This window comes from Pseudarthrobacter siccitolerans (genome assembly GCF_030823375.1).
GTDB lineage: Bacteria > Actinomycetota > Actinomycetes > Actinomycetales > Micrococcaceae > Arthrobacter > Arthrobacter siccitolerans_A.
Genome location: NZ_JAUSXB010000001.1, coordinates 1196275 through 1252754 on the forward strand (window position 1 = coordinate 1196275; position 56480 = coordinate 1252754).

General features: G+C 64.8%; 55 protein-coding genes (2 of these 55 only partly in view). 21 read left to right on the forward strand and 34 right to left on the reverse strand.

The window, feature by feature from the left end:
* On the forward strand, positions 1-1003 hold the 3' portion of the coding sequence (locus QFZ36_RS05590) for an aminopeptidase P family protein (protein ID WP_306634575.1). It extends 578 nt beyond the left edge of the window; only the last 1003 of its 1581 coding nucleotides appear in the window; the start codon falls outside the window, past its left edge; its stop codon occupies positions 1001-1003.
* Between the two features lie 72 nt (positions 1004-1075).
* Here the strand turns inward: QFZ36_RS05590 and QFZ36_RS05595 are convergent, their stop codons facing one another.
* Positions 1076-2062, reverse strand: coding sequence for a general stress protein (locus QFZ36_RS05595; RefSeq protein ID WP_306634576.1), 987 nt, complete (start codon positions 2060-2062; stop codon positions 1076-1078).
* Positions 2063-2139: 77 nt separating this feature from the next.
* Between QFZ36_RS05595 and QFZ36_RS05600 the strand changes: the two genes are divergently transcribed.
* The 3 genes from QFZ36_RS05600 to QFZ36_RS05610 are packed head-to-tail and all read left to right on the forward strand — an operon-like array spanning position 2140 to position 5239.
* Positions 2140-3423 (forward strand): magnesium transporter MgtE N-terminal domain-containing protein, encoded by a 1284-nt coding sequence (locus QFZ36_RS05600; RefSeq protein WP_306634577.1) that lies wholly within the window; start codon positions 2140-2142, stop codon positions 3421-3423.
* Entirely contained in the window at positions 3407-4099 is a 693-nt protein-coding gene (locus tag QFZ36_RS05605; RefSeq protein WP_373427022.1) for a DUF1003 domain-containing protein, read from the forward strand. The genes QFZ36_RS05600 and QFZ36_RS05605 overlap by 17 nt, the downstream gene beginning before the upstream one ends.
* Positions 4100-5239: an Mrp/NBP35 family ATP-binding protein gene (locus QFZ36_RS05610; protein WP_306634579.1), complete on the forward strand. Its 1140-nt coding sequence runs from the start codon at positions 4100-4102 to the stop codon at positions 5237-5239.
* Positions 5240-5270: 31 nt separating this feature from the next.
* On the opposite strand, the gene QFZ36_RS05615 is transcribed toward QFZ36_RS05610, so the two are convergent.
* The 3 genes from QFZ36_RS05615 to sigE form a co-directional block, all read right to left on the reverse strand.
* Positions 5271-5684: a Sec-independent protein translocase TatB gene (locus QFZ36_RS05615; protein WP_306634581.1), complete on the reverse strand. Its 414-nt coding sequence runs from the start codon at positions 5682-5684 to the stop codon at positions 5271-5273.
* Between the two features lie 69 nt (positions 5685-5753).
* Entirely contained in the window at positions 5754-6617 is an 864-nt protein-coding gene (locus QFZ36_RS05620; protein WP_306634583.1) for an anti-sigma factor, read from the reverse strand.
* 7 nt (positions 6618-6624) lie between these two features.
* Complete coding sequence (gene sigE / locus QFZ36_RS05625) at positions 6625-7239, reverse strand: RNA polymerase sigma factor SigE (RefSeq protein ID WP_306634584.1); 615 nt, start codon at positions 7237-7239, stop codon at positions 6625-6627.
* Between the two features lie 230 nt (positions 7240-7469).
* On the opposite strand from sigE, the gene QFZ36_RS05630 reads away from it, so the two are divergent.
* Positions 7470-8102, forward strand: a complete 633-nt coding sequence (locus tag QFZ36_RS05630) for an O-methyltransferase (RefSeq protein WP_306634585.1) — start codon at positions 7470-7472, stop codon at positions 8100-8102.
* A 47-nt stretch (positions 8103-8149) separates the two neighbouring features.
* On the opposite strand, the gene QFZ36_RS05635 is transcribed toward QFZ36_RS05630, so the two are convergent.
* The 4 genes from QFZ36_RS05635 to QFZ36_RS05650 form a co-directional block, all read right to left on the reverse strand.
* On the reverse strand, positions 8150-8317 hold the full coding sequence (locus QFZ36_RS05635) for a DUF3117 domain-containing protein (RefSeq protein ID WP_306634586.1): 168 nt from the start codon (positions 8315-8317) through the stop codon (positions 8150-8152).
* Between the two features lie 233 nt (positions 8318-8550).
* Positions 8551-9798, reverse strand: a complete 1248-nt coding sequence (locus QFZ36_RS05640; protein ID WP_306634588.1) for a hypothetical protein — start codon at positions 9796-9798, stop codon at positions 8551-8553.
* Complete coding sequence (locus QFZ36_RS05645; protein ID WP_306634590.1) at positions 9795-10223, reverse strand: DivIVA domain-containing protein; 429 nt, start codon at positions 10221-10223, stop codon at positions 9795-9797. Before QFZ36_RS05645 ends, QFZ36_RS05640 begins: the two co-directional genes overlap by 4 nt.
* Positions 10224-10254: 31 nt before the next feature.
* On the reverse strand, positions 10255-11037 hold the full coding sequence (locus QFZ36_RS05650; protein ID WP_306634592.1) for an LOG family protein: 783 nt from the start codon (positions 11035-11037) through the stop codon (positions 10255-10257).
* A gap of 104 nt (positions 11038-11141) precedes the next feature.
* Between QFZ36_RS05650 and QFZ36_RS05655 the strand changes: the two genes are divergently transcribed.
* From QFZ36_RS05655 to QFZ36_RS05670, 4 genes are all read left to right on the forward strand, one after another.
* The gene (locus QFZ36_RS05655) at positions 11142-11897 is read left to right on the forward strand and encodes an amino acid ABC transporter ATP-binding protein (RefSeq protein ID WP_306634594.1); all 756 of its coding nucleotides are present in this window, start codon (positions 11142-11144) and stop codon (positions 11895-11897) included.
* A gap of 70 nt (positions 11898-11967) precedes the next feature.
* Complete coding sequence (locus tag QFZ36_RS05660) at positions 11968-12855, forward strand: glutamate ABC transporter substrate-binding protein (RefSeq protein WP_306634596.1); 888 nt, start codon at positions 11968-11970, stop codon at positions 12853-12855.
* A gap of 85 nt (positions 12856-12940) precedes the next feature.
* A complete protein-coding gene (locus QFZ36_RS05665) occupies positions 12941-13591 on the forward strand; it encodes an amino acid ABC transporter permease (protein ID WP_306634598.1) in 651 nt (216 codons plus the stop codon).
* Positions 13588-14424, forward strand: a complete 837-nt coding sequence (locus QFZ36_RS05670; protein WP_306634600.1) for an amino acid ABC transporter permease — start codon at positions 13588-13590, stop codon at positions 14422-14424. Before QFZ36_RS05665 ends, QFZ36_RS05670 begins: the two co-directional genes overlap by 4 nt.
* Before the next feature lie 73 nt (positions 14425-14497).
* Here the strand turns inward: QFZ36_RS05670 and dapE are convergent, their stop codons facing one another.
* Positions 14498-15634 carry a succinyl-diaminopimelate desuccinylase gene (gene dapE, locus QFZ36_RS05675; protein WP_306634601.1) on the reverse strand — a complete coding sequence of 379 codons (1137 nt, stop codon included), beginning with the start codon at positions 15632-15634 and terminating at the stop codon, positions 14498-14500.
* 50 nt (positions 15635-15684) lie between these two features.
* Between dapE and dapD the strand changes: the two genes are divergently transcribed.
* Both dapD and QFZ36_RS05685 read left to right on the forward strand, forming a co-directional pair.
* A complete protein-coding gene (gene dapD, locus QFZ36_RS05680; RefSeq protein WP_306634602.1) occupies positions 15685-16713 on the forward strand; it encodes a 2,3,4,5-tetrahydropyridine-2,6-dicarboxylate N-succinyltransferase in 1029 nt (342 codons plus the stop codon).
* Positions 16714-16719: 6 nt separating this feature from the next.
* Positions 16720-17577, forward strand: a complete 858-nt coding sequence (locus QFZ36_RS05685) for a hypothetical protein (protein ID WP_306634604.1) — start codon at positions 16720-16722, stop codon at positions 17575-17577.
* 47 nt (positions 17578-17624) lie between these two features.
* On the opposite strand, the gene QFZ36_RS05690 is transcribed toward QFZ36_RS05685, so the two are convergent.
* Together QFZ36_RS05690 and QFZ36_RS05695 are read right to left on the reverse strand one after the other, a co-directional pair.
* A complete protein-coding gene (locus tag QFZ36_RS05690; RefSeq protein ID WP_306634606.1) occupies positions 17625-18236 on the reverse strand; it encodes a hypothetical protein in 612 nt (203 codons plus the stop codon).
* Positions 18237-18335: 99 nt separating this feature from the next.
* Entirely contained in the window at positions 18336-18944 is a 609-nt protein-coding gene (locus tag QFZ36_RS05695; protein ID WP_306634608.1) for a TetR/AcrR family transcriptional regulator, read from the reverse strand.
* A 129-nt stretch (positions 18945-19073) separates the two neighbouring features.
* On the opposite strand from QFZ36_RS05695, the gene galE reads away from it, so the two are divergent.
* Positions 19074-20087: a UDP-glucose 4-epimerase GalE gene (gene galE / locus QFZ36_RS05700; RefSeq protein ID WP_306634610.1), complete on the forward strand. Its 1014-nt coding sequence runs from the start codon at positions 19074-19076 to the stop codon at positions 20085-20087.
* Positions 20088-20150: 63 nt separating this feature from the next.
* Here the strand turns inward: galE and QFZ36_RS05705 are convergent, their stop codons facing one another.
* The 3 genes from QFZ36_RS05705 to fdxA form a co-directional block, all read right to left on the reverse strand.
* On the reverse strand, positions 20151-21437 hold the full coding sequence (locus QFZ36_RS05705) for a citrate synthase (protein WP_306634612.1): 1287 nt from the start codon (positions 21435-21437) through the stop codon (positions 20151-20153).
* Between the two features lie 262 nt (positions 21438-21699).
* Positions 21700-22848 (reverse strand): succinyldiaminopimelate transaminase, encoded by a 1149-nt coding sequence (gene dapC / locus QFZ36_RS05710; RefSeq protein WP_306634614.1) that lies wholly within the window; start codon positions 22846-22848, stop codon positions 21700-21702.
* 14 nt (positions 22849-22862) lie between these two features.
* Positions 22863-23189 (reverse strand): ferredoxin, encoded by a 327-nt coding sequence (gene fdxA, locus QFZ36_RS05715; RefSeq protein WP_050685972.1) that lies wholly within the window; start codon positions 23187-23189, stop codon positions 22863-22865.
* 151 nt (positions 23190-23340) lie between these two features.
* On the opposite strand from fdxA, the gene QFZ36_RS05720 reads away from it, so the two are divergent.
* Complete coding sequence (locus QFZ36_RS05720; protein ID WP_306634616.1) at positions 23341-23580, forward strand: putative acetyltransferase; 240 nt, start codon at positions 23341-23343, stop codon at positions 23578-23580.
* 48 nt (positions 23581-23628) lie between these two features.
* Here QFZ36_RS05720 and QFZ36_RS05725 read toward each other — a convergent pair whose 3' ends face one another.
* A complete protein-coding gene (locus QFZ36_RS05725; RefSeq protein WP_306634618.1) occupies positions 23629-24438 on the reverse strand; it encodes a type IV toxin-antitoxin system AbiEi family antitoxin domain-containing protein in 810 nt (269 codons plus the stop codon).
* Between the two features lie 217 nt (positions 24439-24655).
* Complete coding sequence (typA, locus tag QFZ36_RS05730) at positions 24656-26584, reverse strand: translational GTPase TypA (RefSeq protein ID WP_306634620.1); 1929 nt, start codon at positions 26582-26584, stop codon at positions 24656-24658.
* Between the two features lie 272 nt (positions 26585-26856).
* Here typA and QFZ36_RS05735 point away from each other — a divergent pair, with 272 nt between their 5' ends.
* Positions 26857-27720, forward strand: coding sequence for an SGNH/GDSL hydrolase family protein (locus QFZ36_RS05735; RefSeq protein WP_306634622.1), 864 nt, complete (start codon positions 26857-26859; stop codon positions 27718-27720).
* Between the two features lie 69 nt (positions 27721-27789).
* On the opposite strand, the gene QFZ36_RS05740 is transcribed toward QFZ36_RS05735, so the two are convergent.
* The 7 genes from QFZ36_RS05740 to ychF all read right to left on the reverse strand — a co-directional run bounded on the left by QFZ36_RS05740 (position 27790) and on the right by ychF (position 38304).
* Complete coding sequence (locus tag QFZ36_RS05740; protein ID WP_306634625.1) at positions 27790-29496, reverse strand: dipeptide ABC transporter ATP-binding protein; 1707 nt, start codon at positions 29494-29496, stop codon at positions 27790-27792.
* An 11-nt stretch (positions 29497-29507) separates the two neighbouring features.
* Complete coding sequence (locus QFZ36_RS05745; RefSeq protein ID WP_306634626.1) at positions 29508-30452, reverse strand: ABC transporter permease; 945 nt, start codon at positions 30450-30452, stop codon at positions 29508-29510.
* Positions 30442-31371, reverse strand: coding sequence for an ABC transporter permease (locus QFZ36_RS05750; RefSeq protein ID WP_306634628.1), 930 nt, complete (start codon positions 31369-31371; stop codon positions 30442-30444). Before QFZ36_RS05750 ends, QFZ36_RS05745 begins: the two co-directional genes overlap by 11 nt.
* A 127-nt stretch (positions 31372-31498) precedes the next feature.
* On the reverse strand, positions 31499-33184 hold the full coding sequence (locus QFZ36_RS05755; RefSeq protein WP_306634630.1) for a peptide ABC transporter substrate-binding protein: 1686 nt from the start codon (positions 33182-33184) through the stop codon (positions 31499-31501).
* Positions 33185-33462: 278 nt separating this feature from the next.
* Positions 33463-35226 (reverse strand): ABC transporter family substrate-binding protein, encoded by a 1764-nt coding sequence (locus tag QFZ36_RS05760; protein WP_306634632.1) that lies wholly within the window; start codon positions 35224-35226, stop codon positions 33463-33465.
* Positions 35227-35506: 280 nt separating this feature from the next.
* Positions 35507-36730, reverse strand: a complete 1224-nt coding sequence (locus tag QFZ36_RS05765) for a CBM96 family carbohydrate-binding protein (RefSeq protein WP_306634633.1) — start codon at positions 36728-36730, stop codon at positions 35507-35509.
* A gap of 488 nt (positions 36731-37218) precedes the next feature.
* On the reverse strand, positions 37219-38304 hold the full coding sequence (gene ychF, locus QFZ36_RS05770; RefSeq protein ID WP_306634634.1) for a redox-regulated ATPase YchF: 1086 nt from the start codon (positions 38302-38304) through the stop codon (positions 37219-37221).
* 101 nt (positions 38305-38405) lie between these two features.
* On the opposite strand from ychF, the gene QFZ36_RS05775 reads away from it, so the two are divergent.
* Entirely contained in the window at positions 38406-39629 is a 1224-nt protein-coding gene (locus tag QFZ36_RS05775; RefSeq protein ID WP_306634636.1) for a DNA recombination protein RmuC, read from the forward strand.
* Between the two features lie 329 nt (positions 39630-39958).
* On the forward strand, positions 39959-41167 hold the full coding sequence (locus QFZ36_RS05780) for an IS30 family transposase (protein WP_444964486.1): 1209 nt from the start codon (positions 39959-39961) through the stop codon (positions 41165-41167).
* A 63-nt stretch (positions 41168-41230) separates the two neighbouring features.
* Here QFZ36_RS05780 and QFZ36_RS05785 read toward each other — a convergent pair whose 3' ends face one another.
* Both QFZ36_RS05785 and QFZ36_RS05790 read right to left on the reverse strand, forming a co-directional pair.
* On the reverse strand, positions 41231-42310 hold the full coding sequence (locus QFZ36_RS05785) for a 4-hydroxy-3-methylbut-2-enyl diphosphate reductase (RefSeq protein ID WP_306634638.1): 1080 nt from the start codon (positions 42308-42310) through the stop codon (positions 41231-41233).
* Between the two features lie 9 nt (positions 42311-42319).
* Positions 42320-43171 carry a hypothetical protein gene (locus QFZ36_RS05790; RefSeq protein ID WP_306634640.1) on the reverse strand — a complete coding sequence of 284 codons (852 nt, stop codon included), beginning with the start codon at positions 43169-43171 and terminating at the stop codon, positions 42320-42322.
* Positions 43172-43336: 165 nt separating this feature from the next.
* On the opposite strand from QFZ36_RS05790, the gene xseA reads away from it, so the two are divergent.
* Together xseA and QFZ36_RS05800 are read left to right on the forward strand one after the other, a co-directional pair.
* A complete protein-coding gene (gene xseA, locus QFZ36_RS05795) occupies positions 43337-44710 on the forward strand; it encodes an exodeoxyribonuclease VII large subunit (RefSeq protein ID WP_306634642.1) in 1374 nt (457 codons plus the stop codon).
* Positions 44703-44921, forward strand: a complete 219-nt coding sequence (locus QFZ36_RS05800) for an exodeoxyribonuclease VII small subunit (RefSeq protein WP_306634643.1) — start codon at positions 44703-44705, stop codon at positions 44919-44921. The genes xseA and QFZ36_RS05800 overlap by 8 nt, the downstream gene beginning before the upstream one ends.
* Before the next feature lie 35 nt (positions 44922-44956).
* Here QFZ36_RS05800 and QFZ36_RS05805 read toward each other — a convergent pair whose 3' ends face one another.
* The 6 genes from QFZ36_RS05805 to QFZ36_RS05830 all read right to left on the reverse strand — a co-directional run bounded on the left by QFZ36_RS05805 (position 44957) and on the right by QFZ36_RS05830 (position 50801).
* Positions 44957-45811, reverse strand: a complete 855-nt coding sequence (locus QFZ36_RS05805) for a polyphosphate kinase 2 family protein (protein ID WP_306634645.1) — start codon at positions 45809-45811, stop codon at positions 44957-44959.
* A gap of 53 nt (positions 45812-45864) precedes the next feature.
* Positions 45865-47085 carry a pyridoxal phosphate-dependent aminotransferase gene (locus QFZ36_RS05810; RefSeq protein ID WP_306634647.1) on the reverse strand — a complete coding sequence of 407 codons (1221 nt, stop codon included), beginning with the start codon at positions 47083-47085 and terminating at the stop codon, positions 45865-45867.
* Positions 47086-47273: 188 nt separating this feature from the next.
* The gene (locus QFZ36_RS05815; protein WP_306634649.1) at positions 47274-48236 is read right to left on the reverse strand and encodes an ABC transporter substrate-binding protein; all 963 of its coding nucleotides are present in this window, start codon (positions 48234-48236) and stop codon (positions 47274-47276) included.
* Entirely contained in the window at positions 48233-48979 is a 747-nt protein-coding gene (locus QFZ36_RS05820) for an ABC transporter permease (protein ID WP_306634651.1), read from the reverse strand. The genes QFZ36_RS05815 and QFZ36_RS05820 overlap by 4 nt, the downstream gene beginning before the upstream one ends.
* Positions 48976-49704 carry an ABC transporter permease gene (locus tag QFZ36_RS05825; protein WP_306634653.1) on the reverse strand — a complete coding sequence of 243 codons (729 nt, stop codon included), beginning with the start codon at positions 49702-49704 and terminating at the stop codon, positions 48976-48978. The genes QFZ36_RS05820 and QFZ36_RS05825 overlap by 4 nt, the downstream gene beginning before the upstream one ends.
* On the reverse strand, positions 49704-50801 hold the full coding sequence (locus QFZ36_RS05830) for an ABC transporter ATP-binding protein (RefSeq protein WP_306634655.1): 1098 nt from the start codon (positions 50799-50801) through the stop codon (positions 49704-49706). Before QFZ36_RS05830 ends, QFZ36_RS05825 begins: the two co-directional genes overlap by 1 nt.
* A gap of 251 nt (positions 50802-51052) precedes the next feature.
* Here QFZ36_RS05830 and QFZ36_RS05835 point away from each other — a divergent pair, with 251 nt between their 5' ends.
* Positions 51053-52066: a pirin family protein gene (locus tag QFZ36_RS05835; RefSeq protein WP_306634656.1), complete on the forward strand. Its 1014-nt coding sequence runs from the start codon at positions 51053-51055 to the stop codon at positions 52064-52066.
* Positions 52067-52070: 4 nt separating this feature from the next.
* Here the strand turns inward: QFZ36_RS05835 and QFZ36_RS05840 are convergent, their stop codons facing one another.
* Together QFZ36_RS05840 and QFZ36_RS05845 are read right to left on the reverse strand one after the other, a co-directional pair.
* The gene (locus tag QFZ36_RS05840; protein ID WP_373427023.1) at positions 52071-53018 is read right to left on the reverse strand and encodes an N-acetylglucosamine kinase; all 948 of its coding nucleotides are present in this window, start codon (positions 53016-53018) and stop codon (positions 52071-52073) included.
* A gap of 9 nt (positions 53019-53027) precedes the next feature.
* Positions 53028-54053 (reverse strand): LysR family transcriptional regulator, encoded by a 1026-nt coding sequence (locus QFZ36_RS05845; RefSeq protein ID WP_306634659.1) that lies wholly within the window; start codon positions 54051-54053, stop codon positions 53028-53030.
* A 110-nt stretch (positions 54054-54163) separates the two neighbouring features.
* Between QFZ36_RS05845 and QFZ36_RS05850 the strand changes: the two genes are divergently transcribed.
* Positions 54164-55417 (forward strand): MFS transporter, encoded by a 1254-nt coding sequence (locus QFZ36_RS05850; protein ID WP_306634661.1) that lies wholly within the window; start codon positions 54164-54166, stop codon positions 55415-55417.
* A 52-nt stretch (positions 55418-55469) separates the two neighbouring features.
* The gene (locus tag QFZ36_RS05855) at positions 55470-55973 is read left to right on the forward strand and encodes an Lrp/AsnC family transcriptional regulator (protein WP_306634663.1); all 504 of its coding nucleotides are present in this window, start codon (positions 55470-55472) and stop codon (positions 55971-55973) included.
* Here QFZ36_RS05855 and QFZ36_RS05860 read toward each other — a convergent pair.
* Positions 55970-56480, reverse strand: partial view of an MFS transporter gene (locus QFZ36_RS05860; protein ID WP_306634664.1) — the final stretch only. It continues 782 nt past the right edge of the window; 511 of the gene's 1293 nt are visible here — the last part of the coding sequence; its start codon lies beyond the right edge, outside the window; the stop codon is at positions 55970-55972. The genes QFZ36_RS05855 and QFZ36_RS05860 overlap by 4 nt on opposite strands.

Below are 56480 nucleotides of genomic sequence, written 5' to 3' on the forward strand. Positions count from 1 at the left end.
CGGCATCTCCATCCGCCTGGTCCGCAAGGTGGACGAGAACATTGATGCCCTGGTGGACACTGCCCGGTACAACACCGCCAAGGACCCGGACAACCTGGACCTCGGCGTCCTCGATGCCCTGGATGAGAAGCTCAGCGAAGCCCTCTCCGAGCTGCGCCTGCTCAAGGACGGGTGGGAGATCGAGCAGATGGAGCTCGCCGTGGCCGCCACGGTGGAAGGTTTCGAAGAGGTAGTGAAGGCCCTCCCCCGGGCGCTCACGCATGCCCGTGGGGAACGGGTAGTGGAAGGGGCTTTCTTCGCCCGCGCCCGCGAGGTGGGCAACGAACTGGGCTATGACACCATCGCGGCCTCGGGCAACAACGCCACCGTCCTGCACTGGACCCGCAACACCGGCAGGATCAATGCCGGCGAGCTGCTGCTGGTGGACGCCGGGGTGGAAGCCGACTCGCTCTACACCGCCGACATCACGCGGACCCTGCCGGCCACCGGCGTGTTCAGCGACGTCCAGCGCAAGGTCTACGAGGCCGTCCTGGATGCTGCAGACGCCGGTTTCGCCGCGGCACAGCCCGGCACAAAATTCCGCGACATCCACACCGCTGCCACCACTGTGTTGGCCGAGCGGCTCGCTGAATGGGGACTGCTGCCCGTCAGCGTGGAGGAGGCCATCAGCCCGGAGGGGCAGCAGCACCGCCGGTGGATGCCGCACGGCACGAGCCACCATCTGGGCCTTGACGTCCACGATTGCGCCCAGGCCAAACGGGAGCTCTACCTGGACGGCGTCCTCACCGAGGGCATGGTGTTCACCATCGAACCGGGCCTGTACTTCAAGGAAGAGGACCTTGCGATCCCCGCTGAATACCGCGGCATCGGAGTACGGATCGAGGACGACATCCTGATGACCGCCGAAGGCCCGGTCAACCTGAGCGCTGCCCTGCCGCGCAAAGCCGACGACGTGGAGAACTGGATGGCCGGCATCTACCGCGAAGCGGACGGCACCCACTAGGAACTGCAGAAAACGAAAGCGGGGCCACCGGAAATCACCCGGTGGCCCCGCTTTTTTGTGCCGGGAGAACGGCTACTGCCGCGGATCGCCTGACTGGCGCCGTTCGTCGACCGGACGCTGTTCGTCGACCGGGCGCTGCTCGTCCGCGGGCCGCTGGTCCGCCGGCTCCCCGCCGTCGGCCGGGCCGGCAAGGTGCTGGCCGTGAAGCCGCTGGCCTTCCGGATACTGGGCGGCAGGCTGCTGCGGACCGGCCTGCGCATTCGCGTGAGGACCGCTTTCCGGAAGCCGGACGCCGTACTGTGGCCGGCCGTCGGGCAGGTCCGGGTAACGCACTGCCCGTGACGGCGCGGGGGAAGCCTGCTGCGGGCCGTCGTCGTGCGGCTGTTCTACCGGCGCACCATAGACCGGGCTCTCCTGCGCGGACTCAGCGGACGACTGGCCGTACGGATCGTTCCAGCCGGAGGGGCGGGCAGGCCCTTGGCCCGGCTGCTGGTAGGGCTGGTTGTGATAATCCCGCTGCGTGTAAGGACCGTTGCCGGCGGCAGCGTCCGAGCGCGTCATGGGCAGCTGCTGCAGGAGCCTGCGGGCCTCGTGCGCGGCCTCGGGCGCCACGATGACGTCATAGCTGGTGGCCACCACCTGGCTGGTGGAGGTGAAGTCGCGCTTTCCCCGCTGCATCGCGTAGGTGACGATGCCAAAGAGCATAAAGAACGCAGCACCCATCAGCACGGATGTCAGGATGGAGAAGTACCCCGGTGACGGTGCGAAGAAGGAGAGCATCACGCCCACGAACAGGCCGAACCACATGCCGCTCAACGCACCGGACAGGGCAACCCGGGGGTAGCTCAGGCGCCCCGTGACCCGCTCCACCATCTTCAGTTCGTTGCCCACGATGGACACCATCTGCACGGGGAACTGCTGGTCCGCGAGGTAGTCCACCGCCTTCTGGGCATCCAGGTAAGAGGTGTAGGAGCCGACGGTGTCGCCGGTGGGAACGGCCCTGGCTTCGTCCATGCCGTTGGGGCCGCCAGCCTTGGGAGCACCAAATATGTTTGCCATAGTCCCATTCTTGCCCATGAGCATGTGTGCCGCCTGTAAATTCAGCTAAAAGAGAGCAGACTCGGTAGCCTGTAGGAGTGAGCACAACACCTACCCGCGTCTTCGTGGCGCGCCTGCTGGGACTCGACGTCTTCGACCCGCTGGGCGACCGGCTGGGCCGGCTGCGCGATGTCGTTGTGCTCTCCCGCGGCACCCAGGGAGCCCCGCACGTGGTGGGCATCGTGGTGGAAGTCCCCGGGAAGAAGCGGGTCTTTGTGCCCATGACGCGGATTACCTCCATCGACCAGACGCAGGTCATCTGCACCGGCCTGGTCAATCTGCGCCGCTTTGAACAGCGCGGCGCCGAAACGCTGGTGGTGGCCGAGATGTTCGACCGGCGCGTCACCCTCCGGGACGGCAGCGGCGATGCCACCATCGAGGACATCGCCATGGACCAGAGCCGCTCCCACGACTGGTTCGTCAGCAAGCTTTTTGTCCGGCGGGGCCACTCGCTCTCGCCGCTGAGCCGGCTGCGCCGCAACGAAACCCTGATCATCGACTGGGCCGACGCCCTGCAGGGCCCCCGTACGGAGCCGCAGGCCGCCACCCAGTTCGTGGCAAACCATGAGGACCTCAAGCCTGCCGACTTCGCCGAAGCGCTCCAGGAGATGAGCGATAAACGCCGTTTCGAGGTGGCCAGCGAGCTCCAGGACGAACGGCTGGCCGACGTCCTGCAGGAGCTTCCGGAGGACGACCAGGTGGAGATCCTCTCCGCCCTGGACGTGCAGCGTGCCGCCGACGTGTTGGAGGAGATGGACCCCGACGACGCCGCCGACCTCCTGGGCGAACTCCCTTCCGCCCAGGCCGAAGAACTGCTCCAGCTGATGGAGCCCGAGGGTGCAGAGGACGTCCGGCGCCTCCTGGAATACGACGAGGACACCGCCGGCGGCCTGATGACGCCCGTGCCGGTGATCCTGCCGCCCGAGGCCACGGTTGCCGAGGCCCTTGCGCATGTGCGGCGCGAGGAACTTTCTCCCGCGCTTGCTTCCTCCATCTTTATTGCCCGGCCCCCGCTGGAGACGCCCACCGGCCGGTTCCTGGGCGTAGTCCACATCCAGCAGCTCCTCCGCTTCCCGCCCTTCGAGTCGCTCGGCAACCTCGTGGACAAAAACCTGGAGCCCCTGTCCGACCAGGCACACATCAGTGAAGTGGCACGGACCCTGGCCACCTACAACCTGAACTCCCTTCCGGTGGTCAACGACTCCGGCCGGCTTGTGGGGGCGGTGACCGTGGATGACGTTCTGGATCACCTGTTGCCCGATGACTGGCGCGCCCATGACGGTGAAGCCCCGATAAGAAGGCTCGGTGGCCGTATTGGCTGACATCAGTGCTCCAAAAGGCCCCGTACAGCGTCCCTCCCCCAAGACCGCCGGCAGCCTCGACACACCGCTGAGCGGCCGCCAGCGGATCCTCCCCAAGTTCTCCCCGGACCCGGACGCGTTTGGCCACGCCACTGAGGGGTTTGCCCGGTTCATGGGCACGCCGCAGTTCCTGGTCTACATGACGGTGTTCGTCGTCATCTGGCTTGCCTGGAATACCTGGGCACCGCTGGAATGGCAGTTCGACTCACGCGACCTCGGCTTCACCCTGCTGACCCTGATGCTGTCCCTGCAGGCGTCCTACGCGGCGCCCCTGCTGCTGCTCGCGCAAAACCGCCAGGACGACCGCGACCGCGTGTCACTGCAGCAGGACCGCCAGCGCGCCGAACGCAACCTGTCTGACACGGAGTACCTGACCCGGGAACTGGCGTCGCTGCGGATCGCCCTCCGTGAGGTGGCAACCAGGGACTACGTCCGCGCCGAGCTGCGCTCGCTCCTGGAAGACATGCTGGAAGCCCAGGAAGAGCTTCGTTCCCATGATTCAACCGGTCAGGGGCAACACGAGTCCCCGCGGGACAAGGTCAGGGAAAAACTCAAGGAACAGCGCGAGCGGCAGCGGAACCCCCGCACCCAGCAGATTCCCCGGGTCAAACCGGGCCATTCAACCCAGGAACGTTAATTGAGCGCACCTCCCGCCAGTCCCTCCCCCGGGGCGGTCAACGCCGCCCTGGCCACCGTCATCGATCCCGAGCTCCGCCGTCCCATCACGGAACTGGGCATGGTGGAGTCAGTAGGAATTTCCGACGACGGCCTGGTCACCCTCACGGTCCTGCTCACCATCGCGGGCTGCCCCCTGAGGGACACCATCACCGCCGACGCCACCAAGGCGCTGCTGGCAGTTCCCGGAGTGGCCGCCGTCGACGTTGACCTCAAGGTGATGAGCCAGGAACAGCGTGACGCCCTCAAGGAACTGCTCCGCGGCGCCGGCGGACAGCGCGGAATCCCCTTCAACCAGCCGGACTCGCTGACCAAGGTCTACGCAGTGGCCAGCGGCAAGGGCGGCGTGGGAAAGTCCTCCGTGACCGTCAACCTCGCCTGTGCCCTGGCCGCGCAGGGGCTGCGGGTGGGGATCGTTGACGCCGACGTTTACGGCTTCTCCGTTCCGGCACTGATGGGGATCACCCAGGCGCCCACCCGGGTGGACGACATGATCCTGCCGCCGGTGGCTTACGGCGTGAAGGTGATATCCATCGGCATGTTCGTCAGCGGCAACCAACCGGTGGCCTGGCGCGGGCCCATGCTGCACCGGGCGCTGGAGCAGTTCCTGACCGATGTGTACTTCGGCGACCTGGACGCCCTGTTCCTGGACCTGCCGCCCGGCACCGGAGACATTGCCATCTCCGTGGCGCAGCTGCTGCCCAAGGCCGAGATCCTGGTGGTCACCACGCCGCAGGCTGCCGCGGCGGATGTCGCGGAGCGGGCGGGCGCCATCGCCACCCAGACGGGGCAGAAGGTGGCCGGCGTGATCGAGAACATGTCGTATCTGGAAATGCCCGACGGCGGCCGGATGGATTTGTTCGGAAGCGGCGGCGGGGCGGTGCTCGCGGAGAGGCTGACGGCAACCGTAGGCGAGGACGTTCCGCTGCTGGGGCAGATCCCGCTGGATATCAAGCTGCGGGAGGGCGGCGATACCGGGAATCCGATCGTGCTTGCCCAGGCCGGGACGCCTGCGGCCGAAGCGCTTTCAGGGATTGCCGGCCGGCTGGCTGCCAAGCCGCGGGGTCTGGCCGGACTGAAGCTGGGGCTGCAGCCCCGCTGACCTGTCTGGTCAGCAGCCGCGGGCCGGTTGGCTAGGTGGCTTCCGTATCGTAAGGCGCGGCTTCCCCAGGCGGGAGCGACTGCAGCACGCGTTCCGGCCGCTGCGGAGCCGCAGTGCCAGCCCCCGCGACGGCAGCCGCACCGGCGACAGCGGCCACGGCTGCAGGCGCACCGGAGCTGACGGGCTTGGTGTCGTCGTCGAGCAGCGCTTCTTTGATGATGCGCCGGGGATCGTACTGGCGGGGATCGTACTTCTTCCAGTCGACATCGTCGATGTCGATCCCCACTTCTTCCTTGATCTGTTCCCGCGCACCGGAGGCCATCCGGCGGACTTCCTTGACCAGGTTGGCGAGTTTCTGCGTGTATTCGGGCAGCCGCTGGGGGCCGATCACGAGGACGCCAATGATCAGCAGAAGAAAGAACTCCGGGCCGTTGATTCCAAACACTTTAGGAAGATTACCCTCTCCGGGCTGCCAGTGACGATTCCCGTCTGTGGGTGGCGGAAACAGTCCGCACTACTGGATAAACAGGGCCACGATCTTGTTCAGTCCGCGTTGCAGCCTGGCCGCTACCGGCTCCCCGCCCTGCGTCGGCGGCCCGTCCACGGCTTCGGCGGAAATGCCCGCCGCCGCGTGCTCGCTGAGAAGCCTCAGTATGGGTACGGCGTCGTCCGCCTGTTCCGCCGGCAGGTTGGACTCATAGGTGAAAGTCCGGTCCGGCACCCGGTAGGTGGCAGACCATGGCGAGGAAGCACGGACCTGCAGCCGCTCGCCGCCGGCGGCAACGGCCGCGTCCGCTTCCGGCCCGGCAGTATGGCGTTCCGTGAGGGTGGCATAGTGCGTCCCGTCGGAAAGTTTCAGCTCAACGGCGGGCCCGCCCTCAATCACAAGGGCCCTCGCGGACTCAAGGTGGAAGCCCATCGCTTCGAGCTCCGGGCATATCCAACCCTCGGAACGCAGGGAAGACAACCGCTCCGCACTCAGTGACCTGCCGTCTGCCGGCGTCTGGGAGGAAACATGGGCGAGGGTGGCGGCCGCTGCCGGACCACCTGCCTGGGCAGGGTCCCCGGCAACTGCAAAGGCGCCGGCCGCAAGAACACCGGCGGCTGCAACGGTGCCGCCGGCGGACATCGCCAGGATACGGACCGCTGCCCGGGGTGCCTGGCGTTGGGGGTAGGGATGCGGAGGCCGGTCAGCGAGCTCCTGGGTCCTGGCGAGGAGCCGGGCGGTCAGGTCGTCGCTCGCCGGCGGGATGGGGGCATCCCGCAGCCGCTCGAGGTACTGGCGTTCCCGGCGCACGGCCAAGGCGCATTCGTGGCACGACTGGAGGTGGCTGGCGGTGCGCTGATGCCTGCGTCCGAGCGGTAACTGGGGCCTCATGCGCCGTTCAGAGGATCCCGGCGATGCGCGGCAGCGACAGCTTGGGCCTGGACTGCTGCGGACGCGGGTCGCGGTGGGCCAGCTTCTCGCGGAGCATGGTCCGGCCACGGTGGATCCGCGAGCGGACCGTACCGAGCTTGACGCCCAGGGCCTCCGCCACTTCGTCGTAGGACAGGCCTTCAAGGTCGCACAGAACCACGGCCGCCCGGAAGTCCGGCGGGAGTTCCTCAAGCGCGGCCTGGACGTCGAGGTCGAGGTTGTTCAGCTCAAAACTCTGTTCCGGTCCGGGTTCGCGCCCGGGGATCCTCGACTCGGCATCCTCGGCCAGGGCATCGAACCGGATGCGGGTTTTGCGGCGCGCCTGGTCCAGGAAAAGGTTGGTGGTGATGCGGTGCAGCCAGCCGTCCAGCGTTCCGGGCTTGAAGTTTTCCAGCGACCGGAAGACGCGGACGAACACCTCCTGGGTGAGGTCCTCGGCGTCGAACTTGTTTCCCGTCAGGCGGTAGGCCAGCCGGTATACCTTGGCGGAGTGGTTGGTCACCACTTCTTCCCAAGTGGGACGGACCCACTCGGCCTCGGCATTATTTGCTGCAGGGACAGGTGCCACAACTGATGATGACATCGTCCACTCCCCTCATGGAATGCTAACGCCCGGATACTGTTGACATCTCTGATTCGGCGCCGACCACCCTATGGATGAGCGGATAATAATCATTTCAAACTTGGCTGGGAATTTCCTGACTGCCGGAAAACTTCAGCCGTAGGCGCAACAGCCCGCCTTCCCGGCTGCCGGCACCGGACACAGTAGGCTGTAGAGGATACTCCCCCCTGCCGCCCAGAAAGCGAATATCCATGAGCGCCGACAAGTCCATCAGCTGGTCCTATGCAGAAGATCTGCCCGCTGAGGATGAGGTTATGCTTCGGGCCCGGGAGCGCTCCTTCGAACTCGGCGTGACCCCCATCGGGCCCGGCGTGGGAGCCGTCCTCACCGTACTGGCAGCGGCCTCCAAAGCCCAGACCGCCGTCGAAATAGGCACGGGAGCCGGCGTCTCGGGTGTCTGCCTGCTCCGGGGCCTCGGCCCGCACGCCGTCCTCACCACCATCGACGTGGACGTTGAACACCTCAAGGCCGCCCGCGAAGCTTTCTCCGAAGCCGGCAGCCCGGCCAACCGGACCCGCACCATCTCCGGGCGGGCGGGCGACGTACTGCCGCGGCTCACGGACGGCGCCTACGACCTCGTTTTCATTGACGCCGACAAGCCCGGACTTCCCGGCTACGTGGAGCAGGCCATCCGGCTCCTGAAGCCCGCCGGACTGCTGATCATCAATGACGCGCTGGACAAGGACAAGGTAGCCAACCCTGCCGGCCGCGAAGCCACCACGGTGGTCCTCCGCCAGGTGGGAAAGAACATCCGCGACGACGAGAGGCTGGCTTCGGCCATGCTTCCCACCGGCGACGGCCTGCTGGTAGCAGTCAAAAAATAAGACAGGGTCCGCAGCCTTTCCAGGCTGCGGACCCTGTCTTCGCACGATTAATCGGTGACGCCGACCAGGCATTCCCGAAGGTTGGCCGCTTCAGCAGCATTCAGTTCGACCACCAGGCGCCCGCCGCCTTCGAGCGGGACGCGCATGATCAGGCTGCGGCCCTCCTTGGTGACTTCCATTGGGCCGTCGCCGGTGCGTGGTTTCATAGCCGCCATGAGGAATTCCCCTCCATTTAGTCCCAGGACTGATCAGCCCGGGCGGGCTGTGTCCGCATGTAGATCCAGCTGCCATGGCGGAGTGGATAGACACCGCCATGGCTGCGCATATTCTGAATGCTTTTTGTCCTTGCTTACCTTCCATTATCGCGGAATTACCCGCGCGTAGCTAATCGATGGACATTTCCGGCAGGGCGCGATTTGTACTCTGACCTGCAGGAAAGTCCAAAGTCCTAGGGTGGATAATCTCCCCCGCCCGGCAATTGCGCCCAGGCCCACAGCCATACGATCCAGACGACCTGCAGCAGCAGGAACATCACCACAACCGTCCCCCGGTAGGCCCTGGACCGGGACAGCAACGCGGCCCCCAGCGCCAGTGGAAACAGCGGCAGCAACATGCGGAAGGTACTGGTCTGCGGGTGAAGGAACGCGACCAGGTACCCCATGTAGCAGGCGCACCACAGGCGGAGTTCGACGCCGAGGCGGACCACCGGGGGCAGGTACAGCATCGCGGCGAAGAGGGCCACAAAAACGAACGGCGCCAGGATGCCCAGTACCGGCCCGAAGAGGTCCACGCCCGTATCGAACCAGGGCTTGAAGGGAACGAGGTCATGGCCCCGCCACACTGTTTCGGTTTTGGTGTACGCCTGGATATCCCCCGTGGCTGCCCATGCTGCGGCGGGCCAGGCCAGTGCCGAGGCGCCCGCCACTGCCGTCAGCGTGGCGAGGGCCGCGAGCTCCGGCGTCGTATGGAATCCGGCTTCACTCCGGCGGACCCGCTGCACCAGGCGGAAGATCAACAGGATGCCGAGCATAGCGGCAAAGGGAACACCCACCGGCCGGGAGAGGCACAGCAGCACCACCACCGGAATGCCCCACCAGTACTGCCGCCGGATCACGAGCAGCAGCGCCGCCGCGAGCAGCAGCAGTGACAGCGGCTCGGCATAGGGCACCTGGAGCACCGCGGACACCGGGAACGTGGCCAAGAAGGCCACCCCCCACAATGCGGTCCCATGGGCCGCCTTATGCCGGAACAGCACGTAGGCCACCAGTGCTGCGCCAAGGCCGGACAGCATGGCGATGATGGTCAGGGAGGCAGCGGGAGCCAACCCCGTGAGGTTGCCCAGCCCGCCCGCCAGGGACGGGAACAAGGGATAAAACGCCCAGGTATTCTCCTGCACGTTGCCCGCAGCATCCACCGGAAGAGTGGTGGGGTAGCCGCCCTGGATCACCCGTGCATACCAGCGCGCGTCCCAGATGTTGATGAAGTTCCAGTAGTCAGGCTTTGCCGGGAACCAGGGGTTGCGTCCCTGGTGCAGGGCCGCGGCCATAAAGATGCCGGCGCTGACGAGCCTGGCCAGGACATAGATGGCGGATACCTGCAGCCACCAGGGCCAGCCCCGGACGGTCGCGCGGGAGCGGAGCGCCAGTGATTGGACGGACGCTCCAACTCCCGCACCGCGCCGTGTGTCGGTACTCAAGCCGGGCCTTCCGCTGTGGCCGACTGCCCCGTGCCGGGCTTCCGTGCTTCCGTGCCGGCTTCTCCCTGCAAGGCTTCCTGCGGTTCGCGCTCAGGTGCCGGCTGTTCCAATTGCACCAGACGGGCCTTCAGCGTCTCTACCTCATGCCGGCTTGCGGCAAGCTGGTCCCGCAACTCATCAAGCACCTGGTCCACCTGGTCCATCCGGTATCCCCGCAGGCCCAGCGAAAAGCGGACGCTGTCCACGTCCTGCGGTGCGGCATGGGCGGGCAGCAGGACCGGAGGCAGGTTTGCCGGCGGCTCCTCGAGGCCGGCATCCAGCAGGGCCGGCAGCGGGCGGCCCTGCTTGCCCGCGCGCCGCCCGACGCTTGCCCACAGGACGGCGCCGATCAGCAGCACGGCGAGGAAGACCAGAAAAAAACTCACAACTCCATCGTGCCAGACCCGGCAGCCGTGGCTACTCGGGGCGCTGTTCGCCGTTCAGGGAAGGAGTGACGCCCACGCCGAGCACGCGGTCCACCGCTTCCGCCGGATCATCCACCACCTGGATCAGGTCCAGGTCCTTCGCCGAGACCATGCCCTCCGCCACCAGGGTTCCCTTGATCCAATCGATCATGGGACCCCAGAAGTCCACACCGAGCAGCACAATCGGGAAGGACGTCACCTTGCGGGTCTGCACCAGGACCATGGCTTCAAAGAGTTCGTCCAGTGTGCCCAGGCCGCCCGGCAGGACGATGAATCCCTGGGCGTACTTGACGAACATGGTCTTGCGGGCGAAGAAGTACCGGAAGTTGATACCCAGGTCCACCCACTGGTTCAGGCCCTGCTCAAAGGGAAGTTCGATGCCCAGCCCTACGGACACCCCGTTGCCTTCAACCGTGCCGCGGTTGGCCGCTTCCATGGAACCAGGTCCGCCCCCGGTGATAACAGCGACACCGGACTGAGCCAGCTTCCGGCCCACCTCGACGCCCATTTCGTAATAGTGGCTGCCGGGCTTTGTCCGTGCAGAACCGAAGACGCTCACGGCCGGGCCGAGGTCTGCAAGCGCGCCGAAGCCCTCCACGAATTCGCTTTGAATCCGCATCACGCGCCAGGGATCAGTGTGCACAAACTGGCCGGGCCCCTTGGTATCAAGCAGATGCTGGTCGGACATTTCGACCGCCGCCTGTTTACGGCGAAGCTCAAGGGGGCCCTTACGGCGCGGCTGGATGTTTTTGGCCGGATCTGCACTGATGCTCATTCCCCTAGGCTAACCCGACGGCGCGAGGTATCTCTTGAATCACGATCCTCAGGAACCTGCGGTGATTCACGTCATAAGCCACCGTTGTTCGCTAGATTCTTCCTATGACTACTCATGTGCCCGGCGATGCCCTCGTCTCCCTGAACGCCGTAAACAAGCATTACGGCCAGCTGCACGTTTTGAAGGACATCAATCTTCAGGTCCGCAAGGGCGAGGTTGTTGTGGTCATCGGACCTTCGGGCTCCGGTAAGTCCACCCTGTGCCGCGCCATCAACCGTCTTGAAACCATTGAAGGCGGCACCATCAGCATCGACGGAAAGGTTCTTCCGGAGGAAGGCAAGGAACTCGCGCAGCTCCGTGCCGACGTCGGCATGGTCTTCCAATCGTTCAATCTCTTCGCGCACAAAACAATTCTCGAAAACGTCACCCTCGGCCCCATCAAGGTCAAGGGTGCCCAGAAGGCAGCAGCGGACAAGGACGCCATGGCGCTGCTCGAACGTGTCGGCGTCGGGCACCAGGCACCGAAGCTGCCCGCACAGCTGTCCGGCGGCCAGCAGCAGCGCGTTGCGATTGCCCGCGCCCTTGCGATGAAGCCCAAGGTCATGCTGTTCGACGAACCCACCTCGGCGCTGGACCCCGAAATGATCAATGAGGTCCTGGACGTTATGGTCCAGCTCGCCAAGGAGGGCATGACCATGATCGTGGTCACCCACGAAATGGGCTTCGCCCGCAAGGCTGCGGACCGTGTGGTCTTTATGGCCGACGGCCAGATCGTGGAGGACGCGACTCCTGAAGAGTTCTTCACAAATCCCAAGAGCGACCGCGCCAAAGATTTCCTCTCCAAGCTCCTCACCCACTGAAGCACCTACGAACAAACACTCCCAGTTCGCACCCAGGCCGTGACCCACGGCCACCAATGAAAGGAATGTCATGAAGGCATTTTTGACCCGGCGGAAATCATTCTTCGTGGCGGCTACCGCTGCCCTCGCCCTGTCCCTGAGCGCCTGCGGCGGCGCAACTACCCCGGGTACCAGCGACCCCAGTGTGGCTGCGAAGCCCTCCTTCGCGGCCGGCACCACCATGGAAAAGCTCGCCTCCGCCGGCACCATTAAGATCGGCACCAAGTACGACCAGCCCCTCTTCGGCCAGGTTGGCCTGGACGGCAAGCCGGTGGGCTTCGACGTTGAAATGGGCAAGCTGATCGCCGCCAAGCTGGGCATCGCCGCGGACAAGATCGAATGGTCCGAGACTGTGTCCGCCAACCGCGAACCGTTCATTGAGCAGGGCAAGGTTGACCTGGTCATTGCCACCTACACCATCAATGACAAGCGCAAGCAGGTTGTCAGCTTCGCCGGACCGTACTACGAGGCCGGCCAGGCGCTGATGGTGAACAAGGACAACGACTCCATCAAGAAGCCTGAGGACGTTGCGGGCAAGAAGGTCTGCTCCGTCACCGGTTCGACGCCGGCCGCCACCATCGTGGACAAGTACAAGGCCGAACTGGTTCCGGCTGCCACCTACTCCGCCTGCCTGGAGCCGCTGCGCAACAAGCAGGTCGAAGCCATCACCACGGACAACGTGATCCTCGCCGGTTTCGTGGACAAGGAACCGGACGCTTTCAAGCTCGCCTCGGATGAAACCTTCACCAAGGAGCCCTACGGCATCGGCCTGAAGAAGGACGATACCCAGTTCCGCAACTGGATCAACGACCAGCTGGAGGCATTCGAGAAGGACGGCTCCTACAAGAAGGCCTGGGAAGCAACCGCAGGTTCAGTCATCAAGACTGCCCCTAAGCTGCCCGAAATCGTCCGTTACTAAGTAACGCCAGTGGTTGCCGGGGCTGCTTCGAGGCCCCGGCAACCACCGCCTTCACCCCCGTCCACGCCCACAGCCGAAGGATCCAATGGACGTCATTCTTGAAAACCTGCCCCTGTACTGGAACGGTTTTCTCCGCACACTTTTCCTCTCCGCAGTTTCCGGCGTCATCGCGCTGGTGCTCGGGACCCTGCTCGCGGCAGCCAGGGTCTCCCCGGTGGCAGCGCTCCGCGGCTTCAGCACCGTTTACGTGGAAGTTCTCCGGAACACTCCGCTGACCATCGCCTTCTTCTTCGCAGCCATCGTCCTTCCCCGCATCGGAGTGAAATTCGAGCAGTTCGAAGTAGCGGCAATCATTGCCCTCAGTGCCTACACCGCAGCGTTCATCGCCGAAGCTGTCCGCTCAGGTGTCAACAGTGTTCCCGTTGGCCAGGCCGAAGCGGCCCGCAGTATCGGGATGAACTTCGGGCAGGTCCTGAACCTCATCATCCTTCCGCAGGCGTTGCGGACGGTGATCCCGCCGCTGATCAACATCCTGATCGCACTGGTCAAGAACTCCTCCGTGGCCGGCGCATTCTTTGTCCTTGAACTGTTCGGCTACGGCCGCCAGCTGGCCAACGCCAACGGTGACGCGGTCATCCCCGTCCTGCTCGGCGTTGCGTTCTTCTATCTGCTCCTCACCGTTCCGCTGGGCATCCTGGCCAGCACGGTGGAACGAAAGGTGGCGATTGCCCGATGAGCTCCGTGCTGTACGACGTTCCCGGCCCCAAGGCCCGGCGCATATCCCTTATTGGTTCAGTGGTCGGTGCCCTGCTGATCCTGGGCCTGCTCGCCTGGATCGTGATGACCCTTGCGCAGCAGGGCATTTTTGAGGGCCGCCGATGGCAGATCTTCACCCGCGGCGACGTGTGGACCCTCCTCGGCAACGGCCTCGGCGCGACTCTCAGTGCCGCCGCCCTGGCAGCCGTCATCGCCTTCCCGCTGGGGCTGGCGTTCTGCCTGCTGCGCATCTCTGATGCCGCATTCATCCGGATTCCCATCCGGGTGGTCCTGGAGTTCCTCCGCGGCATGCCCGTGGTCCTGATGATGCTGTTTGTCCTCCTGGGCTTTGGCACCTCGGCCTTTGTCGCCGTCGTCACCGGCCTGGTGCTCTACAACTCGGCGGTGTTCGCGGAGATCATCCGTGCGGGCATCCAGTCGCTGCCCAAGGGGCAGCGCGAAGCGGGCCTCGCCATTGGCCTGACCAGCTTCAAGTCCCGCATGCTGATCGAACTGCCGCAGGCCATCCGGCGGATGATGCCCTCCCTCGTGGCGCAGATGGTGGTGCTCCTCAAGGACACCTCGCTGGGCTACATCGTGGCGTACGGCGAGCTCCTGCGCGCCGTGCAGGTGATGGCGGACTTCCTGGGCACCCAGTTCCTGTTCCCCATCTTCTTTGTGGCCGCGGCGATCTACATCGCCATCAACATCCTTGTTTCACGCATCGCGGTGTGGATCGAGCGCCGCGGTTCAAGGAAAGCGGCAGGCGGGGTGGCCAGGGCCGAAGCAGCTGCCAAAGCAGCCGTTCCCTAGCAGCTCCTCACAGCGATGGCCCGGACCGCGCCCATTTTTGGGTTCCAGCAGTCCGGGCCTTCCCTTTTAAGGATCAGGCTGCCAGCCATTCCTGCAGCGCCTGCAGGCATTTCCTGATGGCGTCGGCGTGCACGTGTTCGTTGTCTTTGTGCGCCAGGAGGGCATCGCCCGGCCCGAAGTTTACCGCCGGGATTCCGAGCTCGCTGAAACGCGCGACGTCGGTCCAGCCGTATTTGGGCTTCGGCTCGGCTCCCACGGCGGCAACGAAGGAAGCGGCGGCGGGGTGCTGAAGCCCGGGCCGCGCCCCGGCCGCAGCGTCGGTGCGGACAACGTCAAAACCGCCAAGGAGTTCCCGCACCACGGCTTCGGCCTGGTCCGGCGTCTTGTCCGGGGCAAACCGGTAGTTAATCTCCACCACACACCGGTCCGGAATGACATTTCCGGCAGTGCCGCCGTTGATTCGCACCGCGTTCAGGCTTTCACGGTAATCCAGGCCGTCCACGTTGACCGTCAGCGGTTCATAAGCCGCCAGCCGGGCCAGGATCGGGGCCGCAGCGTGGATGGCGTTGCTCCCCATCCAGGCGCGGGCGGAGTGGGCGGCCTCCCCCACGGTTGTCGCTTCGAACCTGCTGGTCCCGTTGCACCCGCCCTCCACGGTGCCGTCAGTGGGTTCGAGGAGGATGGCGAAGTCACCGCCCAGCAGGTCGCCGTGGTTGCGGACCAGCCGGCCCAGGCCGCTCTTCACGGCCTCCACTTCCTCGTGGTCATAAAAAACAAAGGTGACGTCCCGCTTTGGCACGGCCCCGCCGTCGAACATTGTGGCAGCCAGGGCGAGCTGCACCGCCACGCCGCCCTTCATGTCCGTGGCTCCGCGGCCGTACAGGACCCCTTCCCCGGGAACGCCGGACTCCCAAGTGGACGGAACCGTACCCCGCGACTCCCCGGCCAGCGGCAGCGGAACGGTGTCCAGGTGTCCAGCCAGGATGACGCGTTCCGGCTTGCCCAGCTCGGTCCGGGCGATGATGGCATCCCCGTCCCGCACGATGTGCAGTTCCGGGATGGTGCGCAGGCCCGCCTCAACGGCATCGGCGAGTTCGGTTTCGTTGCCGGACACGCTGTTGATGTCCATGATCGCGGCAGTCAGGAGCGCAACATCCTGGCGGAGGTCAAGTGGAAGGGTGGAAGATTCCGGGGCGGTTTCGGCAGTCACGAAGCCAGTCTAGTTCGGAGCAGGTGCCTGCCCGTCGATAGACTGGGGCAATGACTGAGACTGCTTCCTCCGCTGTGCCCGAAACCCGGACTGCCCCCACTGAAGAACGTTCCGCCTACGGCTTTGGCGTGGCCACCATCGCCACTGCCGGCACCGACGCCACCGTCCTGGATGTCTGGTTCCCGGCCCCCGCGCTTGGCGTCGCTGCCGACCACCTGCGGGCAGTAGAGAACGCGGACGAGGCACTCACCCGGATCGCCGAAGCCGGCACGGATGAGGACCGCGGCACTGAGCAGAAGGTGGTCTTTGTCCAGATCAACCTCGACGAGGCCCCGGCCGACACCGCTGACGCCTACCTGCGCCTGCACCTGCTCTCGCACCGCCTGGTCCGGCCCAACACCATCAACCTGGACGGCATCTTCGGCAAGCTGCCCAACGTCGTCTGGACCAATTTCGGCCCTGCCGCCGTGGAAGGCTTCGAACTGACCCGCGCCCGGCTGCGGCGCCGGGGCGCCGTCACCGTTTACGGCATCGACAAGTTCCCGCGCATGGTGGACTACGTGGTGCCCACCGGCGTCAGGATTGCCGACGCCGACCGGGTCCGCCTCGGTGCGCACCTCGCCGAAGGCACCACCGTGATGCACGAGGGCTTCGTCAACTTCAACGCTGGAACCCTGGGCACGTCCATGGTTGAGGGCCGGATTTCCGCCGGCGTGGTGACCGGCGACGGCAGCGACGTTGGCGGTGGCGCCTCCATCATGGGCACCCTGTCCGGCGGCGGCAAGGAAAAGATCACCATCGGCGAGCGGGTCCTGCTGGGCGCCAACTCCGGCGTCGGCATCAGCATCGGCGACGATTCCGTGGTCGAAGCCGGCCTTTACGTGACGGCAGGCACCCGCGTGCGCATACCCGGCCCCAAGGACGAGGTGGGCGAGGACACCACCAAGATCGTGAAGGCTGCCGAACTCTCCGGTGTCCCCAACCTGCTGTTCCGCCGCAACTCCACTACGGGCGCCGTGGAGGTACTCCCCCGCGCCGGCCAGACTGTGGAACTGAACGACGCCCTGCACGCCAACTGATCCTCGATGGCACGAAGACGCGGCCTTCGCCGCCTGCTGGTGCTGCTGCTCACGCTCGCACTGGTAGCCGGCGGCGTCTATTCGGCGGTGTTTTTTGTGCAGCGCTCCGAAACCCTTGTTTCGGAGCGCTGCACCGCCGTCGTGAATGGTAAGACGGCCGAGTTGGCTCCCGATCAGGCTGTCTACGCTTCCCTGATCACTGCCGTGGCCGTCCAGCGCGGGCTCCCGCCCCGGGCCGCAACCATAGCCTTGGCTACCGCCATGCAGGAGTCCAAGCTCCGGAACATTGAGCACGGGGACCAGGCCGGCCCCGATTCGCGGGGCCTGTTCCAGCAGCGTCCCTCGCAAGGCTGGGGGACCGAAGAGCAGATCATGGACCCCTTCTACGCCACCAACGCCTTTTACGACGCACTGGTGAAGATCCCCGGCTACGAATCGCTCGAGATCACGGAAGCTGCGCAGCGGGTGCAACGATCGGCGTTTCCCGGCGCCTATGCCCAGCACGAGCAGATGGGACGCTTTTTTGCCTCCGGGCTGTCCGGCCAGACGCCCGAAGCCGTTCAGTGCACCCTCCGCTCAGCAGATGCCGCCGGCGACCCCACCGCCGTTTCTGACCAGCTTGCCCAGGCCTACGGCCTCTCGGGCTCGGCCGTTGACCGCCAGACGCTGGTGGTGGAAGCCGACGGCAGCCAGGCCTGGTCCGTGGCGCAGTGGGCCGTAGCCAACGCCAAGACCCTCGACGTCACACAGGTGGACGTCGCCGGGCGGACCTGGAACCGGACCGAGCGGGACGGCTGGCACGAATCGGCGGCGCCGGATGGCCAGGTGCGGATTACGGTGTCACCGGCAGGCACCGGAGCCTGAGGCCCCTGGCGTCCTTCCGGGCCTGCCGTCCTTCGGGGCGGATTCTCCTAGACCAGGATTTCCACCACGGGCTGGACGTAGCTGCGGAACAGCTCCGGCTGGCCCATCAGCTGGTGGCTCATAATGATTTTGTCCGGCTCCAAGTACCAGGCCCGCTGCTCGTTCAACGGCAGTTCGATGATGGTCAGCTTGAAGTCGCGGGCGTTGCGTCCCACCTCCATCAGCCGGTCATCCACCATGTCCTCCAACAGCTGGTCCGCACCGTTGGCGGCGCGTTCAGCTTCGAGTTCGGCGTACTCGCTTCTGCGTTCCCGCGCCCAGGTGAGAGCCGAACCGAAGTGCGCCTGGAGTAGCCGCTGGAGGGCGGGCGAATTGCCGAACGCCTCAAACTCGGGCGGCGAAAGTTCCGGTGACGTCTGCGGGTATGCCTTCAGCAGCTGTTCCCACCATGCCTCCCACTCGGTCTTAAGCCCGCTCAGACCGCCCACATCGGCAGTCAGATGGGTATGGTCGGCATGATGGACCTTGGGAGCTGCATGCGACAGGGCGGGATGGCCTGCGCCGTCGAGTCCGGCGGCATCGCGCATGTACAGGGCGATCATCATCGGTCCGGACGTGTCAGTGGTTATCTGCCACCCGGAACCGGTCTTTTGCTGCATCCGAGATCCTTCCCTGGCGCGCCCCTGCCGGGTCTGGTGATCCGGTGCTGCGCCCCCGGCTATCAGTCTATTCCCCCGCGTTGCCGACGTTAACGAAATTCATCGCGTCAACCCGTCGAGGTGCCGCTCCAGGACATCCGTGCACATCCGGGCCGTCATCCAGCCTGGCTGAAGCAGGGCATGCATGCACAGGCCGTCCAGGGTGGCGAGCAGCCTCTCCGCCTCCACCACCAACGCCTCCTCGGATACGTCCCCGGGTACCAGGGCTGTAATCACGCGGCCGATTGCAGCTGCCACCTCACGGTGGCTGCGGTCCGCCTCCGCCCCAAGGAAGGGCCTGATCCTGGCGGCGTTGCGGAAGGCCATCCACACGCAGGCCTCCACAGCCCGCTGTTCGTCCAGCGGCAACAGTTCGCCCAGCAGTGTTAAAACGGCGTTTCGTCCTTCCGGGCTTCCGGCCGGGTAGCCCTGCAATCCAGGCAGCGCACTCTCCAGCCGGGCCACGATGCTGTCAATCACCGTGGCAAAGGAGAAGGTCAGCAGTTCATCGCTGCCCGCAAAGTAATGCCGGACGGAACCGACGGCGAGCCCGGCCTCGTCTGCCACTTCCCGAAGGGACGCCCTTTCCAACCCGTCTACGGCGATAATCCGCCAAACTGCTTCCACCACTTCCCGGCGCCGGGCTCCGGCGTGAACGATTTTAGGCACTCCTTTTATTTAGCACACCTGTGCTCAAGTGCAGGCCTCGCCGCCGTTCTGCCCGTAAAGGCCCGTCATCCTGCCCGGAATCCGGGACGTACCGGCGGGACCGGCACCAGTTGGGATAGCGTTGGGAGCATGAAAATTCTGGTTACAGGGGGTACCGGGTACATCGGTTCCCACACTGTTTTGTCCCTGCAGGAAGCCGGCCATGACGTGCTGGTCATCGACAACCTGGTCAACTCGAGCGAGGAGTCCCTCCGCCGGGTGGCCGAACTTACCGGCAAAACAGCACAGTTCCACCACGTGGACCTCGTGGACGAGGCCGCCGTCGAGAAAGTCTTCGCCGAAAACAAGGTCGACGCCGTGATCCACTTCGCCGGCCTCAAGGCCGTGGGCGAATCCGTGCGTGAGCCACTGACGTACTACTACAACAACCTCGTAGGAACCCTGAACCTGATCCGCGCCATGGACCGGCACAACGTCCGCTCCATCGTCTTCAGCTCCTCCGCCACGGTCTACGGCGAGCACAACCCCATCCCCTACGTCGAAAAGATGGAGATCGGGGCCAACAACCCTTACGGCCGCACCAAGGAACAGATCGAGGACATCCTCTCCGACCTCGGCGCCGCCGACAGCCGCTGGCACATCGCCCTGCTGCGCTACTTCAATCCCGTCGGTGCCCACCCCTCGGGCCGGATCGGCGAAGACCCTCAAGGCATCCCGAACAATCTCGTCCCCTTCATCGCCCAGGTCGCCGTTGGCCGGCGCGAGAAACTCATGGTCTTCGGCGGCGATTACGACACCCCCGATGGGACCTGCCTGCGCGACTACATCCACGTCACCGACCTCGCCGAAGGCCACGTGGCCGCCCTGGACCACATCGCCGGCCGCACCGGGGTGTTCCGCTGGAACCTCGGCTCCGGCACCGGCTCCTCGGTCCTGGAAGTCCTGCGCTCCTTTGAAAAGGCAGTGGGCAAGCCCATCCCCTACGAAATCACCGGCCGCCGTGCCGGCGACCTGCCCGCCTTCTGGGCCGACGCCACCTCAGCCCTCGCCGACCTCAGCTGGTCCACCACCAAAACGATCGACCAAATGTGCGAAGACCACTGGCGCTGGCAGAAGAACAACCCTCAGGGCTACAACTCTTAACCCTGGTGATTAACAACGAACGGCCGCTCACCTCCTGGAGGTGGGCGGCCGTCGTCGTACTGTTTAGCGGGCGGGGTAGTCCCGCTCGGGTTCGCCGATGTAGAGCTGGCGGGGGCGGCCGATCTTGGTGTTCGGGTCGCTGATCATCTCGCGCCACTGGGCAATCCAGCCCGGGAGGCGGCCGATGGCGAAGAGCACGGTGAACATCTTCTCCGGGAAGCCCATGGCCTTGTAGATGAGGCCGGTGTAGAAGTCGACGTTCGGGTAGAGCTTGCGCTGGATGAAGTAATCATCGTTGAGCGCCTTCTCTTCCAGGCGCAGGGCGATGTCCAGCAGTTCGTCGTTGCCGCCGAGCTTGGTGAGGATCTCGTGCGCAGTGGCCTTGACGATCTTGGCGCGCGGATCGTAGTTCTTGTAGACGCGGTGCCCGAAGCCCATGAGGCGGACGCCGTCTTCCTTGTTCTTGACCTTCTCCATGTAGTCCTCGGGCTTGGTGCCGTCGGCCTGGATCTGGCGGAGCATCTTCAGGACTGCCTCGTTGGCGCCGCCGTGGGCCGGGCCGAAGAGGGCGTTGATGCCTGCGGAGACGGACGCGAACAGGTTGGCGTTGGAGGAGCCCACCAGGCGCACGGTGGACGTCGAGCAGTTCTGCTCGTGGTCCGCGTGCAGGATCAGGAGCAGGTCCAGGGCCTTCGCCACGACCGGGTCAACCTCGTACTGTTCAGCCGGAAGCCCGAAGCTGAGGCGCAGGAAGTTCTCCACGAGGTTGTGGGAGTTGTCCGGGTACAGCATGGGCTGGCCGATGGACTTCTTGTGGGCGTAGGCCGCGATGACCGGAAGCTTGGCCATGAGCCGGATGGTGGAAACTTCCACCTGCTCGGCGTTGAACGGGTCCAGCGAGTCCTGGTAGAACGTGGACAGCGCCGAGACGGCCGAGGACAGGACGGGCATGGGGTGCGCGTCCCGCGGGAACCCGCCGAAGAAGCCCTTGAGCTCCTCGTGCAGCAGGGTGTGCCGGCGGATCTTCTGGTCGAATTCGTCCAGCTCGGCGGGCGAGGGCAGGTTGCCGTAGATCAGCAGGTAGGACACCTCAAGGAAGCTGGAGTGCTGTGCCAGCTGTTCGATGGGGTACCCGCGGTAGCGCAGGATGCCAGCATCGCCGTCGATGTAGGTGATAGCCGAGGTTGTGGCTGCTGTGTTCATGAAGCCGGGGTCAAAGGTGACTGCGCCCGTCTGCTTCAGCAGTTTGGAAACGTCGTAGCCTTCGTTTCCTTCAACAACCTGGATGCGCGGCAGCTTGAGCTCGCCTCCTGCATGGAGCAGGGTCGCAGCATTGTTGGTCTCAGTCATGGAGTCCCCTTCATGAGGCGTCTGGGCCTCTGTCGAAAGCTTGATCCAACATCAGGTGAGCCGCGCACGAAGCCTGAGAACACAGGTTCCAACACCCGGGCTGCCTTCTTGTAGAAAGCCACCATTGATAGTCACTTAAAAAGTACCCGCTCCTCGGCGGGTGCCACTAATCCGAGACCAGCCAAAATGCCCTAAAATGCAGCGGATGTGTCCGGAGTCACACCATTGTTACGGCACTGCGCCGGCCGTGGCGCTCTGGTGATTACAGCGCCGACGCCAGACGGGTAACTGCGGCGTCAATCCTTTCGTCGGTTCCCGTGAGGGCAACCCGGACGTAGCCGTTGCCGGCCTCACCGTAAAAGACGCCGGGACCCACCACGATGCCGCGCTCGGCGAGCCGCGCCACGGTGTCCCAGGTACTCTCCCCCGCCGTCGACCAAAGGTACAGGCCGGCGTCCGACTCTTTGATTTCCAGGCCGAAGTCCAGCAGCGCCGGAACCAACCGTTCCCGGCGTCCCCGGTACAGGTCCTTCTGGGCCTCCACATGAGCGTCGTCGCCCAGCGCCACCCGCATGGCTTCCTGCACCGGGTAGGGAACGATCATGCCCGCGTGCTTGCGGCTGTTGACGAGGTTGGGCATCAGGTCGGGATCGCCGGCCACGAATGCTGCACGGTAGCCTGCCACGTTGGACTGCTTGCTCAGCGAGTACACAGCGAGCAGGCCATGGTGCGATCCGCCGGCCACCCGGGGGTCCAGGATGCTCGGGACAGGCTGGCCGGCGCGCTGGACGTCCCAGTCGCCCCAGCCCAGCTCGGCATAGCATTCGTCGGACGCCACTACGGCGCCGAGTTCCCGTGCCTGCTCCACGAGCGCCCTCAGGGATTCAACACCCCGGACGCTGCCTGTGGGGTTTCCCGGGGAGTTGACCCAGATCAGCCGGACGCGGGAGCGGGTGGCGTCGTCGAGCTCGTCCAGGTTGTCCGTTGCCACAGAGGTGACCCCGGCGAGGGTGGCGCCGATATCGTACGTGGGGTAGGCAACCTTGGGGCGTACGACGACGTCCCCTGGCTTCAGTCCCAACAGCAGCGGCAGCCAGGCCACCAGTTCCTTCGAGCCGACCGTTGGCATGATGTTGCGGGGATCGAGTCCAGCCACACCGCGGCGGCGCTCGAACCAAGACGCGATGGCCTCACGGAGCGCGGGCGTGCCGTGGACCGTGGGGTATCCGGGGGCGTCCGCGGCAGCCTTCAGGGCGTCCTGGATCAGGGCTGGTGTGGGATCCACCGGAGTACCAATGGACAGGTTGACGGCTCCCCCGGGGTGCTCCGAGGCCTTCGCGAGGTACGGCGCCATGGCCTCCCACGGGTAGTCGGGCAGGTCAAGGCCGAACGTATTCACTGCTGCGGTCACCGCTCCTGCCTGCGTCAGTGGTCTTGGTTCTGCGGGGGCAGTGCAGCGATCATCGGGTGGTCCTTGCCGGTGTTACCGACCTTGGCGGCGCCGCCGGGCGAGCCGAGGTCGTCGAAGAACTCCACGTTCGCCTTGTAGTAGTCGGCCCATTCGTCCGGGGTGTCGTCCTCGTAGTAGATGGCCTCCACCGGGCATACCGGCTCGCAGGCTCCGCAGTCGACGCATTCGTCCGGATGGATGTACAGCGAACGCTCACCCTCATAGATGCAGTCGACCGGGCATTCTTCAATACATGCCTTGTCCTTGACATCTACACACGGCTGCGCGATTACGTACGTCACGTCCCTGGCCTCTCCACGTTGGTTCCGGCGTCGCGCCGGTTCTTGCGTCCGGCAACCATGGCCGGACTCTTGACATCTGAGCCTATTATCTCCCAGGCCGTTACCGCGAACCTAGCCGGACGCCTTGTATGAAGCCACTTACTATGAAGTGGTGAGTCTACCTGCCCCCACCCCCGCCGGCTTCCTCTCCGCTGCCGCCCCCGGAATGCGGGTGGTGGTGCGGTACCGCATCGAGGGCGGCCTCACTGATGCGCTGGGGCACCTGGTAGCGTGCGACGCCGGTGCGTGCACCGTCCGCACGCGGCAGGCCGACGTCGTGATTCCCCTTGAGCGCATTGTCGCAGCCAAGGAGGTTCCGCCCGCGCCCGAGCGGCGCAGGCCGCGCGCCTAAGGCAGCTCTCGGTGCGCAGGGACTGCCACTGCGCAGCGAACCCGGATTTCACTGCGCCGGGCGGTACGTGGAAAGGGCCTGGTGGACCATCTGCACGAACTTCCTGGGCTCGGTCAGCAGCATTTCAAAGGTCACGCGAAGCACGGGAACGCCCCGGATAACCGTAATGTTCCACCGCCGCCGGTCCTCCCGGTAGGCTGCCCTGCTGCTGTGGTAGGCGTAGCCGTCTGCCTCAATACCCAGCATGCCGTCTACCAGAAGGTCCAGGTGGCCCATGCCGGGAATCTTGACTTGGAGCTCGACGGTCAGCCCGGCTTCTTCAAGCAGGTACCGGGCCATCGTTTCGATAATGGACCCGGATTGGGGCCGGATTTTGGCCACGAGTCCGCGTAACGCCTTTTCCCGCGCGGCTGGAAACCTCTCCCTCAGTTCCGGAAGCTGAACCAGCCCCTTCTTTACCGCAGATTCCGCGATGGTCAGCCCCTCGAGCGGCGGCAAGCAACGGAGTGATTGGCACACCACATCCAGATGCGTCAACGGGAAGCTGCTTCGATGGATTACGCAGCCGCTAACCGGCTTTCCGTGCCGCGCGGCAAGATGCGGCTTGTCCGGCTCCCCGACTACCCACAGCCCCGCTGCCGAAGCAGCCGTGACGCAACCGGGCACCGCGTGATGGCGAGCGGCGTGGATGAGTAAGGAATCGGCGTCAGGCAGCGCATACACGCCTCGCGCCACCCTGTGCACCGTCCCGTCGCGGACACTGCCTTCAATGGACCGGCGGGAGACACCGGCCTGCCTCAGGGAGCCGGCGTCGGCAACGCCGCCCATTGCGGCCAGAGCATCAGTGAGAATTTGCATGTCTGCATGGTGCCCGGGCGGACACGGCGTGCGCAGCGGCGGGGATCGGCCATGTGGAAAACGGTAGGGCGCCGTGAAGTACCAGCTCGGTCCGCAGGGACTGCCTCTGTGCAGTGAACCCGGGTTTCACTGCACAGCGCGGTACGTGGCAGCGCCCCGGTTAACGAAGAATGCCACCGGCGCGGTGCCGGTGGCATTCTTTGAAACTACGGGACTGCTAGACCTTCGCGCGGGCGCGGTTGGCCTTTGAACGCTCGTTGGTGTCCAGGATGACCTTGCGGATGCGGATGGCCTCCGGGGTCACCTCGACGCACTCGTCCTCGCGGGCGAATTCCAGCGACTCTTCGAGGGTGAGATCGCGCGGCGGCGTCAGGTTTTCGAAGGTGTCGGAGGAAGCGGCCCGCATGTTGGTGAGCTTCTTTTCCTTGGTGATGTTCACGTCCATGTCGTCGGCGCGGGAGTTCTCGCCGACGATCATGCCTTCGTAGACCTCGGACGTGGGCTTGACGAAGAACGAGCCACGTTCCTGCAGGTTAATCATGGCGAACGGGGTCACAACACCGGCGCGGTCGGCGATCATTGAACCGTTGGTGCGGTACTCGATCGGGCCGGCCCACGGCTCGTAGCCCTCGGAGATGGAGGCCGCGATGCCGGCACCACGGGTGTCGGTCAGGAACTTGGTGCGGAAACCGATCAGGCCACGGGCCGGAACGATGAACTCCATCCGGCACCAGCCGGTGCCGTGGTTGGCCATGTTGGTCATGCGTCCCTTGCGGGCCGCCATGAGCTGCGTGACAGCGCCGAGGTATTCTTCGGGCACGTCGATGGTCATGTGCTCCATCGGCTCGTGGATCTTGCCATCGATGGTCTTCGTGACAACCTGCGGCTTGCCCACGGTCAATTCGAAGCCTTCGCGGCGCATCTGCTCGACGAGGATGGCGAGTGCGAGCTCGCCACGGCCCTGGACTTCCCAGGCATCCGGACGTTCGGTGGGAAGCACCTTAATGGAGACGTTACCGATCAGTTCCTTGTCCAGGCGGTCCTTCACCTGCCGGGCCGTGACCTTTGCGCCCTTGACCTTGCCGGCCAGCGGCGAGGTGTTGATACCGATGGTCATGGAGATCGCGGGATCGTCCACGGTGATCAGCGGCAGCGGCTGCGGGTTCTCGGCATCGGTCAGGGTCTCACCGATGGTGATTTCCTCAATACCGGCGACGGCGACGATCTCGCCCGGGCCGGCGGATTCGGCGGGAACGCGGTCCAGGGCCTTGGTGGCCAGCAGTTCAGTGATCTTGACGTTCTTCAGTTCACCGTTGGCGCGTGCCCAGGCAACGGTCTGGCCCTTGCGCAGGGTGCCGTTGTAGATGCGGAGCAGCGCCAGGCGGCCCAGGAACGGGGAGGCGTCAAGGTTAGTGACGTGTGCCTGCAGGACGCCGTTCGGGTTGTACTTGGGAGCAGGGATGTGCTCAATGATGGTCTGGAACAGCGGTTCCAGGTCCTCGTTCTCCGGAGCGGTTCCGTCGGCGGGCTGCTCAAGGGAGGCGCGGCCAACCTTTGCGGCGGCGTACACGACCGGCACGTTGAGGATCTTGTCCAGGTCCAGGTCCGGAACTTCGTCTGCGAGGTCCGAGGCCAGGCCCAGGAGCAGGTCCATCGACTCGTGGACGACTTCCTCGATGCGGGCATCGGGACGGTCGGTCTTGTTGACCAGGAGGATGACCGGCAGGTGCGCGGCCAGGGCCTTGCGGAGCACAAAACGGGTCTGCGGCAGCGGACCTTCTGAGGCGTCAACGAGGAGCACGACACCGTCAACCATGGACAGGCCGCGCTCCACCTCGCCGCCGAAGTCGGCGTGGCCGGGGGTGTCGATCACGTTGATGGTGATGGTCTCGCCGTTGGAGGAGGGACCGTTGTAGGCCACGGTGGTGTTCTTGGCCAGGATGGTGATGCCCTTTTCGCGCTCAAGGTCACCGGAGTCCATCACTCGGTCTTCGAGGTGGTTGTGCTCGGCAAAGGAGTTGGTCTGCTTGAGCATGGCGTCGACCAGGGTGGTCTTGCCGTGGTCAACGTGGGCCACAATCGCGACGTTGCGCAGGTCACTGCGCGATGCAGTGGCTACCGCGGTGTTGGTGGTGGTTTCAGACATGCGTAATGGCTCGATTCAGTGGTGAAAGTCAGCTGTTGTATCGCGACATTTCCAACTGGAACGCACGACGGATCAGGCCCTTTGCATAGGGCTGCTTCCTCCATTCTAGCGTCAGTGGCGTTAATAGGCCTAAATTTTCCGGCGGACAGGAGGTTGGCCCGCCGCCCCGTGGCCGCGGGGTGGGCGAAAATTAGTGAGTAATATCACTGGCCAATCCTGCCTCCATGCCACATGATTGCTCTGACACTTCATGCAAGCCCGAAAGACACCACATGCGAAAAGCCTTGGCCCGGAGACGCGTTGCCGCGTCCGGAGCCGCCGCCGCCTTCGCGGTGTCCAGCCTTATTGCCTTGTCCGGCTGCGGAGTACTGCCCCAGTCTTCCACCGTTTCCCATGTGCAGGCTGCCGGTGCGGGGCAGCCCGGCGCTCCCGCTGCGAATCCTGGCGCAGCCGGATCGCGCATCCTCAATCCAGCCAATGGGCGGCTTGAGGCAGTGGTCCCCGACATCAGCAGAACCGTTCTCCTGATCGGTGATTCGCAGTCGGAACCGTCGGACGGGTGGCCCCGCCAGGGCCTCGAGTCTGCGGGGTACAGGGTGTACTACTGCGGGCGGGGCGGCACCGGCTTCGTGTCCGCCAACGGCACAACGGGCAACTACATTGATGCCCTCCGCCGGGGCGACTGGCTACTGCCGTCCAGTACGCCGGCGCTCATCGTTATCCAGGGGGGCGGCAACGACGCCGCAAGCGGGGCATCGGACCGCCGAATTGCCGGAAATGCCGAGCGTCTGATCGCTGAGCTCCAAGCCCGCTACCCGGGAACACGGATTGCCATGATCGGAACCCTGGCCCGCGGTGAAGGCAACGGGGGTGGCCGCCGCACGGAGGTTGATGCCCTGCTGGGCTCGGTGGCAGCAGCCCACAACCTGCCTTTTGTTTCCGTGGGCGACTGGCTCACCAAGTACGGCCTGGCCAAGGACCTGGCGGACACAGTGCATATGAATCCCAACGGCCGCCGCGCGCTCGGGACCTTGCTGGAACACCGGCTCCGAGACCTGGGTCTGGAGCGGAAGGCGGTTGCTGGCCAGCCACCGGCGATGGCAAGAGGCGGCGGCACCGGTTCCTTCCAGGACTGACAGCCTTAAGAGGGTTGGAGCCGGAGCCAACAGGCTCCGGCTCCAACCGTTCATTGAGACAGAGGACGGTTAAGCCACTTCCGGCGGAAGCATCAGCTTGGCACCGGGGATCGCGTTGAGCAGCGCCTTCGTGTAGTCCTGCTGCGGTGATTCGAAGACCTCGTCCGTAGACCCGGTCTCCACCAGGCGCCCCTTCTCCATGACGCAGACGTGGTCTGCGATCTGCCGGACCACAGCAAGGTCATGGGTGATAAAGAGGTAGGTCAGCCCCAGGTTGGACTGGAGTTCTGCCAGCAGGTTCAGCACCTGCGCCTGCACCAGCACGTCCAGGGCGGACACGGCTTCGTCGCAGATGATGACTTCCGGGTCGAGAGCGAGAGCACGGGCAATGGCGACGCGTTGGCGCTGCCCGCCCGAGAGCTCGTTCGGATACCGCTGCATGGCGGATTGCGGAAGCGCCACCTGGTCCAGCAGTTCGCGGACCTTTTTCTCCCGGCTCTCCTTGTTGCCAATCTTGTGGACCCGCAACGGCTCCTCGATGGTCCGGAAGATGTTGTACATCGGATCCAGCGAACCGTAGGGGTCCTGGAAAATGGGCTGCACACGACGCCGGAACTTAAACAGATCCGACGACTTAAGGAGGGAGGTGTCGACGCCGTCGAACAGGATCCTGCCGTCGGTGGGCTTCTCCAGTTGGAGCACCATCTTGGCCACTGTGGACTTGCCGGAGCCGGACTCCCCTACGATCGCCGTCGTGGTTCCCCTGCGGACGTCGAAGCTGACGCCATCAACGGCCGCGAAGTCTGATGCCTTCCCCAGTCCCTGGCGGAGCTTGTACACCTTCCGCAGGTCCTGGATCTGCAGGACGTTGTCCGCGACTGCCGGTTCGGCTGCCGGGGCCAGCAGGTCCGCAGCCTCCACACCCAGTTCCTTGGCAGCCTGGATCCTGCGGCTGGCCAGGGACGGTGCGGACTCCACGAGCCTCTTGGTGTAAGGGTGCTGCGGGTTCTGCAGCAGTTCCAGGGAAGGTCCTGCCTCCACCACGCGGCCCTGGTACATCACCACAACCTTGTCGGCCCGTTCGGCTGCCAACCCCAGGTCGTGGGTGATGAGCAGCACCGAGGTGCCCAGTTCGGTAGTCATGGTGTCCAGATGGTCCAGAATCTGCCGCTGCACCGTGACATCGAGTGCGGAGGTGGGCTCGTCCGCAATCAGCAGGCGGGGCTGGCAGGAGAGCCCGATGGCGATCAGGGCGCGTTGCCGCATACCGCCGGAGAACTCATGCGGATACTGGTTGGCGCGCCGGTGGGCGTCCGGCAGGCCGGCCTCGGAGAGTACCTTGGCAACGTCGTCCGGACCGCTGGGCTGGCCGTTCGCCCGCAGTGTTTCCCGGACCTGGTAGCCGATCTTCCATACCGGGTTCAGGTTGGACATCGGGTCCTGCGGCACCATCCCGATGGTGTTGCCGCGTAGCTCGATCATGCGCTTTTCGGATGCATGCGCGATGTCTTCGCCGTCGAGCAGGATCTGCCCGCCGGAAACACGGCCGTTGGATGGCAGCAGGCCTATCGCAGCCAGCGCTGTGGTGGACTTGCCGGAGCCGGACTCCCCCACGATCGCCACGGTTTCGCCGGGCATGATGGTCAGGTGCGCATCACGGACCGCCTGGACTTCCCCGCCGCTGGTCTTGAAGGTGATGGCGAGGTCGCGGATCTCCAGCAGCGGCCGGACCCCTGTGGTGCCGGTTTCCGCGATGCGTATTTCTGGAGTTGTCATCTCTTTGTCTCTCATCGCTGGCGGCTCTTTGGATCAAGGGCGTCACGCACGGCGTCGCCCAGCATGATGAAGCTCAGCACCGTGACGGACAGTGCTGCGGCCGGATACAGCATGATCTGCGGGTTGGTGCGGATGGAAGTCTGCGCTGCAGCGATGTCGTGACCCCACGACATGACACCTTCCGGCAGCCCGATGCCCAGGAAGGACAGCGTTGCCTCGGCGACAATGAAGACACCGAGTTCCAGCGTGGCAAGCACTATCACGGGTGCCACCGCATTGGGCAGCACGTGCTTAACCAATGTTCCAAATTTCGAAACACCCAGGGCACGGGCGGCCCTCACGAAGTCTGCGTTGCGGACCTCGATCACTGCACCGCGGGTGATACGGGCCATTTGCGGCCAAGCGAGGAGCGAGATCACAAAGACCACCGTCCACACGCTCTTGTTCTCCCGGAAGACACGCAGTTGGGTGATGACCAGCGCGCCGAGGATCAGCGGCAGGGCGAAGAAGATGTCGCCCAGCCGGGCCAGCACGGCGTCGATCCAGCCGCCGTAGTAGCCGGCAAGGGCACCGAAGGTTACGCCGATGACCAACACGCACAGCACCGAGAGGATGCCGACAGACAGTGACGCCTGGGTGCCGTGGATGACGCGGGAGTAGATGTCGCAGCCCTGGAAGGTAAAGCCGAACGGGTGCCCGGCGGCGGGGCCGCCTTCCGAGTTGGCCAGTTCGCAGCCCTCGTTCGGCGGAACCGACGAGAACAGTCCGGGGAACAACGCCACAACGATCAGCATCAGGATGAGCAGCGCCGAAATGATGAACAACGGACGACGGCGGAGCTTGCGCCAGGCGTCGGACCACAGGCTGAGAGGCGCCTGGTCAGTCTTGACGGCATCCGTCGCCAACAGTGGTGTTTCCTCAAGGGGAGCCACGAAGTGGCTGTTATTACTGGTCATAGCGGATCCTCGGGTCAAGCCAGGCATACAGGAGATCAACAAGCAGGTTGGCTACCACGAACACCAGCACCAGCACGCTGACGATGGAGACGATGGTGGGTCCTTCGCTGCGGAGGACTGCCTGGTAGAGCTTGTTGCCCACACCGGGAACGTTGAAAATGCCTTCGGTGACGATGGCGCCGCCCATGAGGCCGCCCAGGTTGGCGCCGAGGTAGGTCACCACGGGGATCAGCGAGTTACGCAGGATGTGGGCGATCACCACGCGTGGGCGGGAGAGGCCTTTTGCAGTGGCCGTCCTTACAAAGTCGGCATTCATGCCCTCACTGACCGAGGTACGGGTCAGGCGGAGCACATAGGCAAAGGAAACCAAGCCGAGCACTACTGCCGGCAATAACAGATTTGCCCAGTCTGCATTGGCTCCCACGGTCGGTTTGGCCCAGCCCAACTGGACACCGAAGACGAGTTGGAAGACGAACCCCAAGACGAACGTGGGGACCGCGATCACCACCAGGGACGCCACGAGGACCGTGGAGTCGAACCAGCCGCCGCGACGGAGTCCGGCGAACACGCCGAAGGCCACGCCGAAAACGGCTTGAATGATCAGTGCTTCCACAGCGAGCATAGCGGTCACTGGAAAGACCCGGGCCAACGTGGCGGCAATGGGCTGACCAGTGAAATCATTGCCCAAATTAAAGGTAAAGAGGTTCTTAAGGAACAACCCGTACTGGACCCAAAACGGTTCGTCCAGGTGGTACTGGCTGCGCAGGGTGTCGATAACGGCCTGAGGAGGCTGGCGGTCGCCGAAGAGCGCAGCAATCGGGTCGCCCGGCAACGCGAACACCATGTAATAGACCAGGAGGGTAGTGCCGAGGAAAACAGGGATTACCTGGAGCAGTCGGCGCAGGATAAACCGGACCACAGGATCACCAGCCTTCCGTGGAGAAAGGAAGCAGGTTCATTGGTGCCTTCCTGCCGTTGCAAGCCAATGGGGGCCCGGCCGTGACCGGACCCCCATTGTGGCTAGATCGGCAAGTTAGATCTAGGGATTACTTGCCGGTGATGTTGTAGTAGAGGATTTCGCCGTTCCAGCCGGTCTCGGCTTTCGCGACGTTGTTGCTCCACACGATCGCCTTGGCATAATCCCAGAGCGGCAGGCCGGGAAGATCCTGGAAGAGGATTTCCTGTGCCTGGTTGAACTTCGCGTTCGCGTCGTCGGTGCTCTTGGCGGCCAGACCCTCTTTGAGCAGCTTGTCGAAAGCGGGGTTCGAGTACTTCTCGTAGTTGGAGGATGCACCCGTAGCCCAAACAGGTCCCAGGAAGTTGTAGAGCGACGGGTAGTCACCCTGCCAGCCCGCGCGGGTCAAGCCGGGAAGCTGCTGGGCCTTGCGCAGGTTCAACACTTCGGCGAACTTCGCGAAGGGCTGGATTTCCGCCTGGATGCCGAGGTTGTTCTTGAAACCGTTGGCTACGGCGTCGATCCATTCCTTATGACCGCCATCGGTGTTGGAGGCAATCTGAAGCGGCTTGGAGTTGTCGTACGGTTGGATCTTCTCAGCCTGTGTCCAGAGGTCCTTGGCCTTGGCGGCGTCGAATTTGAGGACTTCACTGCCTTTGAGGCCTTCTTCGAAGCCATCAATGACCGGCGGAACGAAAGCCTTGGCCGGGGTACGCGTCCCGCTGAATACCACCTTGGTGATCTCTTCGCGGTTAATGGCGTAGGACAGGGCCTGCCGGCGCAGCTTCCCGGCTTCACCCTGGAAGTTCGGGTTGTACGGCGGGATGTTCAAGGTGGCGTTTGTGGCCACGGGTTTGGTGGCGTTGCGGTCCTGGAAATCCGACAGATAGGTCTTCGTCGCGTTCGACGGAAGGACATCGGTGATGTCCAGGTTGTCGGCCTGCAGGTCGGTGTATGCGGGACCCGGATCCGTGTAGAACTTGAAGGTGATGCCACCGTTCTTGGCAGCACGGGGACCGCTGTAGTCAGGGTTCTTCACCAGCGAAATAGACTGGTCGTGAACCCAAGCGCCCTCTTTCTCGAACTTGTACGGTCCGTTGCCCACGGGGTTTTCACCGAATGCCTTCGGGTCTGCCAGTGCAGTGGAAGGGAGCGGGTAGAAGGCAGAGTACCCGAGCCGAAGTGACCAGTCAGCTTCCGGCTGGACAAGCTTGACGCTGATGGTCGAGTCGTCGATGGCCGTCAGGCCGGACATCGACTCAGCCTTTGGAGCAGGAGTAGTGGTGGTTTTGCCGTCAGCGGACTTCTCCGTGTTGACGGCCGAAACATCCTCGTAGCCCGCAATTGATTCAAAGAAGAAGCTGTTGTTCTGCAGATTCTTGGAGTTCGCAGCGAAGTTCCACGAATCAACGAAAGTCTTTGCCGTGATGGCTTCACCGTTGCTGAACTTCTGGCCCTGCTTGACCTTGATGGTCCAGTTCTGGGCATCGGAGGAGTCAATGGACTCGGCAAGAGAGTTCACCGCTTTTCCGTCGGCATCGTAAGTGCGGAGGCCTTCGAAAAGCAGGTTAATGACTCGACCGCCATTGGTTTCGTTGGTGTTCGCTGGCAGCAACGGATTTTGTGGTTCGCTGTTGTAAGCGGTAATGACCTTGTTCGGGTCCCCGGCAGATTCGCTGGCACCGTTATTGCTGCCGCCTCCAGCGCCGCAGCCGGTCAGGGCAAGCGCGGCGATTGCCACGATGCCCAGTGCTTTGGAAGTGCGCGCAAAACGCATTCCGCCTCCTATGAGTTGTGGGAGAAAACGAGGGGAATCTTTGTGCTTCCCCCGCAGGCGAGACGCAGTTATGAACTGTGACGCAGCCTACATATGCAAGTAGCCTAACCGCACAAAGTCCAGATACTGGTACTCCGTTGCCAAACCGTGACCGGCGCGAACTGAACGCTTAGTCGGTCAACGGAAGTTGTGCAAGTCACATGCTACTCGCGAGTACGCTTAACAGCGAATTGAAAGTGTGAGGCCCGCCACCGGAGGAGGAAGCGATAAATGGGCCCTTAGGCGAGCCGCCAGTCCCAAACGTTCCACCACACGCCCAGAGGTCCCGGGCTTGGCTTCACGCCGGCAACCCGGGCGCTGTATGCCGTAGTGCCGACCGTCTGGTACAGCGGAAGACCGTACGCGTTCTCCCAGACCTGCTTGTCGATCTCGGCCAGCAGTTCGTCCTGCTTGGCCAGGTCCGTAGTGCCGGCGAGCTGTTCCATCGCCTTGTCCGCATCGCCGTCGGAGAATCCGTTGAAGTTGCTGCCGGCACCGGTGCGGAAGATCTGCGGAACACGGCTGACACCCACCCCGGTACCGATCCAGCCGAGCAGTGCCGCGTCGTGGCCGCCGCTCCCCAGAGCCTTCGCCCAGTCGGCATTGCCCTGTCCGGCGTCGACCACCTGGAAGCCGGCCCGCGCTGCCGAGTCCCGGATCAGGGCAAAGGCCTTCGCCCGCTTGGGATTGTCGCGGTTGTACAGGATGCGGGTGGTGGGGGTTTTGCCGTTAAGGAGCGCCTTTGCACCATCGATGTCCACCTCGGCATAATCCCCGGAGCCGTTGTTTTTCACCGCGTCCTCGTACTTGGGCTGTCGCGGCAGGAACACGTGCGAATCGAGGGGTTTGGCGTCCGGCAGGAGATTGCCGACGACGGCGTCCACGATGGCCTTCCGTGGTACCGCCTTGAGGAATGCCTTTCGGACGTCGTCGTCCGCGAAGGGACCGGAAAAATTCAGGTCCAGGTGGTCGTAGCCGGATTGGCTGTAGCGGTCCACGGTGTTGCCCTGCTCGGCCAGTCCGGCGAAGAGGCTGTCGGTTTCGGCGGAGGGCTGCGGCGAGATGATGTCCGCCTGCCCGTTCCGGAGGGCATCCACAGCGGCAGGCACTCCACCGGTGAACCGGACGTTGATTTCATCCAGCCACGGTTCCTGCCCCCACGTGTAGTCCCGGTTGCGGACCAGCTTCATGGACGACTCGGGGACGATGTCCCGGACGATATACGGCCCGCTGGAGAGGTAGACCGAGGGGTCCTGGGGCAGTGATTTGGTGTCGAAACCGGAGTTCCAGAAGTCGCCGACCTGTTTCAGGGCAGTGTTGAGTGCGGGCTTCTCTACGTCGCCGCGGGGTGAATCCTTGATCAGGTCGATGAGGTCTTCCTCATCGTTCAGGCCGCTTTTTGCGGCCACCACGTGGGCGGGCAGCCCGACGTCGAACGCCACCTCCCAGTCCGCGTACGGCACGGCGTATTCCAGGGTGATGGAGCGTCTGTCCTCGCCGAGTTCGGGGAGGGCGGTTCCCGCGAGGCCGCTCGTGTCAGAGGCGGTGGAGAAGTACGTGGTCCCTGTCCCGGCCATGGGATCGGCGTCGTTGAAATAGCCTGAACCCGCGGCCCAGCTCAACAGGAGGTCGCCCCCGTCGATCGCCTCGCCGTCGGACCATTTCACGCCCTCGTTGACGGTGTACTTCACCTTCAGAGGATTGTCGGAGATTTTCTCGAAGCGCCCGAACTTTTCGTTCCGCACCACTTTGGACGCGTCGTCAAGGTAGTAGAAGCCCGAGTGGGTGATCGAGCCGATCTTGGAGTTGATGTCGGTGTTGCCGTCAGTGCTGTAGGGGTTGAAGGAGGAGAAGGCGTTAACTTCGGCAACGGTGACGCTGCCGCCGCGCTTGGCCTCCCCCACTACAACGGGCGCGGCGCCGCCACTGCCTGAGCAGCCCGAAAGCACCAGGGCAGCAGCTGCCGCCGCGGTGATGAACTGGATCAGACGCCTGACCGGCATGCCGCCTCCTTGTTTTGCTCTGCCCGGGCGGTCCAGCCGGAAGTCGCCGGGGCGCGCCCCTGTAGTCAGGATAAGGTCCCCGGCGAACCCACCAGAAATTGAAGCGAACGTAACTTACCTACCCGCGGTCGGCTATAACGAAACGGTCGGACGTTGAAGGGGAACGCAACTTCCATCCTCTCGCGTGTTGCCGGTAGCCGGGTACCTTCGGATTCCAGGGGTTAACTCGTTGGTAAATTCAGTTTGAATCTACCTGCTTGCGGGCCTCTTGCAGACATGTCTAGGGGGTTCCAGCCACCGCGTACACACGGACCCAATCCACTCGCATCTCGCCAGCGCCGTTTGCAGTGCTGTCCGGGAACCAGTCCAGTTGCAGCGTCTGGTGCATCGGACCCGGTGGCTGGTGTGCAGGGTTGTTGTCCTCAAACCACTTCGCCCCGTCGACGTAGCCCACGATCCCGTTCGGAGACCAGTCGACGGCGTAGTTGTGGAACTGGGTAACGTCGAGGGGTTTGGACTGCGAGGTCTGCAAGTTCGAACATCCATAGTGGTGGAAGAACTTGATGACGTTCCAGTCGCCAGTCGTCTCCGCGTAGTCAACTTCGCCGTCACACGGCCAATTCCCGCTATCCGGCCACAGGATGGATACCATGTGGTACTCATTATCACCGGACCCGGCCGCACGGACTTCCCACCGCCCGTACTTCTGGTTTGCAAACTTCGCGCCCATGCCAGCGGTGGTGCCGTCCGGAGTTCCAGTCATGACCACCTTGGAACCATCCACGCTCACCTGCTGTGGACTCCGGATACCTTGGCCCGCGTGCCCGGGACTGTTGTATACAGTCCACTTGGTGCCATCCGGCGCACCTGTGTAGTTGAACTCGTCGCCGGCTACAGGTGCGCCCCAACCATTGGCTGTCGCCGCCTCCGTAGGTGTCACCGTGTCAGGCGCGGTGGTCACCACCAGCCGGGGACGCAGGGCGGAATCGGCAGATTCCTTCGACTTGAACCCGATCCACTTCTGCGCGTTGCTTTCCAGCTTGAAGTTCTGATCGCCGCCCTTTGCGCTGACGCCCTTGGTAACATCCCATTCGACCCAGGAACCGGTACCGAAGCCGCCGGCCTTCCCCAGCCACGTCCCGCGCGGCGGCGCGGTATTCCACGTAACCCCCCTCTCGGTCCAGCCGCCGGACGTCGTAAATACATCCACGAACTCCGTGGACGTTGTGGATGTCTCCGAATAGGCCCGTAATTTGGCTGAAACAACATGTTCGCCAGCGGGAACTTGCACATTAAAGCGCACAAGAGTGTTTCGCCAGATGTTCCTACGGCCTTCCGTGGACAAACGGACACTGGTCCCAAAGTTTGAAGTCGCCTTATCCGCTTGTACGTAGGTGTCCATGCTCAGCGAGACCGTGGGCGCCGCGGTTGCGGTTGCGGGAGTAATGGTTACGAATCCAACCAGAATGGATGATGCAACCGCTATGCATTTACGCCAGGACATCAGGGCGCCCCTTTATCAGATGTGCCACGCACTGCTTGACTTCCACAGATAGGCCCACCAGGAACTGCCGGTCCGGAACAGCAGACTTGTTGCGTCGCGGGCGAGGAGGAGGGTGTTACTAAGCCAGCGGACCTAGTTTTCATATTCTCGCTGTTTCTACTGGGATTTAAAATGTTCGACTGGGAAAGCAAGCATCGACCCAGTAACAACGGCGGCTAAATGCCAGCTATGCCAAAGCGTAGACCGGAAGCGAAAGTATGCGCAACCAATCCCTATACCCATTCCCAGGAATGCACGAAACCCCTATACCTAACTAATGAACTGAACGGTAACCCCTATACCTGGCCCCACAGGGCACCACGAGAGATTCGCCGTCGGGGCCGGGAGCCGCATTCGCCAAGGACAATTCCCCCAATTGGGCCCTGTAAAAGCAAAGGCCCGGCAAATACCGGGCCTTTGTTATTTCCTCGAAAGTAAACCGATTCGAATCAGACGTTGAAGCGGAATTCCACTACGTCGCCGTCGGCCATAACGTATTCTTTGCCTTCGATCCGGACCTTGCCCCGCGACTTGGCCTCGGCCATGGAACCGGCTTCGATGAGGTCGTGGAAAGACACCACTTCGGCCTTGATGAACCCGCGCTGGAAGTCGCTGTGGATGACGCCGGCTGCCTGGGGAGCGGTGTCGCCGCGGTGGATGGTCCAGGCGCGGGCCTCCTTGGGACCGGCGGTGAGGTAGGTCTGCAGGCCCAGGGTATGGAAGCCGACCCTCGCCAGCTGGTCAAGCCCGGATTCTTCCTGACCGTTCATTTCCAGCATTTCGCGGGCTTCTTCCTCGTCAAGTTCCACGAGGTCGGCTTCGAGCTTGGCATCGAGGAAGATGCAGTCCGCCGGGGCCACGAGGGCACGCAGTTCTTCCTGCTTCTCCGGGCTGCCGAGGATTCCTTCGTCGGCGTTGAAGACGTAAATGAAGGGTTTGGCCGTCAGCAGGCTGAGCTCTTTGAGGTGCTCCATTTCGAGCTTGTCGCCCTTGATGGAGGAGAAGATGGTGTCGCCGCGCTCGAGCACTTTCTGCGCAGCCAGGATGGCGTTCAGCTCGGCGGCCTCGCGCTTCTTGATCTTGACTTCTTTTTCGATGCGCGGGATGGCTTTTTCGATGGTCTGCAGGTCTGCGAGGATCAGCTCGGTGTTGATGGTCTCCATATCCGAGCGCGGATCCACTTTGCCGTCAACGTGGATTACGTCCGGGTCATCGAAGACGCGCACCACCTGGGCGATGGCTTCCGCTTCCCGGATGTTGGCCAGGAACTGGTTTCCGAGGCCTTCACCCTCGCTGGCGCCCTTGACGATGCCGGCGATGTCCACAAAGGACACAGCTGCCGGCAGGAGGCGCTGGGAGCCGAAGAGTTCGGCGAGCTGCTGGAGCCGCGGATCCGGCAGGCTGACAACGCCCACGTTGGGCTCGATGGTGGCGAACGGGTAGTTCGCTGCCAGCACCTGGTTGCGGGTCAGTGCGTTGAAGAGGGTTGATTTGCCGACGTTGGGCAGTCCGACGATGCCAATAGTAAGAGCCACGAGCATTGATTCTACCCGCAGCGGGCATCATGCCGGTTCGCGGGCGGCACCGGGAAATGTCGCTTCGGGGAAATGTCAGAGCCACGTGCGACAGTGGGCACATGGATGCTTTCGCGTTGATTCTGGCTTTGTTCATGCTGTTACTGGGCGCCCTGGCGGGCGCTGCGGCCACTTACTTTGCGCTGCGGAAAAACAGCCGGGCGGTGGAGGAGGACTTCGACGCCGTTTCGTCGCGGCTTTCAGAGGTCAGCGCGCAGTTCGCAGCGGCCGACGCCGAGCGGCGGCTTTTGGCGGCACAGAACCGGGAGCTGGGCGAATCGCGGTCCCAGGACGGCAGCGTGCTGCGTGCCCTTGCGCCCGTGGCGGAGAAGCTGACGGCAGTGCAGAAACAGGTGGCCCTGCTGGAACGGGACCGGCTGGAACAGTACGGCCAGCTCGCCCAGCAACTGCAGGAAGCCCGCCTCTCGGACGAACAGCTGATCCGGTCCACACACGCCCTGGAGTCGGCGCTGCGCTCCAACAGTGCCCGCGGCCAGTGGGGCGAGGTCCAGTTGCGGCGGGTGGTGGAGGCGGCCGGAATGCTGCGCCACGTGGACTTTATTGAGCAGGTCCACAGCACCGGCAGCGAGTCGTCCGTGCGCCCCGACCTGGTGGTCCAGCTCCCCGGCGAGAAACAGCTGGTGGTTGACGCCAAGGTCCCGCTGTCCTCCTACCTGGAGGCCCAGGAGCTGGGCACACATGATGCGCGGGGCTTGCACGGTTCCGTTTCCGGCACGGGCCACCGCTCGCAGCAATCGCTTCTCGCCGCGCATGCCAAGGCGCTGCGCGCCCATGTGGACGCACTGGGGAATAAGAAGTACTGGGACATCCCGGGCAACTCGCCTGAACTGGTGATCTGCTTTATCCCGGCCGAATCGATCCTCGCTGCCGCCCTGACCGCCGACGCCGAACTCCTGGACCATGCGTTGTCCCGGAACGTGGTCCTGGCCTCCCCCAGCACCCTGCTGGCTGTGCTGAAATCAGTCGCCTTCACCTGGCGGCAGGACGTCCTGACGGACAGTGCCCGGGAACTGTTCGACCTTGCCCGGCAGCTGTACGACCGGATGGGAACCCTGGGCGAGAACGTCAGCAAACTGGGCTCGTCGCTGAAGACCTCCGTTGACCGCTATAACTCCATGGTGGGCACGCTGGAAGCCCGGATCCTCCCCACCGCGCGCAAGCTGAACAGCCTGGAGGAGTCCGGCCTGGTCACACCCCCGGTCGTGGAGGTGACGCCGCGGGCAGTGGCTGCCCCGGAACTCCAAAGCGAGGACGAGGCCGCCTGATGGGGGCCTGACAAAAGCAAAGAGAGCAAAAAAGAGCGGGCCCGGCAGCAACAGCTTGGGTTCTAGCGGTCGTTGCAACATCCAGAATTTTGGGAGTTGCAACGACCGTGTCTCGTTTAAGCCGTGAATCATCAAGTGGAGTGCGTTCGGGCCAGGATCAGAAGGCTGCGTTTTTCGCGGTTTTTGACCGTCTTGGAAGTACGAGGGCAGCGGCCAGGGAGCTGGAACTCAATGCCAACACATGCGCTGGCTGGGTCAGGAAAGCCGGTCTGAGAGGCCGCGGGACTCCGGGCGCCGGCCCGCATCCGGGAAGGGAAGAGTTCTTCCGGCTGCGCAAGGCCGGTGTTTCCCGTCGTGAAGCGGCACGGACAGTTGGCGTGAACATTCGCACGGCCAGGGACTGGGACCAGGGAATCCGGAAGTCGAGCAATCGACGCATTTACCCTGACGGATGGGTGATCGACTACAAACGGGGAGTGAACTCCTTTGACACCCCGGCCGGCGTAATGGCTATGCCCGCCCCGGGCATCACCGCACTGGAAAAACCCATTGATCCGCGCTACCTGTCTCTGGAGGACCGGGAGCGGATCCGGGACCTGTCCGGACACGGTGCCTCGCAGCAGGCCATCGCTGCCGCGCTGGGCAGGTCACCGTCCACCATCAGCCGTGAGCTCGCCCGCAACGGACGGAACGACGGTTACCAGCCCTATGCGGCGCACCGTGCTGCCGCTGCCCGCCGGACGCGGCCCAAGGCGGCCAAACTCGCAGGCGACTCGGACCTGCGTGACTACGTGAAGGACAAGCTGCTCCTACGCTGGTCTCCGGAGCAGATCAGCCACACGCTGGTCGGAGAGTTCCCTGACCAACCGGAGATGCGTGTGAGCCCAGAGACGATTTATCAAGCCCTCTACGTCCAGGCCAGAGGCGGACTCAAACGCGAAATCCAGGCAGCCCTGCGCACCGGCCGGACCCGCCGCAAACCCCACCGCAGCGGCGAGCAGCGCACTCCCCGGTTTGTGGACCCGATGGTCATGATTTCCGAGCGCCCGCCTGAGATCGAGGACCGCGCCGTGCCAGGCCATTGGGAAGGGGACCTCATCACCGGCGCCTACAACCAGTCAGCGATCGCGACCCTGGTCGAACGCACCACCCGCTACGTAATGCTCATCCACCTGCCAAATGACCACACCGCCGAAACAGTCCGCGACGGACTCGTCAAAACCATGACCACCCTGCCGGCCCACCTGCGAGGCTCCCTGACCTGGGACCAGGGCGCGGAAATGGCCACCCACAAATCATTCACCCTTGCCACCGACATGCCCGTCTACTTCTGCGATCCCGCCAGCCCCTGGCAACGCGGCTCCAACGAGAACACCAACGGGCTCCTGCGCCAGTACTTCCCCAAAGGCACCGACCTGTCCGTCTACGGACCCGAAGATCTCGAACACGTCGCGCAGGAACTCAACGGCCGCCCACGCAAAACGCTCGGCTGGAATACTCCAGCCGAGCGTTTACGTGATCTACTACTAACCACCTAACCAACAGGTGTTGCAACGACCCCTAGAATTCGCCCAGCAGCCAGGCCCGCTTTCGTTTAGCTATTAGCTGCGCGGCTTGCGTCCGCCCAGGGCGCGGCTGACGTCGCCGGCCTGCTTGAGCGTTGCCCGGAGCTCCTTGGGCAACGAGAAGAGGAGGTCCTCTTCGGCCGTGACCACTTCCTCCACGGTGCCGTAGCCGTAATCGGCCAGCAGCCGCAGCACGTCCTGCACCAGTACTTCGGGAACGGACGCCCCGGAGGTCACGCCCACCGTTGCCACGCCTTCAAACCAGGCCTCATCAACTTCGTTGGCGAAGTCGACACGGTAGGAGGCCTTGGCCCCGTATTCGAGGGCCACCTCCACCAGCCGCACGGAGTTGGACGAGTTGGCCGAGCCCACCACGATCACCAGCTCCGCCTGCGGCGAGATTTTCTTGATGGCCACCTGGCGGTTGGTGGTGGCATAGCAGATGTCGTCGCTGGGGGGATCCTGCAGCGTAGGGAACCGGTCCTTCAGCAGGCGGACGGTCTCCATGGTCTCGTCAACACTGAGCGTTGTCTGCGAAAGCCAGATGACCTTCTCCGGGTCCCGAACCTCCACCTTGTCCACTTCGTGCGGGCCGTTGATGATCTGGATGTGGTCCGGAGCCTCGCCTGCGGTGCCTTCGACTTCCTCGTGGCCGTCGTGGCCGATCAGCAGGATGTCGAAGTCGTCCTTGGCGAACCGCACGGCTTCCTTGTGGACCTTGGTAACCAGGGGGCAGGTGGCATCGATGGTGCGCAGGCCACGGTCTTCGGCGGATTGGACCACTGCGGGCGATACGCCGTGGGCTGAAAAAATCACCAAGGCACCTTCGGGCACCTCGTCCGTTTCATCGACGAAGATGGCGCCCTTTTCCTCCAGGGAGCTGACCACATGGACGTTGTGCACGATCTGCTTGCGCACGTACACCGGAGGGCCGTAGTGCTCCAGGGCTTTCTCGACCGCGATGACGGCCCGGTCCACACCGGCGCAGTACCCACGAGGAGCAGCGAGCAGCACCTTCTTGGTTCCGGATACAGGGGCTGCAGCAGCTACTTCCTCGGGAGAGCGGCGCCTACGCGGAATGGTGGGCATCGAAAGGGAAACAGCTGAGGGGGTCATTACTCCATGCTACCGGGTTGGCCGCACCCGCTTCCGCGATGTGAGCCCGGCCACAACCCCCACGAGCACCAGCACCCCGCCCGTAATTGCCGAAGCCAACGTCCAGTCCTGGAAGTCCGCCGCAGCGGCAGCAACGAACCCGTCCCGGAACATGTTGGCCACCTCATTTCCGGTGTCCGCGGCCAGCACGGCGGACGAGCCCAGCTGCGAGCCGACCGTCCAGACCGCTGCCAGCACGAGGGCGCCCAGTCCTGCGCCCACCAGCACTGTCCACCGGCGGCGTGCGGCTACTACAGCCAGCAGCAGGGCCACCGCCGCTCCCCCGGCCAGCAGGTAGCCGGCAGGTGCGTAGGCGGCCAGCCGTTCCGTCCATTCCTTCTGCTCGGGCCGTCCCACATCGATCAGCGTCTGGTCCGGCGGGTCGAGGGGAAGCCGTGTGGTGCGCGAGATTTCTTCAGCGCCCAGCCGCACCAGCGGCGCAACGTCCAGGGTCAGGGACGAGGCGGGCGCCGTTTCGCCGGCTTCTGCCTGCGGTGCGGTGAAACTGAGTCGATGGCTTTTCCTCAGCGTTTCCTCCCAGGCCGCCGGGTACCCGGGAAGACCGGTCATCGATGCGGCGGCGTCCTCCAGCGCCGGCCGGACCAGGTCGGCGAGGAAGCCGGGGACAGCACTGGTATCAATTGTCCCGACCGCCGCCGTGGCGAGGCCCTGCTGGAACTCGGAGTTCCTTCCCAGCGGGGAAGCCAGCTCCACAAACCCCTGCTCCTGGACAATGTTGCGGTCCAGCCAGATGGCGGGAACCGCCACGGCAGCCAGCACTATGGCCAGCAGCGTGGCGAAGGCGGAAACAAAAGTGCGCACAGCAGATCCTTCGGGTCGATGGCGGTCAACCCATCCTAGGCGGGCTTGCTGGCCGGATACTGTCAGTCCCGGATGGTAGAGCTTATGGATATGGTTGAATGACCGCCGCCGCACAACCGACGAAGGACCCCATGCCCGCAGTTCCAGCCCCGCAAGGGAATCCGCATGTCTGAACAGGCGTCGCTTCCGGTCCCCGATGAGCAACTGGCAGCGCCCACCACGCTTCCTGCGACGGCGGCGGAGACCACGCCGGACAACCCCTGGCCACTCCAGTTGCTGTCGCAGAAACTGAAGGCCCACATCGACCGGACACCGTCGGCCTGGGTCGAGGGGCAGGTAATTGAACTGAACCGGCGCGGCAGCAATGCGTACCTCACCTTGCGGGATGTTGACGCCGAGGTTTCCCTGCCTGCCTCAGTGTGGACCAAGGTGCTGGAGCGCCAGAACCTCCCGCTGGAACGCGGGTCCCGGGTGGTCGCCCTGCTGAAACCGGAATTCTGGATCAAGACCGGCCGCCTGAACATGCTGGTCAGGGACATCAGGCCCGTGGGCCTCGGTGACCTCCTGGCTCGGATCGAGCGGCTGCGCCAGGCCCTCTCCGCCGAGGGGCTCTTCGCGGATTCCCGGAAGAAGCCGCTGCCCCTGCTGCCGCACCGGATTGGCCTGATTACCGGCCGCGACTCCGATGCAAAAAAGGACATCCTGCGCAACGCCGCCCTTCGGTGGCCCGCGGTTGATTTCGAAATCCGCGAAGTGGCGGTCCAGGGCAACACCGCGGTGTCCCAAGTGGTCCGCGCGCTGCGGGAGCTGGATGCCCGTCCTGAGGTCGATGTCATTGTTATCGCCCGCGGCGGCGGTGCCCTCGAAGACCTCCTGCCCTTCAACAGCGAGGAACTGATCCGCGCTGTCGCCGCTGCCGCCACCCCCGTTGTCAGTGCCATTGGCCACGAGGCGGACCGCCCTCTGCTCGATGACGTCGCCGATCTTCGCGCCTCCACTCCCACGGACGCAGCGAAACGGATCGTGCCGGAAGTCTCCGAAGAGCTTGCAGGGGTGCGCCAGGCCAGGGAACAGCTCCGCCGGTGCATGGAACGCCTGGTGGACAGGGAATCGGACCGGCTGGCGTCACTCCACTCACGGCCGGTCCTTGCGGCCCCAGAGGGAATGGTGACCATCCGCTCCGAGGAAATTGAACGTCTCCTCCGGAGGTCTTCGGCGGCGGTGAGCTCCACGGTGGTGCGTGCGGCGGACCAGCTGGAGCACCTCAAAGCCCAGGTCCGCGCGCTGTCCCCGCAGAAAACGCTCGACCGGGGGTACGCCGTCGTCGAACTCGCGGACCCGCAAGCAGCAGGGCGCAGCAGCACAGGACACGCCGTGGTGCGCCGCCCGGCGGAGGCACCCCCGGGCACACCCTTGTCCGTCCGCGTGGCGGAAGGCCGCTTCGGCGCAACCTCCACCGGGACACATGAGCCCACCGGAACACTGGAACAGCCCGCAGCGGAACCCGCCCCGCTTCACCAAGGAGAACGCAATGACTGAGCAAAAGCCAGCGAACGGCGTAGCAGGACTCAGCTACGAGGAAGCCCGCGAACAGCTCATTGCGGTGGTGGGCAGGCTGGAAGCAGGAGGCGCCAGCCTCGAGGAATCCCTGGCTCTCTGGGAACGGGGCGAGGCGCTGGCCGCCAGGTGCGAGGAATGGCTTGAAGGTGCCCGAAAGCGGCTGGCCGCCGCCCGCGACCAGCCGTTGTAAGGGCTAAGCGCTGCCGGACCCGACCTCTGGCAACGTCAGGACCGGGCCACCAGCTCGCGCTCGGCGGCAACGTCAAATTCGGCCTTGGGCCAGGCAAGGTTCAGGCCGGACATCGCTCCCAGCAGCAGTTGCTGCACCGCGATCCTGGCGTACCACTTCTTGTTGGCAGGAACCACGTGCCACGGTGCGTCCGGGGTGTTCGTTTCGTCGATGGCAGCCTGGTAGGCATCCAGGTAGTCCTGCCATAACGCCCGCTCGTCCAGGTCGCCGTGGTTGTACTTCCAGTGCTTGGCCGGGTTGTCCAGCCGGGCCAGCAGCCTGGCCTTCTGTTCCTCCCCGCTGATGTGCAGCATCACCTTGACCACCTTGGTGCCCGAGTCCGTCAGCCGTGCCTCGAACTCGTTGATGGCCACGTACCGGCGCTTGATCTCGTCCGGGCTGGCCCAGCCGTGAACGCGGTGGATCAGGACGTCCTCGTAGTGGGAACGGTCAAAAACGCCCACCATCCCGGCTGCCGGCACTTCCTTCTCGATGCGCCACAGGAAGTCGTAGGACTTCTCCTCCTCCGTGGGGGCTTTGAACGCCTTGAACTGCACGCCCTGGGTGTCCATCGCAGCCATCACATGGTTGACGATGCCGCCCTTGCCCGCGGTGTCCATGGCCTGCAGAATCAGCAGGATCCGCTTGCGGCCGCCGAAACGGGACTCTGCAAACAGCTTCTCCTGCAGCTCGGTCAGTTCGTCGTCCAGGTCCGCCAGGAGCGCCTTGCCGTCCCGCTTGGTGCCGCTGTAGCCGGGAGTGGAATCGGGATCAACGCTGTCCAGCGAGAACCCTTCCCCCGCCCGCAGCGTTTCGGAGGGGTGCTGGTTGAACTTGACCACGCCGGCCATGGGGAATTCCTTTCCACGAAGGTTCACGGGCCCGAAGCGCCCGTGCCCACAGGCTAGTTCCCCGGATACCTGCTTAGGAAGTCCCCCATCCGCCCCACTGCCTCTTCAATGTCCTTGACGTTGGGCAGCGTGACCATGCGGAAGTGGTCCGGGCGCACCCAGTTGAACGCGCGGCCGTGCGAGACCAGGATCTTCTGCTCCCTGAGGAGGTCAAGGACAAACTTCTCGTCATCCCTGATGTGGTACACCTCCGGATCCAGCCGGGGGAAGAGATAGAGGGCGCCCCTGGCCTGCTGCGTGCTGACGCCCGGGATCGCATTCAGCATGTCGTAGGCCTTGTTGCGCTGCTCCAGCAGGCGGCCGCCCGGCAGGATCAGGTCGTTGATGCTCTGGTAGCCGCCGAGCGCCGTCTGGATGGCGTGCTGGGCGGGAACGTTCGCGCAGAGGCGCATGTTTGCCAGCAGGCTGATGCCCTCAAGGTAGTCCGCCGCATCCTTTTTGGGGCCGGAAATGGCCATCCAGCCAGCGCGGTAACCACATACCCGGTACGCCTTGGACAGGCCGCTGAAAGTCAGGCAGAGGACGTGGTCGCCGGTGAGCCTGGCAAGGTTCACGTGGACAGCGTCCTCGTAAAGGATCTTCTCGTAGATCTCGTCGGCGAAGATCACCAGGCCGTGCTTCTCGGCGAGCGCCACGATCTTCCGGAGCGTGTCTTCGGGATAGACGGCGCCGGTGGGGTTGTTGGGGTTGATCACCACGATCCCCTTGGTCCGCGGCGTGATTTTGGCTTCCATGTCCTCGAGGTCCGGCTGCCAGCCGGATTCCTCGTCGCAGAGGTAGTGCACCGGCTTGCCGCTGGCGAGTGCCACGGAAGCCGTCCACAGCGGGTAGTCCGGCGTGGGGATCAGGACTTCGTCGCCATCGTCGAGCAGGGCCATCAGGGACATGGTGATGAGTTCACTGACGCCGTTGCCCAGGTAGATGTCGTCCACGTGGATGTTCTGGATCCCGCGGGTCTGGTAGTACTGCGAGACGGCGGTGCGTGCGGAGAAGATGCCCCGGGAGTCGCTGTAGCCCTGGGCGTGCGGAAGGTGGCGGATCATGTCCACGAGGATGGCGTCCGGCGCCTCGAAGCCGAAGGGTGCGGGGTTGCCGATGTTCAGCTTGAGGATTCTATGGCCTTCCGCCTCCATCTGCTGGGCGGCCTGGAGAATCGGTCCACGGATGTCGTAAAGGACGTTATGAAGCTTCGTGGACTGCTTGAATTCTGCCATTCATCAAATATGCCACAGTGCGGATGTAGTTCCGCTGAGACGTCAGCCACACACGCCGGTGCCGCCGGTGGACGGCATCGGCCGGCGCGCCACCCGTCAGGAAGCACGACGGCGGTTGCCGGACTTACGAAGTCCGGCAACCGCCGTCGTACTGGCAAATGCCTTACTAGCAAAAGCAGGGGCAATTACTACTTAACGATGCCCTTGTCCTTGAGCCAGGCCGCAGCCGCTTCCTTGGCGCCCTGTTTTTGGCTGCCGCTGACGGCCCGGTTGAGGTTGATCAGGTCCTCTGTGGTGAGGATCCGGGACACGGAGTTGAGGGCTTCCTTTGCCTTGTCCGTCATCTTGGCCTTGTTGTACAGCGGGACGACCTGCTGGGCGATGAAGTTGTTCTTCGGGTCTTCCAGGACCACGAGGTCGTTGTCGGCGATGGACGGCGTGGTGGTATAGATGTCCGCCACCTGCACCTGGTCCTCGAGCAGCGCCTTGAGGGTCACCGGTCCGCCGCCGTCGCTGAAGGGCTCCAGCTTCTTCGGCTCGCAGTTGTAGTTCTTTTTCAGCCCCGGCAGGCCGTAGGCGCGCTCACCGAAGGTGGCCGGTGCGCCCACCACGATCTGGCTGCAGACCTTCGCCAGGTCCTCGATGGACTTCAGCTGGTACTTCTCCGCGGTCGCCTTGGTGACCACCATGGCGTCCTTGTCTTCGGCCTTGGCGGCGTCGAGCACGGCGAGCCCGTCAGGCAGCTTGTCCGGGAGGGCCTTGGCGATCTCGTCCGCCGCGATCTCGGTAGCTCCCTTGTCCACGTGCAGCAGCAGGTTGCCGGTGTAGTCCGGTACCACGTCCACCGAACCGTCCTGGACCGCCTTGAAGTACACCTCGCGGGAACCGATGTTCGGCTTGGTGGTTGCGGTGACGCCGGCGGAACTGAGGGCTCCGGCGTACAGTTCGGCGATGATCTGGCTTTCCGGGAAATCGGCTGAACCAATCACCAGCGAAGTGGTTCCTCCGGACGCGGTGCCGCTGCTGGCGGGGGCATTGCTCAGCGGATTGGACGATCCGCCGCAGGCGGAGAGCACCACCGCCAGGCCAAGCCCGGCGGCCAGGCCGCCGAACGTCCGCCGGCCAAGGCCTCTCAGTTGGCTTTCTTTCATGATTTACCTCCTTGTGCCACAGCCACCGCGGGGACGGGGCCTGTGTGATCGACCCCGGCCTGCTGGCCGCGGTGGGACTGCTTTGAGGGTCCTGGGGTCAGGACCAGCTTCTGGAAAACGGACAGGGCAAGGTCGACGGCGATGGCCAGCACCGCGATGAGCAGCGACCCGCCCAGCATCTGCGGGAAGTCGCTGAGGACGAGCCCGTCGAACAGGTAGCGGCCCAGGCCGCCCAGGTTGATGTAGGCCACCACCGACACGGTGGCGATCACTTGCAGCACGCCGGTGCGGAAACCGCCGAACATTACGGTCAGCGCGTTGGGCAGCTCGGCCCGGAACAAGACCTGCAGTTCGGTCATTCCCATGGCCCGGGCGGCATCCACCACGTTGCGGTCCACGCTTGAGATCCCCGCGTAAGTGCCTGCAAGGAGGGGCGGCACGGTGAGGATGACCAGGGCCCAGACGGGCGGCATGAGTCCAATTCCAGCCAGCAGGACAAACAGCGTCAGCAGGCCGAGCGTGGGCAGGGCGCGCAGGGCGCCGGCGATGGCAACCACGGCCACCCTGCCCCGGCCCGTATGCCCCACATACAGGCCGGCCGGGATGGCGATGGCGGAAGCAATGAGCATCACGAGGCCGGTGTACTGGAGGTGTTCGGCCAGCCTTGCCGGAATCCCGGCGGTGCCGATCCAGTTCAGGGGGTCTGCCAGCCAGGCGAAGGTATCCGTGAAGACGTTGCTCACGCGTTTCCGCCTCCGGTCTTTGGCTCGGCCAGTCGCAGGGCCGCGTCAGTTGCCTCTCCTGCAACGGCCGTTCCGGGGCGGCTGCCCCGTCCCCCGGCCCGCTCCCACGGGGTGAGGATCCGCTCGAGCAGGACCAGGATGGCGTCCATCAGCAGGGCAAGGACCAGGATGGCCACGATCCCCACCACCACCTCGGTCACAAAGTCCCGCTGCAGTCCGTCGGTAAAGAGCATGCCCAGGTTGCCGACGCCCAGCAGTGCCGCCACGCTGACGAGGGAGATGTTGCTGACCGACACCACCCGGAGTCCGGCGAACATCACGGGCAGGGATAGCGGGAGGTCCACCTGCAGGAACCGGGCCAGGGGTTTGTAGCCCATGGCGGCGGCGGCCTGGCTGACGTCCTTGTCCACCGAGTCGAAGGCGTCGAGGGCAGCGCGGACCAAAAGGGCCACCGCATAAATGGTCAGGGCAACCACCACATTGAGTGGATCAAGGATCCGGGTGCCGAGAATGGTGGGCAGGATGATAAACAGTGCCAGCGAGGGAATGGTGTACAGCAGCGAGGACGCCGTAAGCACCACCGAGCGGAGCACCTGGTGGCGGCGCGCCAGTTGCGCCAGCGGGATGGAGATCGCCAGCCCCAGGACCATGGGCACCAGGGCGAGCGCCAGATGCTGGCCGGCCCGTTCCAGGACCATGCCGCTGTTTGCGAGGAACCAGTCCATCAGAGTGCAGCCTGCCTGACCTGGCGTGCCTCTTCGATGAGGGCCAGGACCTCACCGCCCCTGACGACGCCGAGAACCCTGCCTTCGGAGTCCACGGCCACGCCCAGCCCCGACGGCGAGGACAGGGCCGCGTCCAGCGCGCGCCGCAGGCTCTCGCCGGGCCGGAAGAGTGAGCCGCCGGGGATGATTCCCGTGCCGCTTCCCGGCCCGGTCCAGCCGAGGGGATGCCTCGCGCCATCCACCACAAGCTGCCAGCCTGCGCCTGGTTCGGGCTCAAAGGCGCCGCTGGCTCCCTCGACCACGGTGGGCACCTCGTGCACGGTGACGCCGTCGGACGCTGTGAACCCCAGGTGGCGGAAGCCCCGGTCCCGCCCAACGAAGGAGGCCACAAAATCATTCGCCGGAGCCCGCAGGATCTCCTCGGCGGTGGCGTACTGCGCCAGTTTTCCGCCGGTGGCAAAGACGGCCACCTTGTCGCCCAGGACCGTGGCCTCATCGATGTCGTGGGTGACAAAAACGATGGTCTTGGCCAGGTCCTTCTGCAGCCGCAACAGCTCCTGCTGCAGTTCGTCGCGGACCACCGGGTCCACCGCGCTGAAGGGTTCGTCCATCAGCAGGACCGGCGGATCGGCGGCCAGCGCGCGGGCCACTCCCACGCGCTGCTGCTGGCCGCCCGAGAGCTGGGAGGGGTAGCGCTTGCCCAGCGCGCTGGCCAGGCCGACGACGTCGAGCAGTTCCTCCGCGCGCTTGCGTGCCGCGGACTTCGGGATTCCGTTCAGCCGGGGCACGGTGGCGATGTTGTCCAGCACGGAGCGGTGCGGCAGGAGGCCGGAGGACTGCATCACGTATCCCATGGAGCGGCGCAGTTCGGCCGCGGGCACGGAGGTGACGTCCTTGCCGCCAACGGTGATGACACCCGAGGTGGGCTCCACCATCCGGTTGATCATTCGCAGCGAGGTGGTTTTTCCGCAGCCCGAGGGTCCCACAAACACGGTGATGGAGCCCTTGCCGATGGACATCGTGAGCTGGTCCACGGCCGGCTGCCCGCCCTGGTACTGCTTGGTGACGCTCTGAAACTCGATCATGGCCTGGTCCATGGGGTGGACTTACCTGTTCTCTTGGACGGCTTCGAAAAAGCAACGCAAAATTGTCACAGCACGCTGATAGTTACGGTAACCCAAACCGGACCGGGCAACACCTGCTTCACCCCCGGTTTCCGGCAAAGGAATCCCTACTGTAATCATTCGGCGCCACCGTGCCTCCGGATGGGCCCCTTGCTGTTACGGAACGGCGCCGGGCTGCACAGCAGGCGTACCCCGACGACGCCTACCCGGCCTACAGTGGGGAGGTGACCAACTTGGAAGTATCCCCCCAGCAGGAAGTCTGCCCGCCGGCGAGCCCTGAAGGGAGCTCCGGCCCGTGCCTGCAGTTGTGGCCGGAACGCGAGGTGCCGCTGGGCGGCGTGCGGGCCATGAACGTGCAGCGGACGCTGCCCCAGCGCGGGCTGCCCACCATCGGGGCGTGGTGCTTCCTGGACAGCTTTGGCCCTGACCGTACCGCCATGTCTGTCCTTCCGCACCCGCATATCGGACTCCAGACGGTGACCTGGCCGCTGGCCGGCACTATCCGCCACCGGGACAGCGTGGGCAGCGACGTGGTGGTCCGGCCCGGCGAACTGAACATCATGACGGCCGGGCACGGGGTCTCCCACTCCGAGTTCGCCGTGCTTCCGCCCGATGGCGGCCTGCCGTTGCAGCGCGGCCTCCAGTTGTGGGTGGCACTGCCGGACAGGCAACGGCACCGGCAGCCGGGGTTCGAGCAGCACCGCGACCTTCCCAAGCTGGCCGGCGACGGCTTTACCGCCACGGTGATGGTGGGGGAACTGGGCGCAGTGGTCTCCCCCGCCACGATGTATTCGCCCATTCTGGGAGCAGATGTTACCTGCGAAGGCAACGCCGTGCTCCCCCTGAATGAGCACTTTGAGCATGGCATCCTGGTGCTCGACGGCGGCCTGGCGGTGGACGGGCAGGACATCCCGCCGGGACCGCTGGGCTACCTGGGCATCGGCCGCCGGGAACTGCAGGTTGAGGCGCTGCCGGGCACGCGGTTCCTGCTGATTGGCGGCGAGCCCCTACAGGAGGAGCTGCTGATGTGGTGGAACTTCGTGGGCCGCACGCACGAGGAAGTGGAGCAGGCCCGGGATGAATGGGAAGCCCAGGCCGCCATGTCCAACGGCAAAGCCGCGGCAGCGCGCTATGGGCTGGTCCCGGGACACGGTCCTGACGCCGGCGCCGAGGCGGGCCGGATTCCCGCTCCGCCGTTGCCTGCCGTCCGGCTCACCCCGCGCAAGCGGTCCGTCTAACCTCTCAGCCCTGTTCCGCCAGCAGCTGCAGCACGCCGAAGACGGGTTCCTGCTCCAGGACCCGGACATCGGTCGCCCCGGCCTCTGCCAAGTGCTTGCGGAAAGCGTTTTGCAGGGGCGGCACGTTCATGCCCAGCCCGCCGCCCAGGATTACTGGGCCCGGGATGCCCAGCTGCTGCAGCACCTGGAGTGCGAGCGCGGCAAGGTCCCGGCCGGCTTGCTCCAGCAGCTCCTGGGCTTCCATGTGGCCCCCGGCTGCCGCTTCCACCACATGCCGGGCCTGCTGCGCCCAGAAGCGGCGGCCGGTTTCCGGGGAATGGAACAGCGCAATCAGCCGGTTCGGGTGGTCCACGCCGCAGGACTGCAGCAGGGCGGCAGTGAGCCGGTCCACCGGGAACCCCTGGTTCATCCGCCGCAGGCTGTACCGCACGGCTTCGCGCCCCAGCCAGTAGCCGCTGCCTTCGTCCCCCAGAAGGTAACCCCAGCCGCCCGCCCTGGCCTCGCCGCCGTCGGCATTCCTGCCCCAAGCCGCTGACCCAGTCCCGGCAATCACCGCCACACCGGTGCTGGCATGGCCGGCAGCGAGCAGCAGCCGGGAGTCGTGCACCACCGTGATCTGCGCACCGGGGACGTGCGGTTCAATCAGCGCAGCGAGGGCCGCCGCGTCCTCTTCCGTATCGATGCCCCCGGACCCGGCGTACACGTAGGACACATCGCCACCGCCTATCCGCACAAACAGGCTGGCCAGGTTTTGCGCCGCCTCCTCCCGGGTGACGTTCTGCACGTTGGAGCTGCCCGCCGATTCATCCGCCACCGGGATGCCGTCCACGAACCGGATTCCGTGCGTCTTGGTGCCGCCGATATCCAGGCCGATGACCACCCCGCCGGGCGCATTGGGCGGCGGGGTCAGCGGACCGGCGGGCAGGGCATGGGGGTTTTCGGTGTTCGTCACGTCACAAGGTTACTGGCCAGGCGCGGGAGGAGCTTCGTCGCCGTCCGGGCCGGTGCCCGCCAGCCGGGACCGCCGTTGGACCAGCCCGGCCAGCAGTTGCGGCCCCTCGGTGAGAACGAGTTCGCGGAACAGCCGGACGCCAAGGGGTTCCAGGCCGGGATTTCGCTGGCGCCAACTCAGGCCCACATCGCGGAAGGCCAGGGCCGAGTCAAGGGGCACCTCCACCCAGCCCAGGTTGCCTGTTTCGGTGCTGACGTTCCGTCCGGGAGCGTCCCCGCCCGGAGGCAGGATACTGACTCCGAGTCCGGCCGAAACGAGGCCCCGGACGGTGTGCGTGTCCTGGCTTTCGAATGCGATCCGGGGCCGGTATCCGGCTTCCCGGAACAGTGCATCGGTGAGTGACCGCATCCCGTACCCGGGGCCGAGCGCCACAAACGGGTCGGCACGGATGTCAGCCATCGAGGCCAGCCTGCGCCCGGCGAGCGCGTGGGTGTGATGGACCACCAGGCGCAGGGGCTCCCGGTACAGCAGGGCAGACAACAGGTTCCGGCCTTCGGCGGCTACGGGCGCGGTCAGTGCCAGGTCGGATTCACCGGCCGCAAGCCGGGCCAGGCAGGTGTCGCGTGCTCCCTGGGTCAGTGTGAAGACGGCGCCGGGATGGTGGCTGCGGAATGCGCTGATGAGGAGCGGAAGGGTGGACTCACCGAACGTGTGCTGGAAGGACACCGGGATCCTGCCGCGGACCACGTCCGATTCGCTGCGGACCAGGTCCAGCCCGGCCTGGAATTCCGCCAGCGCCCGCTCGATGTAGGGCAACAGGGAGCGGGCAGCGGGAGTGAGGCGGACTCCCCTGCCCTCCCTCACCAGCAGTTCGGTTCCGACGACGGCGCTCGCCCGCGACAATGCCCTGCTCACCGTTGACTGGGGTACTCCAAGGACTTCGGCCGTCTCGGTGACGTGCTGTGTCCTGCCCAGCTCGGACAGCAGCGGCAGGAGCGGAAGAAGTTGCACCAGCTGCTTCTGGTCGTGCTCCAATGCGGCCTCCTGGTTGTGGTCGGTCCAACGCCAATTGTTCCGTATTTGCTATGAGTTTTGCATAAAAGATGCATTGGAAGCGTCAGTCCACCCGGGGCTACGCTTGCCGGATGCAGCACAGTGTCCCCCATCCCGGCCCCTTGGCTTCCGACGCCGGCTGGCACGGACATGCGAAAGGCTCCAGGGCGTATGGCCGGATCATCCTCGGCCTCGCCTTTGCCGGGGTGGCCACCTTTGCCCAGCTGTATTCCACCCAGGCTGTCCTGCCGATCCTGGCCGCGGACCTGGAGGTCACCGCTGCCGAGGCCGCCCTCACCATCTCGCTGGCTACCATCGGGCTGGCGGTTACTGTCATCCCCTGGTCCTTCCTGGCGGACAGGATCGGAAGGGTCAAGGCAATGGCCTGGGGCATCACGGTGGCCACCGTCCTGGGCCTGCTGGTTCCCCTGGCCACCAGCTTCCCCCTGCTCCTGGGCCTGCGGCTCCTCGAAGGCATGGCCCTGGGCGGCATCCCGGCCATCGCCATTGCCTACCTGAATGAAGAGGTCACCAAAGCGCACGCCGCGCTCGCCGCGGGAAGCTACGTTGCCGGCACCACGCTGGGCGGGCTTGCCGGACGCCTGGTGGCCGGCCCTGCCGGGGAGCTGTGGGGATGGCGCGCCGCTGCCTTGGCCGTGTCCGTACTCGCCACGCTCGCCGCAGTCGCCTTCCTGGTGCTGGTGCCGCGCGCCCGGGGGTTTACGGCTGCCAAGGCGGGACTGCGCGGCGCCGCCCGCACCCTCGGCGGCCATCTGCGCAATATCCGCCTGCTCGCGCTGTACGTCCAGGCTTTCCTGATGATGGGCGGCTTTGTAGCCGTGTACAACTACCTGGGCTTCCGGCTTTCCGGTCAACCCTTCGGGCTGCCAGCCACCGTGGTCAGCCTCATGTTCCTCGCCTACCTGTCCGGGACCTTCACCTCCCGCTGGGCAGCAGGGCTGACCATGCGTTTCGGGCGCCGGAACGTGCTGCTTGCCGGGCTTGCCCTCTCGACGGCGGGCCTCGCCCTCACGCTCACCGCGTCACTGGCGCTGATCCTGGCCGGGCTGGTGGTTTTCACGGGCGGGTTCTTTGCGGCGCACAGCATCGGTGCGGGGTGGACGGGTGCGATCGCCAGCACCGGCCGGGCCCAGGCGGCCTCACTGTACAACCTTGCCTATTACCTCGGGTCAAGCATTATCGGTTGGGCCGGGGGGCTGCTCTTCCAGTCCTCCGGCTGGAGCACGCTGGCGGGCGCCGTCATGATCCTTGCCTGCCTCACCGCGGTGACTGTCGCCGTCGTCCATCCCAGGGAAGCAGGACGACCCAAGGGAGCAGGGGCCTGAACGCCGCCGCGGGGCGTCTAGGATGAACGCAGGAACGTTGTGAGGAGCCACCGTGAGCACGAATGCCAGGAACATCAGGCCGGGAGTGCATCTGGAGCCCCTTGATGCCATTGACGAGCGCCTGCTGGCGGCCCTGGTGGCGGACGCAAGGATCTCCAACAAGCAGCTCGCGGAACTGGTGGGCATAGCGCCCTCTACGGCCCTGATGCGGACCCGGGCCCTCTCGGAGCGGGGCATCGTGCAGGGTTATGAAGCGAAGCTCAACCTGTCCTCCATCGGCAGATCAGTGCAGGCCCTGGTTGCGGTGCGGCTCCGGGCACATGACCGGGACCAGATCGACCGTTTCACGGCCCGCGTTCCGCAGCTGCCGGCGGTGCTGTCCACGTTCCACACTTCAGGCTCGGTGGACTACCTGCTGCACATCGCAGTCGCCACCACAGAAGACCTGCGCGACTGGGTACTGGACAACCTGGCCACAGACCCCGTGGTGGGCCATACGGAAACCACCCTGGTGTTCGAGCACATCCAGGGCAACCACGGGCCGCTGCCGGACTAGTCTGGCCCCGGCTGGCCCTGGCTCCGCTGCCCCACTGCATGGCTTCGCACTGCCTGGCTTCGCACTGCCTGGCGCAGCGTGAGGGCGGCCATGATGAACGCTGCAGCACCGCACAGCACCACGAAGCCTGCCACCGACGGTTCCAGGCCGAAGGCGCCGGCGGCCCAGCCGAGGCCCAGCACCGGCACGGCGCTGCCCAGGTAGGTGATGACGTACAGCGAGCTGATGGTCTGGGCCTGCCGGGCGGGCTCCACCCGGCCGGCCACATCATTAAAAACGGTGCGGAAGGCGAGTCCCTGGCCCAGGCCCGCGGCAAGGCTTGCCGCCACCAGCAGTACGGCACTGTTCCAGGCCCCTGCCGCGCCGAGCAGCAGTACGGAAGCGCCCAGGACCGCGAGGCCGCCCGGCACCACGAAGCGGCTGCGGACAGTGACCAGCTGTGTCAGCGCCGATGCCGCCAGCGTGAGGCAGGCCAGCAGGCCGATCAGGGGGCGGCTCTCCACCGCA

Coding starts and splice junctions, on each gene's coding strand:
- QFZ36_RS05745 (WP_306634626.1), bottom strand. CDS start 30,452: ATGACCAGTAATAACAGCCACTTCGTGGCTCCCCTTGAGGAAACACCA.
- QFZ36_RS05830 (WP_306634655.1), bottom strand. CDS start 50,801: ATGGACCAGGCCATGATCGAGTTTCAGAGCGTCACCAAGCAGTACCAG.
- QFZ36_RS05805 (WP_306634645.1), bottom strand. CDS start 45,811: ATGGCCGGCGTGGTCAAGTTCAACCAGCACCCCTCCGAAACGCTGCGG.
- QFZ36_RS05800 (WP_306634643.1), top strand. CDS start 44,703: ATGACTGAGCAAAAGCCAGCGAACGGCGTAGCAGGACTCAGCTACGAG.
- QFZ36_RS05665 (WP_306634598.1), top strand. CDS start 12,941: ATGGACGTCATTCTTGAAAACCTGCCCCTGTACTGGAACGGTTTTCTC.
- QFZ36_RS05760 (WP_306634632.1), bottom strand. CDS start 35,226: ATGCCGGTCAGGCGTCTGATCCAGTTCATCACCGCGGCGGCAGCTGCT.
- QFZ36_RS05850 (WP_306634661.1), top strand. CDS start 54,164: ATGCAGCACAGTGTCCCCCATCCCGGCCCCTTGGCTTCCGACGCCGGC.
- sigE (WP_306634584.1), bottom strand. CDS start 7,239: ATGTCATCATCAGTTGTGGCACCTGTCCCTGCAGCAAATAATGCCGAG.
- QFZ36_RS05740 (WP_306634625.1), bottom strand. CDS start 29,496: ATGACAACTCCAGAAATACGCATCGCGGAAACCGGCACCACAGGGGTC.
- QFZ36_RS05655 (WP_306634594.1), top strand. CDS start 11,142: ATGACTACTCATGTGCCCGGCGATGCCCTCGTCTCCCTGAACGCCGTA.
- QFZ36_RS05735 (WP_306634622.1), top strand. CDS start 26,857: ATGCGAAAAGCCTTGGCCCGGAGACGCGTTGCCGCGTCCGGAGCCGCC.
- typA (WP_306634620.1), bottom strand. CDS start 26,584: ATGTCTGAAACCACCACCAACACCGCGGTAGCCACTGCATCGCGCAGT.
- QFZ36_RS05620 (WP_306634583.1), bottom strand. CDS start 6,617: ATGAGGCCCCAGTTACCGCTCGGACGCAGGCATCAGCGCACCGCCAGC.
- QFZ36_RS05690 (WP_306634606.1), bottom strand. CDS start 18,236: ATGCAGCAAAAGACCGGTTCCGGGTGGCAGATAACCACTGACACGTCC.
- QFZ36_RS05765 (WP_306634633.1), bottom strand. CDS start 36,730: ATGTCCTGGCGTAAATGCATAGCGGTTGCATCATCCATTCTGGTTGGA.
- QFZ36_RS05825 (WP_306634653.1), bottom strand. CDS start 49,704: ATGGACTGGTTCCTCGCAAACAGCGGCATGGTCCTGGAACGGGCCGGC.
- QFZ36_RS05635 (WP_306634586.1), bottom strand. CDS start 8,317: ATGGCGGCTATGAAACCACGCACCGGCGACGGCCCAATGGAAGTCACC.
- QFZ36_RS05670 (WP_306634600.1), top strand. CDS start 13,588: ATGAGCTCCGTGCTGTACGACGTTCCCGGCCCCAAGGCCCGGCGCATA.
- QFZ36_RS05630 (WP_306634585.1), top strand. CDS start 7,470: ATGAGCGCCGACAAGTCCATCAGCTGGTCCTATGCAGAAGATCTGCCC.
- QFZ36_RS05775 (WP_306634636.1), top strand. CDS start 38,406: ATGGATGCTTTCGCGTTGATTCTGGCTTTGTTCATGCTGTTACTGGGC.
- QFZ36_RS05660 (WP_306634596.1), top strand. CDS start 11,968: ATGAAGGCATTTTTGACCCGGCGGAAATCATTCTTCGTGGCGGCTACC.
- QFZ36_RS05650 (WP_306634592.1), bottom strand. CDS start 11,037: ATGAGCATCAGTGCAGATCCGGCCAAAAACATCCAGCCGCGCCGTAAG.
- QFZ36_RS05685 (WP_306634604.1), top strand. CDS start 16,720: ATGGCACGAAGACGCGGCCTTCGCCGCCTGCTGGTGCTGCTGCTCACG.
- xseA (WP_306634642.1), top strand. CDS start 43,337: ATGTCTGAACAGGCGTCGCTTCCGGTCCCCGATGAGCAACTGGCAGCG.
- dapD (WP_306634602.1), top strand. CDS start 15,685: ATGACTGAGACTGCTTCCTCCGCTGTGCCCGAAACCCGGACTGCCCCC.
- QFZ36_RS05785 (WP_306634638.1), bottom strand. CDS start 42,310: ATGACCCCCTCAGCTGTTTCCCTTTCGATGCCCACCATTCCGCGTAGG.
- QFZ36_RS05705 (WP_306634612.1), bottom strand. CDS start 21,437: ATGACTGAGACCAACAATGCTGCGACCCTGCTCCATGCAGGAGGCGAG.
- QFZ36_RS05810 (WP_306634647.1), bottom strand. CDS start 47,085: ATGGCAGAATTCAAGCAGTCCACGAAGCTTCATAACGTCCTTTACGAC.
- QFZ36_RS05755 (WP_306634630.1), bottom strand. CDS start 33,184: ATGCGTTTTGCGCGCACTTCCAAAGCACTGGGCATCGTGGCAATCGCC.
- QFZ36_RS05815 (WP_306634649.1), bottom strand. CDS start 48,236: ATGAAAGAAAGCCAACTGAGAGGCCTTGGCCGGCGGACGTTCGGCGGC.
- galE (WP_306634610.1), top strand. CDS start 19,074: ATGAAAATTCTGGTTACAGGGGGTACCGGGTACATCGGTTCCCACACT.
- QFZ36_RS05725 (WP_306634618.1), bottom strand. CDS start 24,438: ATGCAAATTCTCACTGATGCTCTGGCCGCAATGGGCGGCGTTGCCGAC.
- QFZ36_RS05595 (WP_306634576.1), bottom strand. CDS start 2,062: ATGGCAAACATATTTGGTGCTCCCAAGGCTGGCGGCCCCAACGGCATG.